Below are 56,860 nucleotides of genomic sequence, written 5' to 3'. Positions count from 1 at the left end.
CCGGCGCGCGCCTGTACGACTCCATCCTCCAAGGCGAGTGAGAAGCCGGGCGGTTGGGTGCAGTCCCGCGGGCGGCTAGGACGACCTGGTCCCCGCACCACGGGCATGGGTACCCGGCGTGAGCTGGTTATGCCTTCCCAGCGCCGCGACCTCCCGTTCGAGGGACGGAACCGCCCGGGCCGCGAAGCGTCGCGCCCAGGGCCAGGCCAGCGGCGAGTTCAGCGCTCCCTTCGCCCAGTTGGCCACGGCAACCGCGCGCGGGACGTACACGCGGCTGCGGCGGCGCACGAGCCCGTCGACGATCGCGGCGGCAGCCCGGTCGGCGCTCGTGGTGACGTTGCCCGGATAGGGCAGCCGTCGGCGCAGGCCCTGGAACGAGGGGAGGTCCGCCTCGGCGCCCCGGACGAGGTCCGTGTCGATCCAGGAGGGGTGCACCAGGCCGACCGTGACCCCGAGATGTGCCACCTCCTGGCGATAGGTCAGGGCGAGCAGCTCGGCCGCCGCCTTGCTCGCGCCGTACGAGGCCATCGCGGCCAGCGGCATGAACGACAGCGCGGACGCCACGACCAGCACGTGACCCCGGCTGCGCTCCAGATGGGGCGTCGCGTACTTGAGGGTGCGGAAGACGCCGTTCAGGTTGATGTCCATGACCCGTTCGAACGACGCCTCGTCCGTCTGGCGCACCGTCCCGTACGCCACGACCCCGGCGTTGGCGACGACGAGGTCGATGCCGCCCATGATCTCCGCGGCTTCATCGATCGCCGACCGTAGAGCCGCGCCGTCACGCACGTCGGCCTCGCGCCAGGCGGCGGCGGGGCCCAGGTCGGCGGCGAGGTCGCGCAACCGATCGGGTTCCAGTCCGATCACGGTCACACGAGCTCCTCGGGCGGCGGCCAGGCGGGCCACCTTCTCCCCGATGCCGCGTGCCCCTCCGGTGACAACCAGCTTTCTGCCCTGCAAGTCACGTTTCATGGCGGCAACATAACTTCGTTATTGATGGAACACAAGAGACCGCGCACCGGCCGCTGCTCGAGTTACCTGCTGGGTCTCACGACTGGACGAACCTATGCTGGCAGTCATGAGGCGGACATCCTTTGCGCAGTGGCCCTGCTCGATCGCGCGGACCATGGACCTGCTCGGGGACTGGTGGACGCCGTTGGTGCTGCGTGAGGCGTTCTACGGGATCCGGCGGTTCGACGCGTTCCAGGAGTCGCTGGGGATCGCCCGCAATACGCTCACGGACCGGCTGCGTCGTCTGGTGGAGGAGGGGCTGCTGGAGAAGCGGCCGTACCAGACGGAGCCGGTTCGGTACGACTACGTGCTCACCGAGAAGGGGCGCGACTTCTACGGCGTGCTTCTGGTGATGAATCGCTGGGGAGACCGCTGGCTGGCCGGTGAAGCGGGCCCGCCGGTGGTCATGCATCACGATGTGTGTGGGCATGAGACCCATGCCGAGGTGGTGTGCGCCGCCTGCGGTGAGCCGATGACCGCGGACAACACCCGCGCCCGGATGGGCCCCGGCTATCCACCGCAGCTGGCCGAGCGGCCGGATGTGCGGGAGCGTTTCGCGGGCTGACTCAGTAGTTCGGCGGTGCCCGCGCTCGCCCTTGACAAGTAAGTCTATCTACGCAACTTTACTGGTCAGTTGCTCGTATGTGGGTTTTCGGTAGGGGCAGGGAGGCCACCGGATCATGGAGTGGACGGGTGCGCGCTATGCGGACAAACCGACGGTCGAGGTCCACACCTGGATCGCCGCTCCACCGGCACAGGTGTGGACGGTGGTGTCCGACATCGAGCTGATGCCGCGTTTGAGTGCCGAGCTGCAGTCGGTCGAATGGCTGGACGGCAGGGGCGGCCCTGCCGTGGGAGCCCGATTCGTCGGCCGGAGCAGGCATGAGTCCTTGGGGGAGTGGGCCACCACGTCCCACATCGTCGAGTACGAGCCGTCGAGGAGGCTCGCCTGGGCGGTAGAGGACCCGCTGAACCCGACGGCGATCTGGCGGTTCACGTTGGAGCCGCAGGACGGCGGCACTCTGCTGCGGGAATGGATGCAGATGGGGCCCGCCCGCTCAGGTCTCTCCTTCGCCATCGACCGCATGCCGGAGAAGGAGCAGAAGATCGTCTTCGTCCGTATGCGGGAGTTCGAGACCAACATGATCGTCACCATCGAGGGGATCAAGAAGCTGGCCGAGAGTGCCGGGACTTTGGGCGAGGCGAGTCTCTGATGCGTACCTCCACCACGATCGAAGCCTCCGGGGCCGATTGGCGGGAGATCGTCGACTACGTCACCGAGGCGGAGAAGCTCGGTCTGGACATCTGCTGGGTGGCGGAGGCGTGGGGCTCCGAGGCGCCCTCGCCGCTGGGTTACCTCGCCGCGAAGACGGAGCGCATGCTTCTCGGATCGGGAATCATCCAGCTCGGCACCCGCACGCCGATGGCCATCGCCCGCGCCGCGATCACCCTGTCGCAGATTTCCCAGGGACGCTTCCTCCTCGGTCTGGGCCCCTCCGGACCACAGGTGATCGAAGGACTGCACGGTGTGCCCTTCGACCGGCCGCTGTCACGGATGCGCGAGACCGTCGCGATCGTGCGACAGGCCGCCTCGGGCGACAAGATCTCCTATACCGGGCGGGAGTTCCAGATCCCGCTGCCCGGCGAGGCGAAGCCCATGCGTCTGTCGATGCGCGCCGAGTACGACATCCCGGTCTACCTGGCGACCCTCTCGCCGAAGATGCTGCACCTGACCGGTGAGATCGCCGACGGCTGGCTGGGCACCAGTTTCGTACCCGAGGGCGCCAAGGGGGCGTACTTCGACCACCTGGACCGGGGCCTCGCTGCCGCCGGCCGCAGCCGCTCAGACCTGGACATCTGCCAGGGCGCTGAGGTCGCCTTCGCGGACGACGAGGACGCGCTGCGCACGATGGTGGCCGGTCGCAAGAAGGAGCTGGCCTTCAGCCTCGGCGGCATGGGCTCCGCGACCACCAACTTCTACAACAACGCCTACAGCCGCCAGGGATGGACCGAGGTGGCGGCCGAGGTCCGGACACGTTGGCAGGCCGGGGACCGCGACGGCGCGGCCGACCTGGTCACCGACGAGATGGTGCTGGCGACCACGCTGATCGGAACCGAGGACATGGTGCGCGAGCGGCTGCGCGTGTGGCGCGACGCCGGTGTCGACACCGTTCGTTTCTACCCCGCTGGCGAGACCCTCGACGCCCGGCTCGCGACCCTGGGCCGGGCCATCGACCTGGTCCGCGACGTCGAGGACGAGGCGGCACGGTAGCGACAGGCCATGCCGGCCGCGGAGGGCTGCTACGCGCCGACGCCGTCGACGGGGCCCCGGTTCAGGTCAACCGCGGGCGCTGATGCCGTCGGCCGCCAGGCCCGACATCAGGAGGGTGATCGCGCGGAACGTCCTGGTCAGGGCCTCCTCCCGATCCGTCGCGGCGGCGATGATCTGGTTGCCCTCGCACAGACCGGCCAACAGCAGCCGGGCGACAGTAGCGACGGGAACGTCCGGTTGCAGGTCGCCGCGTTCGGCCAGAACGGTCAGCAGCCGTTCGATCGGCGGCTGGGCGACGGTTTCGTTGATGCGCCGGTACTGCTCTCCCAGGACCGAGGGCGCCTGGGCCATCAGCTCACGGTGCAGCGGGCCGTCGATGGTCCGCCGTAGGAAGGCGTGCGTGAGGTTGGCCACCGCGGTCATGGCGGGCTCGTCCGGCGCGGCACGGATTGCCTCGGACGTTGTGTCGCCCAGGTCCCCGACCTTCTGAATCAGCTCCGTGTAGAGCTCGGCGAACATCGCCTTCTTGTCCGGGAAGTGGTGGTAGAAGGTGCCCTTGCTCACCAGTGCCGCCCCGGTGATGGCCTCGACCGACGTGTCCGCGAACCCGTTGTCGACGAACAGTTTGCGCGCGGCCGCCACCAGGTCCGCGCGAGTCTGCTCCGCATACATCTGTCGTCGGTTTGGCCCTCTCATGTGTGCCATCGTATATTCAATGACCTCAAGTCAATGAATGACTCAGGGTCAATCGATGGTCGTCATGATCTGCCCTCCGGAAGGCAGGCGGAGCCGTGGAAAAGCGCAGGATCGTGTTGCTGGGCGCGACGGGGTACACCGGGCAGCGAGTGCTCGGGAAACTGCTCGCGCGAGGTGAGAAGCCGACCTTGGTCGGGCGAAGTCGGACCAGGATGCTGGCCCTGGCCGACCGCTTCGAGGCGGAACTGGCGGTGGCCGAGGTCGATGTCACCTCGGCGGCCGACCTCACGCGTCTCCTGGAGCCCAGCGACGTGGTCCTCTCCACCGTCGGGCCGTTCATGCAGCTCGGTATGGCCACGGTCACGGCTGCCGCACGGGCAGGGGCCCACTACTTCGACTCCACGGGGGAGGGGCCCTTCGCCCGCCGCGTCCTCCATGAGCTGGACTCCGTCGCGGCCGCCCGGGGAGCGACCCTCGTGCCCGCGTTCGGCTACGACTACGTACCGGGCAACCTCGCCGGGGCGCTGGCTCTGGACAAGGCGGGCGAGCGCGCACGCCATGTCGAGATCGGCTACTTCATCACGCGCTCGGGACGCGGGGACGAACTGCTCTACCGGAGCACCCTGCGCGACTCCTACACCCTGACCACGGCAGGCACACGGCAGACGCTGGTCGCCGCGGCGGCCGAGGACGGGTTCGCGTACCGCCCTACACATCCCGGGGGTCCTTCCCGTCTGGTCGACGAACGTGCCGCCAAGCGTGTCCGCACTTTCCGCTACGCCGGTGTGAAACGTTCGGCCATGACCGTCCCGGGCACGGAGCATCTCGGACTGCCGGCGGTCTTCCCCCGGTTGGAGAGCGTCGAGGTGGGGCTGGGGTGGCTCGGGCGGTGGACCCGTCCGATACAGATCGCCGCCGCACTCCAGGCGCCCTTGCTGCGGTCGGCGAAGGTGCGGGCCGCGTTGGCACGGTGGTCCGAGCGGCTCCCTGGATCGCACCGTGAACCGGACCCCGACGGCCGTTCCCTGGTGATCGCCGTCGCCCGCGACGGCCACGGTCGCCCCCTGGCCAGGACGGTTCTCACCGGGCCGGATCCGTACGAGATGACGGGATCTCTGCTGGCCTGGGGCGCCGTCCACGCGGCGGCACCGGACGCCGTCCTCAAACCCGGCGTGCACGGACCCGTCGCCGCCTTCGGGCTCGAGCCCCTCGGGCACGGTGCCGCCGAGGCCGGAGTACACGAAGTCGCCGAGGTCTCGGCCCGCAGTCGATGATTACTGCGCGGGCATCGATCACGGCGACCGGGCGCTGAATCGGACGTCCTGGGGACTGCCTGCGGTTGCCCTGCGGCCGGCGGTGGCGGGAGTCACCGTTGTTGAGTTGATGAACAGATTGTTCGATCGGGAGCGAGCCGGCCCCTCGTGAGGAGCCGGCCGCCCCAGCGGAAAGGAACCGTCCATGGACGAGCAGGGTGAGCGTTTCGACGTCGTCGTACTCGGCGCGGGCCCCGGCGGATACGTCGCCGCCATCCGAGCCGCCCAACTGGGCAAGAGCGTCGCGGTGGTGGAGGAGAAGTACTGGGGCGGTGTCTGTCTGAACGTGGGCTGTATCCCCACCAAGGCCCTGCTGCGCAACGCCGAGCTGGCGCACATCTTCACGCGCGAGGCGAAGACCTTCGGCATCAAGGTCGAGGGTGAGGTCTCCTTCGACTACGGGGAGGCCTTCCGCCGCAGCCGGAAGGTCGCGGACGGCCGGGTCAAGGGCGTCCACTACCTGATGAAGAAGAACAAGATCACGGAGATCAGCGGCCGCGGCACGTTCCTCGACCCGCACACGCTTCAGGTCGCCGACTACGACGGCAACATCCGCACCATCGGCTTCGATGACTGCATCATCGCCACCGGCGCCACCCCGAGGCTGCTGCCGGGTACCCGCCGTACCTCCCGGGTGGTGACGTTCGAGGAGCAGATCCTGGCCGAGGACCTGCCGCAGTCCATCGTGATCGCGGGTGCCGGCGCGATCGGCATCGAGTTCGCCTACGTGCTGCACAACTATGGTGTGAAGGTCACCGTCGTCGAGTTCCTGGACCGGGTCGCGCCGCTGGAGGATGCCGAGGTCTCCGCCGAACTCGCCAAGCAGTACCGGAAGTTGGGCATCGACGTCCTCACCTCGACGCGTGTCGAGTCGATCGACGAGTCCGGTCCGCAGGTCCGTGTCACGGTCACCGGCAAGGACGGCGCTCAGCAGGTCCTGGAGGCCGACAAGGTCCTCCAGGCGATCGGGTTCGCGCCGAACGTCACCGGCTACGGCCTGGAGAACACCGGCGTGACCGTTACCGAGCGCGGCGCGATCGACGTGGACGGCCGCTGCCGCACCTCCGTCCCGCACATCTATGCCATCGGTGACGTCACCGCGAAGCTGATGCTCGCGCACGCCGCCGAGGCGATGGGCGTGATCGCCGCCGAGACGCTCGCGGACGCGGAGACGATGGAGCTGGACTACGCGATGATCCCGCGCGCCACCTACTGCCAGCCCCAGATCGCCAGCTTCGGCTACACCGAGGCGCAGGCGAGGGAGAAGGGGTACGACGTCCAGGTCGCCAAGTTCCCGTTCACCGCGAACGCCAAGGCCCACGGCCTCGGTGATGCGACCGGCTTCGTGAAGCTGATCAGCGACGCCAGGTACGGCGAGCTCCTCGGCGCCCACCTCATCGGCCCGGACGTCACCGAACTGCTCCCCGAGCTGACCCTGGCCCAGCAGTGGGACCTCACCGTCCACGAGGTCGCCCGCAACGTGCACGCCCACCCCACCCTGGGCGAGGCGGTCAAGGAAGCGGTCCACGGCCTGGCCGGGCACATGATCAACATGTAGCGGGGTGCTTGGCGCAGCGGCAACAGGGCCCGTTGTTGCTCGGATCGGGTTCGCGACCTCGAGCTGCCAGACTCTTGGCAGGAGCGCGCTAGCCGAATGGCTGAGTGGCCGGCCTTGCTGCACGCGCCCTTGACGGGTGCGACTGCCGGGAGGCCGCCTCGGCGTTGATCGCCGAGCGCGGGTCGAGGCGGCCTCCACTCGTGTTCAGTCCGCGGGCCCCGGTGTGGTGTTCTCGCTCTGCCCGGGCCCCTCAGCCGCTCAGGCAGCCGCCAGCTTCCGGATGCGTGGGTGGTTCTCCAACGCCCAGCGCACGGTCTTCGGCGGGCGTCCGAGCAGGGTTTCCAGCTGGTCGGTGGCACCGCGATATCCGCCGCCGCCCATCAGCCGGGTCAGGGTCTTCAGGTGCTCCGCGGTGTGCGGGAACGCGGCCAGGGCGGTGTCGACGTAGGTCTCGTTCCAGGTTTCGACGTCTTCAGGGACGTAGGTGACCGGGCGTCCCAGTACGGCCGCGTAGTCCTCGGCGAATCCGTGCATGTCCTTCAGCTCCGGGCCGTTGAGGTCGTAGGCCTTCGAGATGTGCGGCACCGGGCCGGTCAGGATCTTCGCGCACAGCTCCGCCACGTCGTACCCCGCGACGGGTGCTAGTCGGTGGTCGCCGAAGGGCAGGCGCAACTCACCCTTGCTCAGCGGCTCCAGTGCCAGCCAGGTCATCAGGGGGTTCTCGACGAACATGGCTCCGCGGATGTTGACGGTCGGGAGGCCGGACCAGTCCAGCACCTGCTCGGCGACCCAGTGGGCACGCTGCTGCGGCGACCAGTTGGCGATGAGTCCGCCGAGCCACGCGCGCCGTTCCTCCTCCGGCGCGGTCATCTTGTCGAACGTCATGAACGACTGCTCGTACTCGGAGATGTTGACGAACACCTCGATGTCGCCCTGGGCCCGCGCCGCCGCGGCCATCAGGCTGACGGCGTCGGTGTAGTACGGCGACAGGCTCATGCTGAAGTAGATGCGCCGGACGCCCTTCAGCGCGGCGGTCACGTCGGCGATGGTGAGCAGGTCACCGACGAAGACCTCGGCCCCTGCCTGGCGGAGCGAGTGCGCGCGTTCGTCGTCCTGGCGCACGAACGCGCGCACCGGGTGCCCTTGTTCGAGCAGCATGTCGACCATCGTCCGGCTCACACCACCGATCTCGCCGGCGGCACCGGTGATCAGGATGGGGTTGCGCTCTGGCATCGAGATGTCCTCTGTCTGGTGGGGGTGGGGCAGCTCTTCGGAGAGCCCAGGCAGGGCCTGCGCGTCAGCCGGCCAGCTGGTTCATCTTGCGGATCTGCCGGTCGAAGGCCCAGGCGGGAACGAAGCGGAGCAGGCGTGCGCGTCCAGCCGTGGGGCCGGCGGCGTAGCGCAGTTTCGGCTTCGCGTCGGTGGCTGCCGCGACGACCGCCCGGGCGACCACGGTGGGGTCGTCGCCGTCCCTGATCGCCTCTGCCATCACGCGGTCGACGGTCTGCCGCTGCTTCTCGTAGGCATGCAGGGGTGTGCCGGGCCGCGCGCTGTTGGTCTCGAATCCGGTGTTGGTGTAGGCGGGTTCGACGAGAAGCGCCCGGATGCCGTGGTCACGGACCTCGTGGTCCAGGGACTCGGTGTAGCCCTCGACCGCGTGCTTGGAGGCGGCGTAGACGGCCATGTAGGGCTGGGGCACGAATCCGACCACGGACGAGAGGTTGATGATGCGCCCGCGCCCCTGGCCGCGCATGTACGGCAGGACCTCGTTCACCATGCGCATGACCCCGAAGACGTTGGTGTCGAAGACGCCCTGGGCCTGCTCGAGGGAGGTTTCCTCGGCCGCACCCAGTGACCCGATTCCGGCGTTGTTGACCAGGACGTCGATCCGCCCGAACCGCTCGCTCACCTCCCGGACCGCTGCGGTGACCGAGGTGTCGCTGACCACATCGAGGTCGAGGAACGTCACACCGCTGAGCGGGGTGACGCGTGAGGTGTCGCGGCTGGTGCCGACCACGTTGAATCCGGCTGCGACCAGGGCGAGCGCGGTTTCCTTCCCGATGCCGGATGACGCACCCGTCACGAGGGCCACCGGCAGATCTGTCGTCATCATGGACTCCCGCACTCACTCGAAACCGATCGGTTTCCGCTACAGTAAACCGATCGGTTTCAGCGTGCAAGTTCAGGCCGGGAGAATGACGTCATGGGCAGGACCAGTGCGCTGGAGAGGCGGGAGAGCGTCATCCGCGCGGCCATCGCCGAGTTCGCGATCACCGGCTACCACGGCACCACCACCGCGGCAATCGCCAAGCGGGTCGGCGTCACGCAGCCGTATCTCTTCCGGCTGTTCCCGGACAAGAAGGCGATCTTCGTCGCCGCTTTGATGCGGAGCATGGAAGACACCCGCCTGGCTTTCGATGGGGCGGCCGACGGTGTGGAGGGCGGCGAGCGGGTTCTTCAGGCCATGACGAACGCTTACGCGCAGTTGATCTCGACGCGCCCCGAAACGCTCCTGATGCAGATGCAGGGATACGTCACCGTGGCGGCCGCCGTGGCGCAGGGCGACGATCTGATCGGGGAGGTCGTCCGGGCCGGCTGGATGAGGATCTGGGAAACCGTGCACCAGCCGCTGGGCGCTGATGCCGACAAGACCGCAAGCTTCTTCGCCTGCGGCATGCTCGGCAACACCCTTGCGGTCATCGGGCTTCCCTCGGGTGCCGGGTGGTGAGGGAGTGTTCTGGATGGGTGATGCGTCAGCGCACTCCTGCCACGTCGAGCAGGGTGGTCACCGTGGGTGCGACGAGTCCGGTCAGGTTGTCGGCCTGAATTCCCGCGCGGGCGCTTGCGCCGTCGAAGACCAGGATGAGCTGCCGGGCCAGCAGGTCGGGATCGCTCGCGCCACCCCGTTCGGCCTCGGCACGGAAAAAGGCCGTCAGGTTCGCTTTGATCTGGTGGGCCACCCGGCTCGCGGGGTGGGTCTGATCCTTGAGCTCGATCTGCACAGCCAGGTACCGGCAGCCTCGGAACTCGGGCGTACCCGCCTGCGACTCCACGCGCGCGAAGACGTGCATGATCCGCTCTCGGGGCGATCGGCCATCGTCCGCCGGGGGCAGGAGGCTCGCCGCGAAGGCAGCGGCACGCTCCTCCAGGCTCGCCGCCAGCAGTTCGTCCTTGCTCTCGAACAGCTGATACATGGAGCGCTTCGACACCCCCGCCGCCTTGCACAGCGCCTCGACGCCGATGCTGACGCCGTCTCGGTAGGTGAGCGTGGCCGCCGCCTCCAGCAGGCGCTCCCTGGGGCTTGGTTTCACTTCGGTGGTCATACCGCGAGGTTAACCCGAAGCGGACGAAATGAAAACCGATCGGTTTCCCTGGGGTTCCGTGCAGAGGCTCGGCGACGGCCTGGGGGAAGACCGTCGCCGAGCCATGATGGTGTGCGCGCCTGTCGTCCCCGGCAGGGCGACACACACCGGGGCCACTCCGAGTAGTGGACCGTCCTGGGTGACCTGCCGCTACGCCGGGACGGCGGTCTTCTCGGGCTTCGTCTCCGCCGGGATGCGGTGCAGTCCCTTGCGGTCGTACCACCCCAGTACACCGAAGCCGAACAGTCCGGCCGCCACGAGGCCTGCCGCCATCATGACCCAGCCCCGCGTCAGACCCGCGTCGGCCTGGGCGTCGTAGTAGAGGATCGAGCGAATACCGCCGGTGATCTGCCGCAGGGGCTCGAACTCCGAGAGGAAACGGTAGAAGCCGGGAAGCGCCTCGATGGGGGTGGTGGCGCCGGCCGTGGGTACCGCCATCCCGATGAAGACCAGCGTGACCACCAGCATGCCGGGCGTGCCGAAGACCGCGAGGAGGGTGAGCGCGCCGATCCCGGAGACCGCGACGGCGCACACCGAGTACAGCCACAGCAGCGGCAGATGGGAGGCGTCCATGCCCATGATGCCGACCGCGCCGACCATGACCAGGGTGCCCATCAGCAGGGACAGACCGGCCATGAGGGTGCCGCTGATGGTGAGGGTCTGTACCCGGGTCGCCCGGATCAGCGGGCGGTGCAGGCGCAGGGGGCCCATGTCGTTGTGGGTGTAGCCGAGGGCGTGGTCGACCTGGCCGCTGATGACGTTGGCGGAGAGCATGCCGACGACCACGAGGGTGAGCGCGTAGTAGAACGCCGTCATGCCCAGGCCGCTGTGTGAGTCGAGGGGGTGGCCGTCCTCGACCGTGACGGCGGCCGGGTCGGTGAGCAGGACGCGTGCCGCGGCGGGCAGCTTCGCCTGCGCGGTCCCGATCTGGGCGGTCAGCTCCTTGCCCACCTGGAGCGAGGCGTTCTCGGCCGCCTGGGTCGTCGCCGTTCGGGCCAGGCCGGAGCCGATGCTGCCGGCGGACTGGTTGGTCAGCACCGTCAGGGTCGGGCGGGCCGGGGTCCCGGTGGGTGCGGTGCGGGTCAGTGCGGTGGTGGAGGAGGTGAAGTCGGCGGGCACGACGAGCGCGCCGAACAGTTTGCCCTTGCCGAGCTCGTCCTTCATCTCCTTCTCGTCCATCACCTTCCAGTCGATCCTGTCGCCGCTCGCGGTCGACTTCTTGATCGACCCGGTGAGCTGCGCCCCGAGGTTGACCTGCTTGCCGCCGACAGCGGCTCCCTTGTCGGCGTTGACCAGGCCGACGGGCAGTCTGGTCAGGTGATCGGCCGGATCGATGTTCGCACCGACGTAGAACACGGCGAACAGCAGCGCGAGTACGCCTGTGATGACGCCGTTCGCGATCCACAGAGGCTTGGCGCGCAGGACGCGGAAGGGGTGAATGCCACTCATGACGTACGTGTCTCTCGGTCGGGGGACGCGGGGCGTTTCGCCGGAGGCTGCCAGCCGCCGGTGACTACCTTGACGGGCTTGTGGGGAAAGCGGCGTTGGGCGTACTCCTGGGCGTGTGAGCCCGGCAGGACGTAGAGGGTTTCCTTCTTGTCCTGGAGCGGTCGCAGGACGGTTTGAACTGCTCACCAAGGAGTACACACAAGGCCGAATTAGCTCGATCGTGTGATCGTCCGCTGGCGGGCTTGCGATCCCCTGGGCTGATCGGGCTAACGTGATCGTGCGACCTGGGACACCGGGTACGGCGTCAGCGTGCGGGGCCCCTGCTCCACCAGAGGATGGTTCAGGGCCTCCCCGTCGCCTCTGGCCGTACCCAACTGGCCAGGTCGTGAGGGAACTGGCCTCCCGGGCCCGGACCACGCACACGATGCGTGTCGCCACCCGGGGTCGAGTACGCCGGGGACCAGCTCGCCCAAGACCGTTCGGGGCGCGCGGCTGAACGGACTCACTCCCGCGCAGTCCACAGGAACGGTTGTAGTCCAGCGCCTGCCCGTACTCGCTCACCTCCGCGTCCACCAGGACGGTGGCCAGCAGAACGAAGCTGCCGAACTTCGGGTGGATGACGTTGCGGTGCAGGCCCATCACGCCGAGCCCGGCGGCCACCGCGACCGTCTTGTGCGCCACGACCCAGATCCGCCCGGGGAAGCGGTCCATCTCCTGGGGGAAGGCGACCGACGGATTGAGTGCGCGGTGGCCGGCGTCCTGCAGGGCCTGGGTGACGCTGCGGGCGGCGTGGTTGGCCTGCTCGTCGGTCTGGTGGAACTCCTGGTTGGCCACGCTACGGGCGGGGGAGCGGCAGTTGTCGCGGTTCATCCGGAACGCCAGCGCGATCAGGGTGCGGGTGCCGGGCAGCGCGGACCGTGCGTGCTCGCGCTCGTCGGCCAGGTCGGGGTGGTCCAGGCTGACCGCGGCGGCGTCGTCCGCACCGGCCGTCAGACACAGCTCGCGCAGCCAGGCCGCGTCGATCACCGCCGGTGGGCTCACCGCGTCACCGGCCTTGCGCCGGGCGAGTACGGCCTGGACCGACGGGTGGGCCGCCAGCTTCGCCGGAAGCCTGGGAGCCGGGGCGGGGACCGTCGGTTGCCCCTCGGCGTCGCGCGCGGCAGTCATCCGTACTCCTGGGGACTCGGGTTCGGGACTCGCCCTCACAGCGAGAAACCGATCAGTTTCGTCACTGTAAACTGATCGGTTTCCGCGCGCAAGCCCGAGCCGAGGGGTGCGACCTGGCCGGGATCACGTCACCTGCGCGAGCCCGGCGACCGGCTCCTCGCTGTCCCGCCACCCCGTCACCAACGCCCGCAGCGACCGCTCGAAGCAGTCGGCGACCGCGAGCTCCGGCGGCTCGTTCCCGGACAGCACCAGGGACACCAGGCCGTGGGCCATTCCCCAGACCGACAGTGCGATGACCTCGGGATCGGACGTGGGACCGAACTGCCCGGCGAGCTGTCCGCGGCGCACGGCGTCAACGAGGGGCCGGTACGTCTCGACGACCTCGCGCGGCCTGTCCGAGTCGGACGGGCACTGGGCGCTGCGGTCGGCGAAGAGGATCGCGTAGAGGTGCGGGTTGGCCACGGCGTATTCGCGATAGGCCAATCCGATCCGGATCACGTCGCCGGCCGGGTCGTCCGTCGGGCGGACGGTGGCCAGGCGCTGGGCGAAGAGGTGTGCGGCCTCCTGGTAAAGGCTGTTGAGCAGCCCGGCCTTGCTGCCGAACAGCGAGTAGACCGCCGTGGTCGAGGTCTTCGCGTCCGCCGCGAGCTGTCGCAGGCTCAGCGCGGTCGTACCCCGGTCGAAAACCGTGGCGGCGGCGCGGTGCAGGAGCCGGAGCCGGAGTGCTTCGTCATGTGTCTTGAGCCTGGCCATGGAGCCAGCATATTGCAACACCGTTATGAATGCCCCCGCGGGTGCGTTTTGGGGTGACTGGCTGTGCTGACGTCCAGGGTCAGGTGGCGCGTAGACGGGTTTGCGATGAGCAATAAAAACACTGTTATGATTCTCCGTGTGGACCCCGAGCGCGGCAGTTCCCACACCGGGTAGCGCTCGGCACTACCGACCCGCCGGCCTCAATGCCGAGCCGCGCCTGGGTGGTACCGACAGCCTTCGAAAGCCGTTCCTCACCGCTTTCGCCGCGCACGAGGACATCACGCGCGCCTTCGAGCAGGTCTTCCAGGAGCACATCCCGGGCGCGAAGGGGTGGAGCCATCCGACCGTCTCCGACACCGGTCACTTCCTGCGGGAGCAGCAGCTCGACCTGCTGTTCGAGACCGTCCTCGGCCTCGGCCGACAGCAACTTCCCACCCATCCAGCACCCAGCACCCATCCAGCACCCACCCAGGAGAATCCATGTTTGAGAGATTCGGGCGTCTGCTCCACCGCAGGCGAAAGCCCCTGCTGATACTGACCGCGCTGTTCGCCGTCCTGTCCGGGGCCTACGGTGCGGGAGTCTTCGGTTCTCTGACACCGCTCGGCTTCCAGGACCCCGGCTCGGACAGTGTGCGTGCGGCCCACATCGCCGAGAAGGCGTTCCCGCAGCGGACACCCGACGCGGTGATCGTCTACCGCGACAAGGACCGCACCGTCGACGACCCGTCCTTCCAGCGGGCGGTCGTCCGGCAGTTGGAGTCCCTGCCGAAGTCGGAGGTGACCGGCTACCTGGACTTCTGGACGACCAAGATGCCGGCGCAGGTGAGTCACGACCGGCACGCCACCTACGTCGCCCTGAACCTCCACGGCAGCAGTGAGAAGGCCAAGGAGGACGCGTACGAGGCGGTCAAGGACAAGATTCCGGCACCCGGCCTGGAGACCCTGCAGGGCGGCACGGTGCCCACCGGCCATCAGGCGAGTGAGAAGATCGAACGTGACCTGAGAACCGCGGAGATCATCTCGGCTCCCGTGCTCTTCCTGCTCCTGCTGGTCGTGTTCGGCGGTCTGACCGCGGCCTTCCTCCCGCTGCTCGTCGGCGTGCTCTCCATCCTCGGGTCGATGGCTGTCCTGCGGACCATCGCGAACATCACCGACGTGTCCGTGTTCGCCATGAGCCTGGTCACGATCCTGGGTCTCGCGGTCGCCATCGACTACGGCCTGCTGATCGTGAGCCGCTACCGCGAGGAACTGGAGGCCGGCTACACCGGCGAAGAGGCGATCGGGCGCACCCTCGCCACGGCCGGGCGCACCGTGATGGTCTCCGGCACCACGGTCGCGGCGGCGCTGGCCGGCCTGACCCTCTTCCCGTCGACGTTCCTGAAGTCGATGTCGTACGGCGGTGTGGCAGCGGTCCTGCTGGCGGTGCTCTTCTCGCTGGTCGCGCTCCTCGCGCTGCTCGCCGTCATGGGACCGAAGGTCAACGCCTTCCCGCTGCGCCGCAAGAAGGCAGGGCGGTCGGCGGCAGGCGAGGGCGCCTGGTATCGGTTCGGGCACGGCCTGATGCGGCGGCGGTGGGTCGTGGTGGTGGGCGCGGTGGGCCTGCTGCTGACACTCGCCCTGCCGTTCTCCAAGATCGAGTTCGGATCCATCAACGCGCAGCAGCTGCCGAGCAGTTCCGAGGGCCGCCAGGTCTTCAACGCCATGGAGCACGACTTCGACGGCGACGCGGTGAAGTTCATCGACTCGCTGCTCGTGCTGAAGTCCGACGGGACCTCGAAGGAGCAGGGCGCGGCGCTGAAGGCGTACGCCGAGCGGCTCGGCGCCACCGAGGGCGCCACGAGCGCCAGGATCACCGGCGTGGAGGGAACCACGGCCCGGGTGTCGGTCACGTTCGACGGCAATCCCGTCTCGACCCACGCGCGCGACCTGGTGAACCGGCTCAAGGAGGTCCCCGAACCGCCGGGCGCCCGGGCGTACTTCGGCGGCGAGTCGGCGGTGTACGACGACACCCTGGACGCACTGGGCGAGACCCTGCCGTGGATGCTGCTCTACATCGCGGTGATGACGTACCTCCTGCTGTTCCTCGCGTTCGGCTCGGTGCTGCTGCCACTGAAGGCCATCGCGATGAACATGCTGTCGCTGACCGCGACCTTCGGCGTCCTGGTCTGGATCTTCCAGGACGGCCATCTGCACAACCTGCTCGGCTTTGACCCGACCGGCAACATCGAGCCCAACATGCCGATCATGCTGTTCGCGCTGATCTTCGGACTCTCCATGGACTACGAGGTGTTCCTGGTGTCCCGGATGCGGGAGCAGTACGACAAGTCAGGCGACAGCACGGAGGCCGTGGCGACCGGGCTGCAGTCCATCGGCCGCCTGGTCGTGAGTGCGGCGCTGCTGATGTGCGTGCCGCTCGCGGCGATCGGGATGAGCGAGGTGCTGACCATCAAGCTCTTCGGCGTCGGCATGGTGTTCGCGGTCCTGACGGACGTGCTGGTGGTACGCATCCTGCTGGGAACGGCCGTCATGAGACTGCTGGGCAGAGCGGCCTGGTGGGCTCCGGCCCCGCTGGCCCGCTTCTACGACCGGTTCGGCATCAAGGAGACCGACATGCCGACGGAGACGGACAAGCGGGTCCCCGTCACCGCAGGCTGAACCCTGCGAGCGGGGTGCCTGCTATTCGTCGGCACCCCGCCGGGCACTCACTCCGTCGGCTGCTTCCCCCTGCGCGCACGCGCGGCGATGGTGGCGACGGTGGTTCGCGTCCTCCTGGGCCAGGCGCCGCAGCAGCCTGACGACCGGCTCGAACAGCACACTGAGGACCACCGCCCGCTCGGCGAGGGCGATCTGGTCCTCGATCCCTTCGAGCTGCGCGAAATCCAGGTCTGCGGTGGAGGTGGCGAGCCGTGCGTAGGGGATGAGGTCGTCGGCCGTGTAGTCGGTGCCGAGGCGACTCAGCGCCGCGAGACTTCCGGCGAGTGCCGGGCGGTGGGGTGACGCGTCGGAGATCTGCCAGCCCATGTTCTCGATGAGAGCCTCGACCCTCGCGGCGGCTCCGCCGGATGCTGCCTCGTCGGCGGCACCCGCGCGGTCCTCGCCTTCCTTCCCGCTCGTCTCCGCGGAAGGAACGGGCAGGGCGTGGTGGACGACCGCCAGGGTCTCGAACGCGTCCAGCGGACGCTCGACGGCTTCGAGCACTTCCCGGGTGCGGGCGACGGACAGCCCGCCGAGCTGGATGAGGGAACGGATCAGACGCAGCCGCTGGACGTGCTCCTCGTCGTACTCGACCGTGGTCGGGTTCAGCGCGCGTCCCTCGGGGAGCAGCCCCTCCCGTCGGTAGTACTTGATGGTCGCCGCCGGCACCCCGGACCGTCGGCTGAGCTCTGAAATCCTCATGCGCTCCCTCACGCTCAACTGTCCCTCCAGTATCGCGTTACCGGGGGTTGCCCCGACGTGGTCGATAGTGCCACTATCGGGTACTCGGTAGTAACACTATCGAGCGCTTCTTCGGTGTGCCCACTTCCTTCGTGCGCGTGGACTGCATGCGCCCGCGGAAGTTGCCTGCATCGCCACGGCCGCACCCAGCCGTAGTTCTTCCCCCGCCCCGGGCCAGTCAGTTCTGGGTCCGGTCGTCTCGTACGCCTCGACAACGGAGAACCACACCATGTCCCAGCGAATCGGCAAGACCCACTGGAAGCGTTTCGCCATCGGTGCGGTGCCGACGGTGGTCGCCACGGCGGCTGTCGCCGTCTCCATGGCCCAGGGCGCCCTGGCCGCTTCGTTCAGCATCTCCGGTTCCGACTTCCAGGTCTCGGCCGGCAAGTTGAGCGGCACCGGGTTCGGCAACTACGCCACGGTGGACGTCGCCAAGAACGGCAAGCACGTGCCCGTCTCCGTCTCGTCCATCAAGAACGCGACGGTCACCGACATGTGCCAGTCCGTCCCGGTGGACATCCCCGTGCTCGGGACCTACACGATGACGCTCAAGGCCGGCGGGTCGGGTACGCCGGTCAAGGCCAAGGGCCTGTACATCGACATGACCGACCTCAAGGCCAAGAAGGGCACCTTCACCAACGTCGACATCGGCGTCGCCACCGGTTCCATGACCAAGGGTCAGGTCAACCCGAAGGACAAGGTCGATCCCAACGGCTACGCCCAGCAGGCGGACAAGGTCGAGATCATCGATGCCCACCAGACGGTCTGGGCGACGACCGCGGGAACGTTCGAACTGTCGGGCCTGCACATGAACATCGCCGCCGGCCGCCACGACTGCTTCTGATCACGTCCCGACCTCCCCCGCCCGCTGACGATTTGGGAACCTCCACATGACGAGTGCCGGCGCACCCGCGCACCCCCGCAGTGGCAGCGGCTTCGCCCGCGTTCGCCGGGACTTCCGGGACTGGCGGCGCACCCGCCCCTTCTGGGCGGGCCTGCTGGTACTCCTGGCAGCCGCACCGATCATCTACTTCCCGTACTTCAACCTCTCCCTGGGCGCCCTGTCCGTGGCGATGTCCACCACCGCGGGGGCGGGGTCGCTGGTCATCGGTCTGACGTTGATCGTCCTTGGCGGACTTCTGTGGTTCCAGCCGGTCATCAGGTTCTTCGCCGGATGCGTGGCCGTCTTCCTCGGTGTGCTGTCGCTTCCCATCTCGAACTTCGGCGGATTCTTCGTCGGCACGCTGTGCGCGGCCACGGGTGGACTCCTGGCCCTGGCGTGGGGCCCGGTGAACACGTCCGACGACACCGAGGGGCCGTCGGGGAGGGCCGGGGAATGACCGACCAGTCGCCCGACCTCCGCAGCGAGGCCGAAGGACCCCACTACGCCCGGCCGAAGAGGGGCCGCCACGCCGTTCCTCGTACGTCCGCGCTGACCCGCCTGCGCCTGCCCCTCGGGAAGGCTCTCGTGCTGACCGCGCTGCCGACCGTCCTCGTCCTGGCAAGTCAGCGTCCGCCTGCAGCCGACGCGAGTGCCACCGCGGCTCATTCCGCTCCCGAAGGGGCGCCCGGCGGCGGTGTCGACTGCGCCCGTCCCGACGACACGGCACCCCCTGCCGTGGCACCCACTCCTTCCGTTGCTCCCAGCACGCCAAGTGCCCTCACGGGCGGCGAGTCGGTCAAGCCGTCGGAGCAGGTGGCTGACGAGGAAACGGGCCTTGCCCCGGTTCCGGCCGCCTCACCGAGCGCGACCGCCGGCACCACCGGCCTTGCGGACATCCTCGGTTCCCTCTTCCGGAGCGACACCGAGCAGCAGAGTCCGGCACCCGGCACGAGCCCCTCACCGAGCCCGGCCGCGCCGACGCCGACGACCACGGAAGCCGCCGACGCGCCACCGACCGCACCTCACGCGTCACCCACCCCCGGCCACCGGACCACTGAGCCGTCGCCCCAACCGGAGCCCACCACCGGGGCCTCCCGCATCTGTGACATCAGCGATCTCAAGGCCCCCGAGGGCAAGAGCGCCGGTCGATTCGCCGCCGAGTCCTGGAACATGAAGGGAAGCCGCCTCGAACTGCACGACCTCGTCTTCGGTGGCGTGGTGACCGTGGACACGGCCGCCGGGCCCAAGCGGGTGCTCAAGTTCTCCGCGGGGGCCGTCACGATCCGCGACCTGAAGATGGCCGTACCCGTCGGCCCGCAGATCCAGCACATCGACGGAGCGCCCGGCTCGACGTCCACGCTGCGGGGCGACCACATCACCATGTACGTCGAGAGCCTGACGGGCACCCTCTCCGGCGTCGAAGGCATTCCCCTGCCCCCGGCCCTCCGCCTCCACCTCACCCCCGACACCGTCCCGGAGTGGCTCTACGGCACGCTCGGGAAGCTGGGCCTCAAGCTGCAACTCGGCCTGGACGAAGCCGACATCGACCAGGCGGGACAGACAGGCGGAGAGCTCGTCATCCCAGGGATCCACGGGTACGGAACGTCCCGGTGAAGCCGGGGGCCCTGCCGGGCTTGCGCGTGGAAACCGATCGGTTTAGCTTGATAGAAACCGAACGGTTTCTCATTCTGTGGAGACAGTCATGACTGTTTTGAAGGACGCAAACGTCTTCGTCACCGGCGGCAGCCGAGGCATAGGCAAGGCGCTGGTGGAAGAGCTGTACGCGCGAGGCGCCGGCAAGGTCTATGCCACGGCCCGCGACCCGCGCAGTGTGACGCACCCCGACGCCGTCCCGGTGGCGCTGGAGGTCACCGACCCGGCATCCGTGGCGGCCGCCGCCGCGCAGGCGCAAGACGTGACCGTGCTGATCAACAACGCCGGTGCTTCGGTCGGCGCGTCCTTCCTCGACTCCCCGGTCGACGATGTGCGCCGGGAGTTCGAGACCAACTTCTACGGCCCGTTGCTTCTCACCCGCGCCTTCGTGCCGGTCATCGAGCGCAACGGCGGCGGCCACCTCCTCAACGTGCACTCCGTGCTCTCCTGGATCGCGCTCGGCGGCTCCTACAGCGCCTCCAAGGCCGCCCTGTGGTCGCAGACCAACTCCCTGCGCCTGGAGTTGCAGCCGCGCGGCATCGCCGTCACCGGACTGCACATGGGCTACGTGGACACGGACCTCGCGGCCGGAGTGGAGGCGCCCAAGTCCGACCCGCGTGACGTCGCCGCATTCGCCCTCGACGGCGTCGAGACGGGAGCGTACGAGGTGCTCGCCGACGACATCTCACGGCAGGTCAAGGCGGGCCTGGCCGGGGACCTGGCAGGGCTGTACGCCCAACTGCCCAAGTAGGACAGAGAGCTGGCGATGCCCAGCCACGAGTCACGTCCCGCGATGCACATTCCAGGGACCGCCAGCCACGCCCTCGCGTCCATGGGGGCGGTGCTCGCCCTGACCACCGCGGCTGACCTGCCGGAGCGGTGCCGGCGCGTCGTGGCGGTGAATACGTACGACTTCCGTGGCGGAATCGCGCGGTCCAAGTCTCCTGGCCCGTGTGGTGGTCAGCGGTGTCCTCGCGCCGGGAGCGGGGCCGGTGGTCGCCGGGGTGGAGCCCAAGGCCGCCCTACGCAAGATCCGACCGTCGCCGGGCCGTGTACCAGAACCTGCCCAGCCTCATCGCCGCCCGCTCGCGCTATCCCGAGGTCAAGGCCCCCCGTCCACCTCGGCCACGGCGAGAAGGACTGGTCCCGGCCCTCGGGCCGAGAGGCCAACGAGCAGCTGCTTCCGGCCGCCGAGTGGGATCCGGGCCCTCGTGATCAGGGCTGATCGCTGATGGCTCGGTAGGCCGCGATGTACAGGGTGTGGCACAGGTCGACCAGTTCATCGACGGTGGCGTTCTGGTGGCCGAGCGTCCAGTCCACGAGGAGTTCGTTGACTCCGCCGACCAGGCTCATCGCGGTCATGGTGAGCCGACTGGAGGGGGCTTCCGGGCCAGGGAGCGGTCCGACGACGGCGGCGACCATTGCGGCGAATTCGTGCAGGACCTCGCGGCGGCGCACTTCGAGGCGGGGGCTTGCGCCCACGACCTCGATGAGCACCAGGCGGGCCTTGCGGGCGTCGCCGGCGAGCGTGCGAATGAACACCTCCAGGCCGGCGCGCAGTTGGGCGTCGACATCGGGTGCGGCAGCGGCGGCGGCCTGCGCGGTTTCGGCGCTGATCGTAGCGATCAGCTCGTTGTAGACCCCGGTGAGTAGGTCTTCGCGGTCGCGGAACGACTCGTAGAAGTAGCGCTCGGTCAGTCCGGCCTGCGTGCAGACCTGCTTGACGGAGACCGAGGCGTATCCGGTCGTGCCGAACAGGTCGAGGCCCGCCTGGATGAGGCGGGTGCGGCGCTCCTGCTGTCGTTGCGCCGCATCGCGTCCGCCGTAGCGCCGCCCGGCGGTCTGTGTGCCGGTCATTTTTCCCCTTTGCAGAGGTGTTGACACCGGTGTGCTCTGAACTGACACTCTAGCTTGTCAGTTCATCTGACATGGAGGCGTGTCAGAAATGCGTGGGGACCGCCTGCCGCTCGGCGGTCCGCTCGTGCTCAGGGCAAGGAAGGGGCTCGGCCGTGGCAGCACCGCCCAAATACCCGTACACGTTCAGCCGGAGAGACCGCGACAGGCTCTCCCGCACACGACCGCTGACCGGCCGAGTGATCGCGGTCACCGGGGCGGGCCGCGGAATCGGGCGTGCCGTCGCGGCCCGGCTCGCCGGGGCCGGAGCCGCCGTGGCGATCGGCGATCTCGACGCGGAGCTTGCCGTGGAAACGGCTGGTGCCATCGGCGCGCATCCCGGTGGCCGACTGCTCGGGCTGTCTCTCGACGTCACCGACACACCTTCCTTCGAGGACTTCCTGCGCACCGTCGAGACCCGGCTGGGGCCGATCGACGTACTGATCAACAACGCCGGAATCATGTGGGTGGGCCCCTTCGAGGAGGAACCGGAGGAAGCCGCCCTGCGCCAGTTCGACGTCAACGTCCACGGCGTACTGCGCGGGATGAAACTCGTGATCCCGGGGATGCGGAAACGCGGTCGCGGCCACGTGGTGAACATCGCCTCCGCCGCCAGCAAGGTCGCCCCGGCCGGCGAGGCGACCTACGCGGCGACGAAGCACGCCCTCCATGGCTACAGCACAGCCGTCCGCGCCGAACTGCGCGGCACCGGTGTGCACGTGTCCCTGGTGATGCCCGGCGTCGTGGACACCGAGCTGGCCGTGGGCACCGCGACCGGCCCCACCCGGCGCCTGACGACGGATCAGGTGGCCGACGCGGTGCTCGACGTCGTGCTGCGCCCGCGGTTCGAGGTCTTCGTTCCCCGCCAGGTGGCCGCCCTGACCCGGTTGGCCGCGCTGCTGCCGGGCCGTGCCCGCGACGCCCTGCATCACCGCCTTGTCCCCGACCAGCTCGCCGCCCTGTCCGACCGGTCGGTCCGCGCGGCCTACGAGCAGCGCACCCGGACCGCCCGCCACCCCGAAAGGTGAGCCCGTGACCACCACGCCCAAGCCGGCGCCCAGCGCGACGAAGGCCCAGGACGCCGCCGCTCCGCGTCCCATCCCCGAATTCGAAGGCGTCCACGACGTATGGCCCCGCGGTGACCGGCTGCGCGCCGTGCGCAGCGCCGCGGCCTCCTACCGTGAGCGGTTCGTCCAGCAGGGCCGCATCCACGCCGTCCGCAGTTTCGACATCGCCGCCGCCCCGTATCCGACCCGGTTCGGCTTCCACGGCGCCGCGCTCGCCGTCAACCCGTTCGTGAGCATTGTCAACCGGATGCTCGTCGTGCAGTTCGACGGCTTCGACGGTGAGCCGAAAACACTGGTGTGGGAGCCGACCGTCGCCGCCGGAACGGCTCAAGCGCCGTTCTACGCCCAACTCAAGCGAATGGCGGGGGACTTTCTCACCGACCACGTCTTCGCCCGCTTCTACCAGGACCCGAACACAGTCCTGCCCTCCTGCGGTCTGCGCCCCGAGGACGTGGACTTCGTCAGCTTCGACCACCTGCACGTCCAGGACGTGCGCATGATCATGGGAAGTACCAGCATCATTCCCGGCGAACGGGCGCCCCGCGAAGCGCTGTTCCCGCGCGCCCGGCTGCTGGTGCACCGCAGGGAGCTGGGCACCTTCGAATCGACGCATCCGATGCAGTGGGCCTGGTACGTAGACGGGGGCATGGACGGGGTACCGCCCGAGCGCGTCACCGCCTTCGACGGCGATGTCGAACTCGGCGTCGGCGTCAGCCTGCTGTGGACCCCCGGCCACACGGACGGCAACCACTCCCTGGTGCTGAACACCCCCGACGGGGTGTGGGTCTCCTCCGAGAACGGCATCTCGGCCGACAACTGGCAGCCCGAGCTCTCCCGCATCCCCGGGGTGCGCCGCCACGCCGCGTTCTACGGCCATGAGGTGGTGCCCAACGCCAACACCCTGGAGGACTCCCTCGACCAGTACGACTCCATGGTCAAGGAGAAGACCCTCGCCGACCCCAGCCGGCGCGATCCGCGCTGGCTGCAGATCCTGCCCTCCTCGGAGCTGGCCCCCTTCAAGCGGCACTGGCCGGTGCGGCCCAGCTTCCTCCACGGCGGTCTGAACTACGGCGAGTTGACCACTACCGGTGGTGGCCGATGACCGGCCCGGCCGCCCGCCGGATCGCCGCGGACGGCGTGGAGTTGGCCGCCTACCAGTGGGGAGCGTCCACGGCTCCTCCGGTGGTGCTGGTCCACGGCTATCCGGACACCAGCGCCGTGTGGCGCCCGGTCGCCGAGCGCCTGGCCGACCGCTTCCACGTCACCGCCTTCGACGTGCGGGGAGCCGGTGCCTCCCACCGGCTCAGGGGTCTGCGCGCCTACCGGATGTCCCGCCTGGAAGCCGACCTGGAGGCGGTTCTCGACGCCGTGAGCCCCGACCGCCCGGTGCACCTGGTCGGACACGACTGGGGATCGATCCACTCCTGGGAGTCGGTCACCGGCACCCGCCTGGCCGGGCGGATCGCCTCGTTCACCTGCATCTCCGGACCCTGCCTGGACCACGTCGGCCACCTGATCCGGGCCCGCCTTCGGCCGCGGCATCCGGATCTGCCGAAGATGCTGGGGCAGGCCGCACGGTCCTGGTACATCGCCTACTTCCATCTTCCGCTCCTGCCCGCCCTGACCTGGAGAGCACTGGGACACCGCTGGCGCGCCTTCCTCACCGGCTCCCAAGGCGTGCCCGGGCACACCGCCTACCCCGCGCCGACGCTGACCCGCGACGCCGTGTCCGGCACCGCGCTGTACCGCGCCAACATGCTGCCCCGCCTGCTGCGTCCCCGGGAGCGGCCGACCACCGTCCCGGTTCAACTCATCATCCCCACCCGCGACTTCTGCGTCACCCCGGTGCTGTCGTACGGAGTGGAGCACTGGACGCGCCAGATACAACGGCGCCCGATCGACGCCGGGCACTGGGTGCAGCTCAGCCACCCCGAGGAGGTCGCGTCCCGGATCGCGGAATTCGCCGACCGCGTCGAAGACGGCTCCCGCCGCACTCACGCTCCGGACCACACCGCGCACCCGATCTGACGCACCGGCAGTACTGGACGACTGCCTGACCGTCTCTTCGCACACACCGATCGCTGACGGAGGAGGAACCTGTCATGTTCCGAGCCGCACATGCCCACCCGGAGCGTCCGTCCGAGCCCCTCGACCACCACGACCTGGTGCTGCAACCCCGGGACGTCACCTTCGACTGGAGCACCACCCCGCTGCACTGGCTGCCGGGTGAGCCCTTCGCGACCCACACCTTCGATGTGCTCCACCTCATGCTCCCCGAGCTCGAACGCTGGTTCGTGCGCACCTTCGAGCAGGCACTGCCACTGATCACCGACGACCGGCTGCGCGAGGACGTACGCGGCTTCATCGGCCAGGAAGCGATGCACGCCGAGGCGCACCAGGAGGTCCTGGAGCACCTGCTCGCCAAGGGGCTGGATCCGGCTCCGTACACCCTGCAGTCCGAATGGATCTTCCGAAGGGTGCTCGGAGACCGGCCGGAGCTGACGCGGGCCGCCACACACGCGCACCTCCTCCAACGGCTCGCCCTCATAGCGGCCTTCGAGCACTTCACCGCGTACATGGGTCACTGGATTCTCGGCAACCGGCACCTGGACCACACCGGCGCGGACCCCGCGATGCTCGATCTGTTCCGCTGGCACGGCGCGGAGGAGGTCGAACACCGTTCGGTCGCGTTCGACCTGCTGGTGCACCTCGATCCCCGCTACCGGCGCCGAGTGGTCGGCATGCTCGTCACCGCTCCGGTGCTGACCCGGCTGTGGATCCGCGGAGTCCGCTTCCTGATGAGCGCCGACCCCGAACTCGACGACCGGGTCGAGGTCCGCTTCCGCGACTACCTGGCCGCGGCCCGCAAGGACCTGTTGCCCCCGCCGGTCTCGTTCACCCGCTCGGTGCTGCGCTACTTCCGCCCCGGCTACCACCCGACCCAGGAGGGCTCGACCCAGCAGGCGGTCGCCTACCTGGCAACGTCCCCCGCCGCCCGAGCGGCTGCCCGATGACCCGGCAACCAGCGAGGCATCCCATGGACATCGACACACCCGCCACCCGGCCGCCGGACCTGTACGGCAGGCCGCGCGGCGACTCCTTCATGCAGAAGCTGGCGGCTTTCAGCGACCACGCGGTCACGCGCCTCGCGCGGCGCAGCACTCCTCCCAGGCGCCCGCGGGCCACCGAGATGCCCGTGATCCGGGAACTGGTGGTCGCCGCCAAGCACCAGGAGGCCGAGGATGTCGTCTCCCTGCGGCTGGCAGCACCCGACGGGGGAGTACTCCCGCTCTGGCAGCCCGGCGCCCACATCGAACTGCACCTGCCCTCCGGCCGCAAACGGCAGTACTCGCTGTGCGGCGACCCTGCCGACCGGCACGGGTACCGCATCGCGGTGCGCCGCATCGCCGACGGTGGGGGCGGTTCGGCCGAGGTACACGACGCCCTCGGAGACGGTGTGCGGGTCGCCATCACCGGGCGGCCCCGGAACGGCTTCCCCTTTGCCGCCGAGGCATCCGTCCTGCTCATCGCGGGCGGCATCGGAATCACCCCTATCCTGCCGATGGCCCGGGAGGCCGCCCGGCGCGGGCTGGACTGGAGGCTCGTGCACATCGGCCGCAGCCGCGGTTCGATGCCCTTTGCGGCAGAGCTGGCCGAACTCGCGGCCGCAGTCCCCGGCCGGGTCTCCATCCGTCCGGACGACGAGTTCGGCGTGCCCGCAGCAGCCGATCTGCTGAGCTCGATCCCGGCGGCGGGTGCGGTGTACTGCTGCGGGCTCGCGCCCATGATCGACGGCGTTCGGCGCGCGTTCGGTGACAGCTGCGCGTCCGCTCTGCATTTCGAGCGTTTCGCCCCGGCCCCGATCACGGACGGCCGTCCCTTCGAGCTTCAACTGGGCGGCACCGGACGGGTTCTGCCGGTGCCGTACGACCGCTCCGCCCTGGACGTTCTTCACGAGGCCCTGCCGGACCTACCGTTCTCCTGCCGCCAGGGGTTCTGCGGCACCTGCCGGGTACGGGTGGCCCATGGCCGTGTCGATCACCGTGACCGCCGGCTCACGGCCACCGAACGTGCGGCCGGCGCCATGCTGCCCTGCGTCTCGCGTGCACCGGAAGGAGAGCGGCTGGTGCTGGAGGTGTGAGCTGGCCGAGCGCCCGTCAATCCGGTGCTCGGCCCGGGCCCACAGCCGGTGACGGAGCTCCAACTCGGCGATCGGCCGGTCAGGGGTGTTGGTCGCGAAGCACGTCATCCGTATGCCCTTGAGTCGGCCGTCCAGGAGCTTGCCGGTGATCTCGGCGACCCAGGCCTCGTCACGGGCCTCACCGTCGGTCTCGACGACCGGGGTCCAGGCTGAGGCGGGGACCTTCAGCAGGTGTTCGTGGATCGTTTCGGTGATCACCATGCCGACCGAGTAGGACAGCCATCGTCCTCGCCTGGCGAGCCTTCTGGATCCACGTCTTGGAGGGGTGGTCAGCCAAGACCTCCCCTGACGCGCCATCAGCCGACTGCACCCCGGGAGATGCCTCCTGACCAGGCCGGATAGCAGAAACGCTGCTGGAGTACCAACTGGACCGCCGAGCCTCCAACGGCGTCCGCGGTTGCCGGAGGCGCCCTTCGCCGGCCAACGACTCGTCAGCTGGCTCATCCGGCTCCGTAGCGATGCGAGTTTTAAGGCTTGAGCACCGCCAGTACATCGTCGAGCGAAACGTCGGCGGGGTCACTCATATCGAGACCATCGAACGTCTGCCAGACATAGGATGCCGTCCCGGTCTCCCGCAGCGGATGCAAGTCGGCCAAGTCCGGATCGTCCCGGAAGCTGTTGAACGCCTCTTCGGACTCCCATTCAACGAGAAACAGAACCTGCCGCGACGCGAGGTCACCGGCTACGTTGTCCCGGAAACGGCCAAACGCCACCATTCGACCGCCATATTGCGGAGCCTCTTCGGGCAAACGACTGAAATACGTGAGGTACTTCTCCAGGTCGACCACGTCAAACATATTCAGGGCGTAAAACTTCTTCTTCTGTGAATTCGTGCTCATTGCTAATACCCTCTCCGGTCTCAGGGAACTGGTGTTTGCCGCTCTGGGCGGGCGCGGGGCACCGGCAGTAGGGCGCCGGCATTGTTGATGATGATGTCGACGTCGGTCGCGATTTGCGTCATCTCGGAGACTGGCCGTGAAGAACGCATTTCCAGTGCTCGGGCGAAGGCTGAGGTCGCGGGAATCTGAAGTACGCTTCCCGTGCCGTTGGGTACGCCTTTTTGGCCCCACGCGGGGAAAACCGATCGGTTCCCTCATCGTAAACCGATCGGTTTTCGCGCGCAAGTCCGGGCGGAGGGGCGCCGTTCGGCGGGCCCCGAAGTCAGTTTGCGGACGTGGTGGACTTGGAGCCCAGCCCGCCCCTCGCGCATCTCGCACCGCTCGGCAAGGAGCCGATGAATCAGCTCGTTGCGCCGGGTAGTAGCCATATCCGGCTGGCGGTCGGTAATGACGGCGATGCGTTGTCGCTTGAGCGGGATCCCGCCGAAGCAGGCGACCAGCGGTTTCTTCCCCTTGTCTCGCTGCACCGTGGCTTGGAAGCAGGTCCGTCGGCCGTCCGGTGTACCGCAGCCAGATGACGCGAGCCGGAGAGGTCAGACGAGCCTGACCGGCCCGGCGTCGATCGGCAGGCGGGTCAGGAGGTAGGGCTTGCGGCGCAGGTCCTTGCCTTCGTGGAAGGGCGACAGCCGGTTGAGCTGGTTGGCGATGGCGTAGAGATGCCGGTCCGAGGCGACGGACAGGGTGTCGACCCAGAGCAGGTCGTTCCCCTGGGCGAGGGTCCGGTAGGTGCCGTTCGGGCTCCTGCGCCAGAGGGAGTTGTGTTCCAGGTCGCCGCCGTAGAGCCGCCCCTTGTCGTCGCTCTCCAGGCCGTCGGCCATCGGCTTGAACCCGAGGTCCTCGACCGTCGCCGCCACTTCGGAGTCCGTGGCGTCCGGGTCGGCGAGGGCATCGGTGGACACGCTGTGCAGTCGGCGGCTGGACAGCGGGCAGTAGTAGAGGCGCGTGCCGTCGGCGCTGAGAGCGATGCCGTCGGAGCCGGTCTCGTAGTACGTGGGTTCGCCGCCCGCGGGGCGGACCATGAAGGGCTCGCCCTCGATGACCGGGAGGAACCGCTCGTCCGGGAGCGCCGAGGGATGCCCGGTCAGTCGCCGCCAGGAGCGGCCGGTGGCGAGGTCGACCACGATCACGCCGTTCGAGCCGCCCGAGTCGGTGATGAACGCCGTGCCCTCGGCGCCGCGCCGCAGGTCAAAGCGCACGTCGTTGGGGTAGCTGTTCGCCGGCACCACCTCGGGCGGGAAGAGGATCTTCCGTACGATGCGGTCGCTGCGCAGGTCGACCGCCACGAGCTTGGGGCCGCCGTAGGAGGACCCGGCGAACAGCGGGCTTCCGGTGTCGAGGATCCACAGCCGGTCGGCCGGGTCGACGACGACGCTCTGTACCGACTGGAAGTGCCCGGCCAGGTCGGAGGCGTCCTCGCGGTTCACCTCGGCGTCGGGATAGGCCACCGGCTTCCCGCAGCTCGGCGACGGTGAACGGGACGTCGTCGCCCCAGCGGGGAAAGTTGACGAAGACCCGGCCGCGGCGCGAGACGGTGACGCCCGTCGGCATCGCGTCCCAGAAGCGTGCAACAACCTCGTAGTTTCTGGCTGTTGAACCAGATGCGGAGGCGGAGGTCGGCCCGGCGAGTTGGGTGGCGGCCAGTGACGCGGTGGTCGCCGTAAGGAACGTACGTCGTCTCATGCGAGCGTCTCCTGCTGAGTCAAGTCGCCGGAGGGCGCGGCGAGTTGCGGTCACTTCGGCGCGTGGGGAATCGGCTGGACGCTGCCGTGACCGGTGGAGGACACCGCCTTCAGCAGCCAGTCTTGGGGAGTCGGCTTCGCCCGTGTCGTCATGGCGAGCCGAAGCCCACCTGGACGGCAAGTACTTCCTGCGTTCCTGGGTCCCGGAACTGTCGGCCGAGGGCATCGCCTGCGGCTACCGCCGACTCCTGGAAGGGAAACGGGGCCAAACGGCAGGTGGACCTGGTGCACTCAGATCCGCCGGGCTGCCGGCCGGGTCAGCGGGACCAAGCGGCGGTCCCCGAAGGTGACCATCGCGTGCACGGGCGCGGCGCTGGCGCGCATGAGCGCCGCGACACCACGGCGGCCCTGCCTTCGGGCGAGCTCCGACCCCGCGCTGATCATCAGGGCGGTGAGGGCCGGCATCGGACGCCCGAAGAGCGTGATCTCCTTGATGCGTGCCTCGCCGTCGAACCGCAGCAGCTGCGCTTCCTCGAACGGCTGGGATCCCACCCGCGCCCGGTAGAACAGCGAGTACGCGTCGCCCTCGCCGGTCTGGGTGTGGAAGCGGATGTCCTCGACCGCAGTGAACGCCGAGGTCAGGAAATCGCGCAGCTGGGCAGGTCCCTCGAAGCGAAACTGTTCGGTGAGCGGCGAGCTGAGCACGACGTCCTGGCTCAGGCACGCGATTGCGGCGTCGACGTCACCGCGTTCTGAGGCGGCGCGCCAGCTCGCGACGGTAGCGGCGGCGGAGCGCGGGGTCTCGGACATGGGTCTCTCCCGGTATCAACGGCGCGATGGAGTGCGTGGGGTGGCGGGGGTCAGCCGGCCAGCTTGTTCATCGTGCGGATCTGCTTGTCCAGGACCCAGGCGGGAACAAAGCGGAGCAGGCGCGCGCGTCCGGCCATGGGGCCGGCGGCATAGCGCAGTTTCGGCTTCGCGTCGGTCGCTGCCGCGACGATCGCCTTGGCGACCACGGCGGGGTCGTCGCCGCCCTTGATCGCCTCCGTCATCAGGCGGTCGAAGATGTGCCGCTGGTCCGCGTAGACCTGCAGGGGCGTGTCGGGCTTCGCGCTGTTGGCCTCGAATCCGGTCCTGGTGTAGGCGGGTTCGACGAGGAGCGACCGGACGCCGTACTGCCGCACCTCATGGTCCAGGGACTGGGAGTAGCCCTCGATCGCGTGCTTGGACGCGCCGTAGACGGCCATGTACGGAGCGGGGATGAACCCCTGCACTGATGAGAGGTTGATGATGCGCCCGCGTCCCTGGGCACGCATGTGCGGCAGAACCTCCTTCACCATGCGCAAGACCCCGAAGACGTTGATGTCGAAGACGCCCTGGGCCTGCGCGACGGAGGTTTCCTCGGCCGCGCCTATCGAGCCGATGCCGGCGTTGTTGACCAGGACGTCGATCCGCCCGAACCGGTCGATCACCTGCTGGACCACGGTGGTGACCGACTTGTCACTGACCACGTCGAGGTCGAAGAACGTCACACCTTGGAGCGGGGTGACGCGTGAGGTGTCCCGGCCTGTGCCGGCCACCTCGAAACCCGCCGCGACCAGCGCGAGCGCGGTTTCCTTCCCGATGCCGGATGACGCCCCCGTCACCAGGGCCACCGGCCGATTCGTCGTCATCATGCACTCCCGCACTCCCAGAGGAAACCGATCGGTTTCGCTTGCCCTCACTGTAAACTGATCGGTTTCCATGCACAAGCTCAAGCAGGGAACTGCTCCCGGCCGCGTCACCGGCTGCCTTCAGATTGAGCTGACCGGCGCCCGCCGGCATGGCGGCACTGGCCGGATGAGCAGGCAGGATGGACGTGAGGGCGCCGTCCCCGCGCTGCGATCGCCCAGCTCGCGCTCAAGGACACGGCTTCCAACGGGCCCTGATCGTCGCGGCACTGAAGGTCTTGGCCGACCGGAGGCGTCCCGTCGACGGGATGCGGACGCTGTGTCTGGCCATCGAGGAGCCCGAGCTGTTCCAGCATCCGCCTCAGGCGCGAGCCTTCGCAAAGGTGCTCCGCGAGCTGGTCGCCACCTCACCGCAGGGGCGTACGCAGGTCATATACGCGACCCACAACCCGTTCTTCGTCGACCCGAAGGGCTGCCGCCAGCTCGTCGGGGTACGAACGGCTCGTACGGGCCGGCTTCGATAGCCGCTTGGCAGACCTCTGAAACCGGCTCGGCTCAGGCGAAGGCCAGTGAGCGAAATGCGTTGCGGACGTGGGTGAGCGGCTCGCGGTCGCGGGTGTAGTAGAGCTTATTGGTGAGCAGAGCCGCCCAACGGTCCTTGCCAGGTGAGATCCAGATGCCTGTGCCGGTGAAGCCGTAGTGGACCCAGATGTCGTCGGTCTCCGGCTCCGTGCCTGGGGCCGGGTGCCAGAACAGCCCACGGGGCGGGGACAGCTCGCCGGTGTGGATCCGGTCGAGCGCCATCACCCCCGTACAGACCGCGGTGGCTCTGGCCGCCCTGTCCGTCGTGACCTCGCCGGAGGGCGCCCGGCGGCGGGCGGCGGTCGCGGCCGTCGCCACCCGGCTGCGCGAGGGGCTGACGGCGCGCGGTCTGGAGGTCATGGGCGACGTGGTCTGCCCGGTCGTGCCGGTCCTCATCGGTGACACCCCCGCCGGCCGTACGGCCTCCGGTCTCATCGCCCGGGCCGGTCTCGTCGCGCATCTCGTCGAGCAGCCCGCGGTCGCCTCCGACGCGGCCCGCTTCCGCCTGCAGGCCATGGCGGACCACAGCGACGACGACGTCGACACGGCCATCGACATCCTCGACACCTGCATCCGGGAGGCTCGGCAGGCCGCCTGCTGAGCCTCCCGGATGCCTGCCTCGTCGCCGACGTCGCTGGGCGGGCCGGTGCTTCACACCGGCCTGCCTGTAGGCGGACGTTAGTCGGCGGTGAGTTCTGCGAGCTGCTCGGCCGCGGTGGTGTTGCCCCGGTCAGCGAGGCGCCGTAGCTCGTCCAAGTTGTCCTGTTCGGTGGCGAGTTCGATCAGCTGGTCGGTGGCCGTGGCGTTGCCGCCGTCGGAAAGGCGTCGAAGTTCTGCGAGGTCGCCTTGATCTGCGGCGAGTTGGATGAGCTCGTCGGTTGCGTCGGTGTTGCCCGCGTCCGCAAGGCGGCGCAGCTCGTTCAGGTCGCCGAGTTCGGCGGCGAGCTCGATCAGCTCGTCGACCGCGCCGGGGGCGCCGTGCTCTGCCCGCTTCCGTAGGGCGGACAGGGCGGTCGGATCGTGCTCGGTCATCAGGGGCAACCTTTCTGTGTGGGGCTATGCGCGAGGGTCGGCCAGTTGTCCCGAGGCGCGCAGTTCGTCGCGGTGTGCTTCCCACTCGTCGACCAGCCGGGGCAGGCGCTCGGCGAGGAACTCGGCCAGCGCGACCATCTCCTCCAGCGGGGCGCGGCGCTCCGGTGGGGCGTCGGCGAGGAGTGCCAGGCCCTCCCGGAACAGTGCGGCATGTTCGTGGTGGAGGGCGGCGTCGAAGTTCTGCGGCTGGCGGCTGTCCGGGTTCAGGGTCACCCGGTCCATGCGCTCACCGGCGGTGCGGGTGCGCCGGGCCATCCCGTAGTTCTCGAGCAGTTTGACCGCGCCGGTGACGGCGCTGCGGCTCGCCAGCAGGGCTTCGCCCAGCTCGTCGATCGTCTGCTGTGGCGGATCGCAGACGAGGAGGTGGCCCAGCAGGCGTCCGGCCATGGGCGGGAAGCCGTACTGGCGGGCGTAGAAGCGGCCGACGTGGTCGGCGAAGAGTAGTTGGGCGTCGTTCGGCACGCTTTCGAAGGTATCACCTTCAACCGGGATGACAATTATTTGTGTCATCTCAGTCGGGCGTCAGGAAAGCCCGGACGCCCTCAGGACCGCTCGCGTGGTCTCGTCGTCGATCCGGTGGCCGAGCTGTGCCAGGACTTCCGCGCCTTGGCGGAGCGTGCCGCGTTCGACGGAGCGGTGGACTCCGGTGTCGAGCTCGTGCCAGATCAGGGGGTTGGCGGCGAGGACGCGGGGGTCGAGTTCCAGGCGCCCGCCGTGGGCGTCGCGCAGGACCAGGTGCGAGGAGACGCCGCCGTGCTGCCGTACGGCCACCAGCGCGTCCGTACGCACGATGTGTCTGCGCCAGGGCGTGTGTACCGTGAGCCAGCTGGGGCCCGCGGTCACCCGGGGTGGGAGCAGGACGGCGAAGACGGCGGCGGACAGGGTCAGCCACAGCAGAGCTCGCAGGAGCGTCAGGCTGCCCGCGTCCCAGTCCACGAGCAGGGAAAGGGCGCAGAACACCAGGGCGCAGGTCGCCGCCAGCCGGGCGCTGCCGCGCCAGTGGCGGTCGCCGACCGGGGCCCAAGGGGCCATCTGCGTCATGTCGCTGACGCTAGGCGGCTGTGCGGGCCCGGGGACTGTCGCTGACGGTCTCGGGTGACCGGGGCGACCTCGCCCTGGCCGAAGAGGAAGAAGCGGAGGAAGTTGGCGAAGGGGTTGCCCTCGGTCCACTCGAAGTAGATGTGCGGGATGCAACCCGTCTCGTCGCGGGCGTGGAGGAGCAGCGCGGCGAGGGCGTTGGGGATGGAGGCGGACTCCAGGGTCAGCACGCGGTAGCGGTTGTGCAGGACCTCGCCGCGTACCGTCAGGCCCGCCTCGAACTCGGAGGGATCCGTCAGCGTCACCTCGACGAAGACGAAGTCCTCCTGCTCCGGCATGTCGTTGTCGGCCCGGATCTGTTCGATCTTGTCGCGGTATTCGGCCTTGTCGCGCTGGTCGGGCTCGTTGGCGATGAACCGCATCTTCCGGCTGGCCATGTCCCGGACGAATCGTTCCGCCATGTCGTCCAGTGTCACGCTCGTGACGCGGAGCTCGAAGGCGCGGGCCAGGCGGGAGAGCAGGGAGACCAGGATGATGCCGGCGATGAAGCAGGCGCCGATCTTGACGCCGTCGGGGCGTTCGATGACGTTCGCGACGGTGACGTAGAGGAACACCGCCGAGATGACGGCGAAGCCGATCGTCCAGTTCCGCTGGCCGGCCTTGCGGGCGGCGATGGTCACCGCGATCGCCGCCGAGCTGATCAGAACCAGCACGCCGGTGGCGTAGGCGCCGCCCTGCGCGTCCACGTCCGCGTCGAAGATCCACGTGACGAGGAAGCCGATGAGCGTGAAGACGATGACCATCGGGCGGACGGCCCGTGCCCAGTGCGGGGCCATGCCGTAGCGGGGCAGGTAGCGCGGCATCAGGTTCAGCAGGCCGGCCATCGCGGAGGCGCCCGCGAACCACAGGATCGCGATCGTCGACACGTCGTAGACCGTGCCGAAGGTGCCACCCAGGTACTCGTGGGCGAGGAACGCGAGGGCGCGTCCGTTGGCCTGGCCGCCGGACTCGAACTCCTTCTCCGGGATGAGGAGGGTGGTGATGAAGCTGGTGGCGATCAGGAAGACGCTCATGATGAGAGCGGCGGCCGTCAGTAGTTTCTTGGTGTCGCGGATACGGCCCCGGGGGTGCTCCTCCGTGTCGCCGTCGTCGCCCTTCACGTGCGGCATGACCGCGACGCCGGTCTCGAAGCCGGACAGGCCGAGCGCCAGCTTGGGGAAGACCAGCAGCGCCACGCCGACCATGGCGAAGACGTTGCCGTGCTCGGCGGTCAGTGCGCTGGACCAGTCGGTGATCACGTGGCCGGCGGTGGCGACGTGCCACACGCCGACGATGACCACCACGACGTTCAGCGTGAGATAGACGCCCACCAGGACGACGGCGACGCCGATCGCCTCCAGGAAACCCTTGAGGAAGACCGCGCCGAGCAGCGCCACGAGGATCAGAGTGACGATCATCTGCTTGTCGTGCAGGGCGCTTTCCAGGTGCGGGTTCTCGACCAGGTGGGTCGAGGCGTCCGCCGCCGAGAGCGTGATGGTGATCAGGAAGTCGGTGGCGGCGAAGCCCAGCAGGGTCAGGACGAACAGCTTGCCCTTCCAGAAGGACAGCAGCCGCTCCAGCATCGCGATCGAGCCTTCGCCGTGCGGGCTCTCCTCGGCCACCCGTCGGTAGACCGGCAGGGCGCCGGCCAGGGTGACTATGACGAGCACGATGGTCGCGATCGGGGAGAGCAGGCCCGCCGCGAGGGCGGCGATACCCGGCTGGTAGCCGAGGGTGGAGAAGTAGTCGACGCCGGTCAGGCACATCACCCGGTACCAGCGCTGGCCCTTGTGCGGAGGCTCGGGCTCGGCGTGCGGGCCCGTGTGGCCGCCGCCCTTGCCCATGTCGGACAGGCCCTGAAGCATCCACGTCCGCAGACGGCTCGGCGGCGGGTGTTCGGTGACGGCCATCGGCGTGCTCTCCTGGGGTGCGGCTCAGCGTGGGGCTACGGCCATCACGCGGACGGCGGCATCAGCGTATGCAGAGCGTGACGTGAAGGCCGAGGGCTGGATCACACGTTCGCGTCAGGGTTGCGTTAAGACCGGCCGCGAGATCGCCGGTGGCACATCGAGGAGTGGGTGTTTCGGTGGTGCGGGTGAGGGTTGGGCCGTATGGAGGTCTCCAGCGGATGAGCCTCAACGCCGCGCGTGGCGGATCTTCAACCGTCAGCTCGATGTCGACCACCGGATGCTCGATGACCGCCCGGGACGGGTCCAGATGCACCCTTCCGTATGCGGACTCGACCCCGCCGTCAAAGTCCCGTCAAACCGACCTGGGAAGCCATCAGGAGAGCGTCAACGTCGGCCGTTGATGGCCGGATTCGGTCGCAGACTGATCGGCATCGGGGGTGGGTGACCGCCCGTGGCGTGATGTTGGGGGCACCGTGACGATCACGGCCGGTACAGCGGGGACATTCCAGCCGGGGGCGGGTGAAAGGCCGGATCGGCCACCGGCGGTCGTCCCGCAGGGAGGCGGCCCCGGACCACGGCGACCAAGCGGGCCTCGGACGGGCGATCCGGGTCCGGGACCCCGCCTCAGGCAGCGGGCCGTGGCCGCGCGGGCCGCTCTGCGCCGCCGTTTCTGGGCCACCGTGCCCGCACGGCTGCGCCTCCTGCGCGCGGCCACGGTCTCGCTCACCGCAGCCCTGGCCGTGCTGCTGCTCGTTGCCGGGCTCGCCGCGAACGGCGCCTGGGGCAGCGTGGCCGACCGGGACGCACTCCGCACGACCAGCGCCGCCGACCTCGACCTCGCCCTCAACGACATGGACGCGCAGGCCGCCAACATCCTGTTGTCCGGCGGGGACGCGGGGAAGGGGCGTCTACTGACGCCGTACGGGAAGGCGGTCGGCTTCTACGGCGATGCGCGGCGCGAGATCGGTCATGACCTGCGGACGCTGGCCGTCGCGGCGCAGGGGGACCGGGCCGACGAGAAGACGGTCGAGTCCCTCACCGACGACTTCGCCGAGTACCAGGAACTGATCGGCCGCGCCCTGGCGAACGACGACCGCAGCGGCGGCAAGGCATCGGCCCTGGTCGACTACCGCCAGGCGACGGACCTCCTGCAGAGCCGGCTCCTGCCCGCCTCGCGCACATTGGTGTCCTCCAACGACCGTGCCTTCGAAGCCGAGTACACGGCCGCCCGCTCCACGGTCTCTGACCAACTGACGGCGGCCCTTGCCCTCGGGGCCCTGCTGCTCGCCGTGCTCGGCGTCCTGCAGTGGTACCTGGCCCGCCGCTTCCGGCGGATCCTCAACCCGGGCGTGCTGGCCGCCACCGTCTGCACCCTGCTCGCGGTGATCCTTGGCGCGCAGATGCTGTCCGCCTCCGCCGAGCACCTGCGGGGCGCGCGCCGCGACGCCTTCGACTCCGTCGTCGCGCTCTCGAGCGCCAGGGCCATCTCCTACGACGCCAACGCCGACGAGAGCCGCTATCTCCTCGACCCGCAGCGCCGCGACCGGTACGCGGACTCGTTCCTGGCCAAGTCGCAGGAGCTGTACGGCATCCAGGGTGCGAACCTCGCCACGTACGACGCCGGACTCGCCACCACCTGGCAGGCGTACGAGTCCGACCACGAGGACCTGCGCTTCACCGGCGAGTTCCGGCGCGAGCTCGACAACATCACCTTCCCCGGTGAGCGGGCGGCGGCCGAGAGGACGGTGGAGACGTACGCCGTCTACCAGCGCGACGACCGGAAGATCCGGGCGCTGCTGGCGGCGGGGAAGGAGCGGGAGGCCGTGGAGTTCTGCATGGGCTGGGAGCCCGGCACGTCCAACGCGCACTTCGGGGCGTGGATGGCCGCGCTGGACAAGGTGACGGACATCAACCGGGCCCACTTCACGGCGTCCGTGCGGGCAGGCCGGTCGGCGGTGGGCGGGCTGCTGCCATGGGCGGGCGGGCTGCTGCTCGCCGCGATGCTGCTGACCGCACTCGGACTGCGGCCCCGGCTGGCCGAGTTCCGCTGAGCGCCGCTCAGACGTCCGCTAGCCGTGCCTCCTCAAGGTCCAGGGAGCGCTGGAGCCTTCGCCGCGTCGTGTCGCCGATGGCGTGGTCGTCGTAGAGGCGCTGCAGTTCCATCGATTCCACTGCGATCAGGTCGCGGCGCAGCTGGCGGTAGACGAGGTCGGCGGATTCGGCCGTGCTGTTGTCGTCGGCGAGGCGGTCGCGGGCATCGTCGAGGCGGGCGGTGAGGCCCCGGCGGAGGCGGTCGAGGACGACGTCCGGTACGGCTTCGAGCTCCGAGAGCTCCTCCAGACGGCGGATGCCCGCGTCGGCCAGGCGGCAACGGGCGGAGGCTTCCTCGCGCTCGGTGTGGTCGGGCTCCAGAGCGATGCCGGAGCGGCGCACGACGGGAGCGAGAGTGAAGCCCTGGACGACGAGGGTGACGACCACGACCGATGTGGTCAGGACGAGGACCAGGGGGCGGTCCGCCAGCGCTGCGCCCGCCTTCGTGGTCTCGGGGATGGACAGGGCCGCCGCCAGCGGCACGACCCCCCGGGTGCCGGCCCAGGTCAGCACCAGCGGGACCCGCCAGTTCATGCGCTGGATGCCGCCCTTGCGCTGGACCACGGCCGACAGCGGCGCCAGCCACATGAGCCGTGCGGCGATCAGCGTGACCGCCACGGCCAGCGCGTACAGCGGCCAGGCCCGGTCGCCGTCGTCCAGCGCCTGAACCTGCGCGGGCAGAGCCAGACCGATGAGGGAGAACACCACGCTCTCCAGCAGGAACACCACTGTGCCGTACACGGCGTGCAGTTGAAGGCGTATGCGCGCATTGGTGAGCCGGTCGCCGCGCCCGCCCAGGACGACCCCCGCGACCACGACCGAGGTGACGCCGGAGGCGTGCGCCGCCTCCGCGAGGACGTAGGCGGCGTATGGCGTGACCAGGGCGATCACGGTCTCCAGGACCGGGTCCTCGGTGCGGCGGCGGATCAGCGTGACCACTGCGGCCACGGCGGCGCCGATGAGCGTGCCGCCGCCGGCCAGCAGCAGGAACTCGCCGCCCACGGAGCCCCAGTTCGCCGCCGCGGCGGCCACGGCGACGCTCACCGCCACGCGGTACAGGACGAGCGAGGTCGCGTCGTTGAACAGGCTCTCCGCCTGCACCAGCATCTGGACCTTCGGCGGCAGCGCGAGCCGCCGGCCCAGGGCCGTGACCGCGACCGGGTCGGTGCTGGCGAGGATCGCGCCGAGCACGACAGCCATCTGCCATGACAGGGGAGTGACCAGCGAGGCCACCCAGCCGACGGCCGCCGCCGAGGCCAGTACCAGGCCGATCGCGAGGATCCCGACCGGCTTCCACACCGCACGCAGCTCACGCCAGGACAGTTCCTCGGCGCTGGCGTACAGCAGCGGAGGCAGCACGACCAAGCCGATGGTCTCCGGGCTGATCTCGATCTCCGGGGTGCCCGGCAGCAGTGCCACGACGAGGCCGGCGACGACGAGCAGGGAAGGCGCGGGAATGCGCCACCGGCGGGCGAAGGTCGCCACGAGGGTGGCCAGGACGACCAGTGCCAGAACCGTACCCACACTGCGCATGCCGACCGTCCCCGGGAAGCCTCGCGGAGAGCCACCGTGGCTCCCCGGCCGACCAGACTTCCCGGCACACCGCCATCACCCTATCCGGCCAAGGGATGTCAAGGCAGTGTCAAGTTCCCGGTGATCGGCGCCAAGGAAGCGCTAACAACCGCCCCGGGCGGTCACCGGAAGCGCTTCGGTAGAGAGAAATGACCCGCCTCCCGAGGGAGTTGAGCCAGTGAGCGGAGCGCGTCGGCGGAGATGAGTGGTGACGTACGGCCGGGACGGCTGAAGGTCTACCTCGGGGCGGCCCCGGGGGTGGGCAAGACCTACCGGATGCTCGACGAGGGGCGGCGCCGGGCTGCCCGTGGTGCGGAGGTCGTGGTCGGCTTCGCCGAGTGCCACGGCCGGCCGCGCACTGAGGCGATGCTGGACGGCCTGGAGGCCGTTCCCCGCGCCCGCTGCCGCTACCGCGGCGGGCGGTTCGAGGAGATGGACCTCGCCGCGGTATTGGCCCGCCGCCCGCAGGTGGCGATCGTCGACGAGTTCGCCCACAGCAACGTCCCCGGTGACGGCCGCAACGCCAAGCGCTGGCAGGACATCGAGGTGCTGCTCGCCGCCGGAATCGACGTCGTCACGGCGCTGAACATCCAGCACCTGGCCTCCCTCAACGACGTGGTGGAGAAGATCACCGGGGTGCCGCAGCATGAGACGGTGCCCGACGACGTCGTCCGGCGGGCCCATCAGGTCGAGCTGGTGGACATGCCCCCGGAGGGCCTGCGGCGCCGCATGGCCCACGGCAACGTCTACGCGCCCGAGAAGGTCGACGCGGCCCTCGCGAACTACTTCCGGCCCGGCAATCTGACCGCGCTGCGGCAACTGGCCCTGCTGTGGGTGGCGGACCGGGTCGACGAAGCGCTCCAGACCTACCGCGCGGAGCACTCCATCGGCGGCGTGTGGGAGACCCGGGAGCGGGTGGTCGTCGCGCTGACGGGCGGGCCGGAGGGGGACACGCTCGTCCGGCGGGCCGCCCGCATCGCCGCCCGGTCGGCCGGGGGCGACCTGCTCGCCGTGCACGTGGCCAGCAGCGACGGCCTGGCCGCCGGTGTCTCGCACGCCTCGCTGGCCCGGCAGCGGCGGCTGGTGGAGGACCTCGGGGGCAGCTACCACTCCGTCGTCGGGGACGGCGTCGCCACCACGCTGGTGGAGTTCGCCCGCGCCGAGAACGCCACCCAGCTGGTGCTGGGCACCAGCCGCCGGGGCCGGCTCGAGCGGTTCCTGACCGGACCCGGCACGGGGGAGACCGTGACCGAGCTGTCCGGGGACATCGACGTCCACCGGGTCACCCACGAGCGCGCCGGGCGCGGCACCCTGCTGCCGTCCCGCCGTCGCACCCTGTCCACCGCCCGGCTGATCGCGGGGCCGGTGGCAGGGCTGGTGCTGCCGGTGCTGCTGACGGTCGTCCTCGCACAGGTGCGGGGCACGGTGAACCTGACGAGCGAGGCGCTGCTGTTCCTTCTCGCGGTGGTGGGGGTGGCCTGCATAGGCGGGTCGTGTCGGCGCTGATCGCGTCGGTGACGGCGTCCCTGCTGCTGAACTACTGGTTCATCCCGCCCATCGGCGCGTTCACGCTCGAGGACCCCAACGCGCTTCTCGCGCTCGGGGTGTTCGCGGTGGTGGCCGTCACGGTGGCCGCCGTCGTCGACCGCTCGCTGCGGCTGTCCCGCCGCTCGGCCCGGGCCACCGCAGAGGCCGAGACCATGTCGTCGCTGGCCGGCAGCATCGTGCGCGGCGGCGCGACCATTCCGGCTCTGCTGGAACGTACCCGCGAGACCTTCGGCATGGACTCGGCGGAACTCGTCGACGAACCACCCGACGCCGAGGGCGCCGAGGGCGCCACCGCTGTGCCCGCCGGTCCCGGCGCGTATCTGCTGCTGCAAGGGCGCACGCTGTCCTCCTCCGAGCGCCGGGTGCTCGCCGCGTTCGCCGCGCACGTGGGGTCCGCCGTCGAGCGGGCCCGGCTGGCCGAGGCGGCGGCCGAGGTGGAGCCCGTGAAGGCCGCCGACCGGATGCGTACGGCGCTGCTGCGGGCCGTCGGACACGACCTGCGCACCCCGCTCGCCGCCGGCTGGGCGGCTGTCACGTCGCTGCGCAGCCGGGACGTGGAGTTCACCCCGGAGGACCGCGACGAACTCCTCGCCACCGCCGACGAGTCCATGGCCAAGCTCAGCCGCTTGGTCGAGAACCTCCTCGACCTCAGCCGCTTGGAAGCCGGCGTCCTCACGTTGAACCTGCGGGCCACGACCCTGGAGGAGGTGCTCCCGACGGCGCTCGCGGACGTGCCGGTGGCCGAGGCGCGGGATGTGGAACAGGTCCCGGCGGTGCTGGCCGATCCGCCGTTGCTGGAGCGCGTCGTCGCCAACCTGGTCGGCAACGCGGCCCGGCACACGCCGCCCGGGCAGAGGGTGCTGGTCACCGCCAGCGCCCTGGCGGGACGCGTGGAGCTGCGGGTCGTCGATCGGGGGCCCGGCCTTCCCGCCGACGGCCGGGAGCGGCTCTTCGAGCCGTTCCAGCGGCTCGGGGACACCGACAACACCACCGGTCTCGGCCTCGGGCTCGCCCTCGCCCGGGGCCTGACCGAGGCGATGAACGGCACCCTCACCCCCGAGGACACCCCGGGCGGCGGCCTGACGATGGTCGTGTCGCTGCCCTGCGCGGAACAGGCCGGGATGACGCAACCGGCGCAGAGCCCGCACCCTGTGGTGCGCAGAGCGTAGGAGATGCCTGATGAGTATCGGAACCGGCACATGGCGGATGCCGCACCGCACGGGCGGCACCCGCGTCGCCAGGCGCGTCCGGCCGCTGACGGACCAACTCGCCCTGACGGCGGGCCTGCTCGTCCCCTTCCTGGTGGCGCTCGCGCTCGTTCCGTTCCGCACGGACGTGTCACACACGAACGGGGCGCTGATCCTCGTGGTCGTGGTCGTCGCAATCGCCGCGCTGGGCAGCCGTACGGCGGGCGTAGTTGCGGCGCTCTCGGCGGCGGCCTGGTTCGACTTCTTCCTCACCCGGCCGTATGAGACGTTCGACATCACCGCGTCTGCGGACATCGAGACGGCGGTGCTACTGCTGGTCGTCGGTGTGATCGTCTCCCAACTCGCCGCCCGTGCCCGCCGTCTGGAGGTCGTCACGGTGACCGATGCGGACCATCTGGCCCGGATCCACCGGACGGCTGACCTCGCCCGATCCGCCAACTCGGCGGACACCGTTGTCGACCACGTCCGGGGCGAACTCGTCGAGGTGCTGGGGCTGCACGCCTGCCGCTTCGAGTACGGCACGCTGCTGGGACGGCCGTCGCGCCTGCTCAAGGACGGGAGCGTGACCGGTGGGCGCGGCTGGGCGCAGGACGAGGTCGAGTTGCGGGCGTACGGCAACGGCCACTACCTCGGCCGGTTCATGCTCACCCCGGGCCCGGGACCCGTGCCGCCGCTCCAGGCCCGGCTGGTCGCGGTGACCCTGGCGGATCAGACGGGCGCGGCCCTGGACACTGCGGGGCCGGCCGGGAAGGGATGAATTCCCAGCTGACTCCGGGGGCGTCATTCCAGTCCGGAGACTTTGAAGACGGCGTGGGCGGTCTCGTGGTCGATGCGCCGGGAGAGGAGGCGCAGCACGGTCGCCCCGCACAGCAGCGTGCCGTCGGCCGCAGCCTTCTGGGCGCCCGCCTCCAGACGGAACCACAACGGCGGGTTCCGCACCAGCACTTCGGGGTCGATCTCCACCCGGCCACCGAACGCGTCCCGCAGCACGAGCCGTTGGGAGACGCCGTCGAGGCAGCGGACGGACACCAGCAGATCCGTACGGACACGTCGCTCGCGCAGCAACCGACGCGTGGACAGCCAGTCCTCGCCAGCCCGAACGCGGGCGGGACACAGCGCGAGGAAGAGGAGCATCGCCAAGGTGACCCACAGGGCGCCGCGCCAGAGCGTGAGCCGGCCCGTGCCCCGGTCGAGCAGGAGCAGCAGGACCAGCAGCACGCCGGCGCAGCGCACCGAGTCCCGCACGTCCCGCGCCCAGCGGAGGTCGTACGCCACGTCAGCGGGGCCGCGCGCGCCGTTGCGGGGTGCCATGACGGTGACCGTAGGGATCCGGAAGGCTGGATCGCCTCCTTTTTGACGCCACTCTGACGGCTCTGTCACCTGGATCACATCACCGTCAAGGTCCCGTCAAAGTCGGCCGCTTCGGTGCGAAGAAACCGCCAAGGACGGTCGGCCTCGGCCGGAAACGGACCCACCCTGAGTGCACCGCGCGCACCTCAGCTCTCGTGCGCGGCCCTGGAAGAAGGAGCACGCACCGATGTCCGTCCTGACCCTTGAGCCGGGCGCGACCCCCGCCGACGAAGAGCCGCCCGATACCAGCGAACGCCACCGGCTCACCGCCGTCACCGGCCTGGCCGCCCTCTCGCTCGACGCGATGGCGTCGGTGGCCTACGGCCCGGAGGCGATCGTCCTCGTCCTCGCCGCGGCCGGCGGGCACGGCCTCGGTTTCACGCTGCCGGTGACGCTGGCCATCGCGGGTCTGCTGGCGGTGCTGGTCGCCTCGTACCGGCAGGTGATCGCGGCCTTCCCGGACGGCGGCGGGTCGTACGCCGTCGCCAAGACCCACCTGGGCGCGCGCACCAGCCTGGTGGCGGCCGCCTCACTGGTCCTCGACTACGTCCTGAACGTCGCTGTCGCCGTCACGGCCGGTGTGGCCGCCCTGACCTCCGCCTTCCCGGCCCTCTACGCCGACCGGTTGTGGCTGTGTCTGGCGGTGCTGGTGCTGATCACGGCGGTGAACCTCCGGGGCATCGTGGAGTCGGCGAAGGCATCCATCGGGCCGACCGTCGTCTTCGTCGGCTCGATCTTCGTGCTGATCGTCGTGGGTCTGTTCCGGTCCGAGCCGGTGAGTACGACGACTGCGGCGGGCCACGCCTCGGTGCTGGCCGGCAACGCCACCAGCGTGGGCGCGCTGCTCCTGCTGAAAGCTTTCGCCTCGGGGTGTTCCGCTCTCACCGGCGTCGAGGCCCTCGCGAACGCCGTCCCCTCCTTCCGCGTCCCGCGCGTCAAGCGCGCCCAGCGTGCGGAGGTCGCCCTCGGTGCTGTCCTCGGCGTGATGCTGATCGGCCTGTCGGTGCTGATCTCCCGCTTCCACCTCCAGTGGCTATGTGCGTGAGTAGCGACAGCGGCTGTCGGTCAGTGACGACAGCACCCGGTCTTGTCGGGGAGCGGTATCGCTGAGTTTTGACACCACCTGGGTGCTTGCGGTGGGAGCATCGAAGTGCTCTGCGTGGTGAGGGGGCGTGGATGCCGCCGAAGTCCAAAGTCGATCTGTACGCGGCGATCCGCCGTGATTCCCGGGCGGGGCTGTCGAACCGGGCTCTGCAGAACAAGTACGGGGTGGGCTTCCGCACGGTGCAGAAGGCGCTGACCTCGGTCTGGCCGGAGCCGCGCAAGAAGCTCCCGCCGCGCAAGACGCGCCTGGACCCCTATAAGGGGCTGGTTGATCAGATGCTGCGGGCGGATCTCACCGCGCCGCGAAAACAGCAGCACACCGCCAAGCGGATCTTTGACCGGCTGGTTGCGGAGTACGGTGCGGTCGACATTACATACGGGATCGTCCGTGCCTATGTTGCCGAGCGTCGCCAGGAGATCCGGATCGCGGCGGGCCGGGGCATCGCGAAGGCGTTCGTGCCGCAGTCCCACCGGCCGGGTGCCGAAGCGGAGGTCGACTTCGGGGACGTGACGATCCGTCTGGCCGGCCAGCAGGTCAAGTGCTGTCTGTTCTCCTTCCGCCTGTCGTACTCCGGCAAGGCGGTGCACCGGGTCTCGGCCTCCGGCGGCCAGGAGGCGTTCTTCGAGGGGCACGTCCACGCTCTCAGCGTGCTCGGCGGGGTGCCGACCGGCAAGGTCCGTTACGACAACCTCAACTCGGCCGTCGCCCAGGTGCTGGGCTTCAACCGGGCCCGGGTGGAGACCGAACGGTGGACCGCGTTCCGCTCGCACTTCGGCATCGAGGTCTTCTACTGCCGTCCGGGCATCGAGGGGGCTCACGAGAAGGGCGGGGTGGAGGGGCAGATCGGCTACTTCCGCCGCAACCACTTCGTGCCCGTTCCCGAGGTCGGCTCGCTGGCCGAGCTGAACGCGATGGTCGACCGCTGGGACGAGGAGGACGATGCCCGGCGGATCCGTTCCCGGCCGCGGACGGTCGGCGAGTACTTCGCCGCGGAACGGCCGTTGCTGAAGCCGTTGCCGGTCGAGCCGTTCGAGACGGGCCGGCTGTTCGCGCTGCGGGTGGACCGCTACAGCCAGATCAGCGTCCGCACGAACCACTACTCGGTGCCGGTGCGGCTGATCGGAAGACGGGTGCGGGTGATACTGCACGCTTCCGAGCTGGTGGTCTACGACGACGGCGTCGAAGTCGCCCGGCACGAACGGCTGATGACCAAGGCCGGGTCCCGACTGGTACTCGATCACTATCTGGAGGCGCTGGTGCGCAAGCCGGGAGCCCTGCCCGGATCGACCGCGCTGGAACAGGCCCGTTCCGCAGGGAAGTTCACCCCGGTCCACGACGCCTGGTGGGCCGCTGCCTGCAAGGCCCACGGCGACCGGGACGGCACGAGAGCACTGATCGAGGTCCTGCTGCTGAGCCGGCACATGCCCCACGAGCATCTGGTCGCCGGGCTCGCCGCGGCCCTGCGGGCTGGAGCGATGACCTCGGACGCGGTCGCGCTGGAGGCCCGCAAGGCGGCAGAGGCGGACGACGCCTTGACCCTGGTGCTGTCCGAACCCGCGGAACCGGACCGGTTCCGGCAGCCGAAGGTCACCTCGCTGACCGAGCGGAGGCTGACGCACCTGCCCCCGGACACCCGGCCGCTGCCCTCGGTGACCGTCTACGACCAGTTACTGCGACGACGCCGGCCGGGCGGCCGGCCCGACCCCGAGGAAGAAGAGCCGTGAATGCCAAACGCCACCGCGGACTGACCGAGCAGGCCGCCGACGCGGCCATCGAAGCATCCTGCAAGGCCCTGCGACTGCCCACGATCCGCAGCCAGTTCACCGACATCGCCGAGGAGGCCGCGAAGGGCCAGATGACCTACCGCGGATTCCTCGCGGAACTGCTGCTGGCCGAGTGCGACGACCGGGCCCGCCGACGCTCCGAGCGCCGGATCAAGGCCGCCTCATTCCCCCGGGAAAAGTCCCTTCGGCAATTCGATTTCGAAGCCAACCCGAACATCGATCCGGCCGTGATCCACACCCTCGCGTCCTGCGAAAGGGTGAAGAAGGGACTTCCGCTCTGCCTCATAGGAGACTCCGGAACAGGAAAGTCCCACCTGCTGATCGCGCTCGGCACCGAAGCCGCGATGGCCGGCTACCGGGTGAAGTACGTCCTGGCCACCAAGCTGGTCAACGAGCTGGTCGAGGCCGCCGACGAGAAGCAGCTGACCAAGACGATCGCCCGCTACGGACGCGTCGATCTCCTCGCGATCGACGAGTTGGGATATATGGAACTCGACAAACGCGGCGCCGAGTTGCTGTTCCAGGTTTTAACCGAACGGGAGGAAAAGAACAGCGTCGCCATTGCCTCCAACGAAAGTTTTGGAGGCTGGACAAAGACCTTCACGGATCCGCGGCTCTGCGCGGCCATCGTCGACCGTCTCACCTTCGGCGGGAACATCATCGAGACCGGCACCGACTCCTACCGCCTCGCCCAGACCCGGGCTCGAGCGGAACAGAATCCCGCGAGCTGACACCAGCACAACAGATGAGGCACCGTTCCCACGCATCGACGGAGGGCTGATGAGCGCTCTTTCCCGTTCCAACGCCGATCAGAACAGCGGGCTGGAGATCACCATCGCCCTCACTCCATTGGAGACCGAGGCGATCGGCGAGGACGCCACTTTGATGGCCGAGATTCTCGACAACTGTCTGTGGGCCATGGGCATGCTTCGCACCGGGATCAACTCCCGCGACCGGGGCGCACCTGCACCAACTCCCGGCGACTGGGCCTCGGCTCTCCGCGGCCTCGACCGGCTACCACCACGCGTCCAGGGCATCTGCGAAGCACTGATCCGAGCCCATGCCGCCGCGAACGGAAAGCTCGAGCATCTGGCCAGCGCCACAAACGTCAGCACGACGGCCGCACAGGACCGCCGCGCGACGGTCACCCATGAGCCCCCCGGAACCTGGGAACAGTGGGCGGCGACTGTCCGCACGCCACGCCCGACCGACAACGATGCAGGCGCCCACGCCTGACCGCTCCTACACGCATCAGTACGCCGAGGACGCTGCCACGAGCACAGTGGTGTCAAAACTCATCGACACGATCCGCCTCAGCGATCGAGAACTGCTGTCAGAACTCATCGACAAACGCTGTTACTCGTCACCGACAAAGCCACTCCAGCCGGTCGAGGGCGTGACCGTCCTCGCCCAGCTAGCGGACGCCTCACTGGGACACAACTGGGCTTTCTACGTCATCCAGTTCGCCACGATGATCCTGCTGGCGTTGTCGGCGAACACGTCCTTCGGCGGGCTGCCGGTGCTGCTGAAGCTCCTTGCCCGCGACAACTATCTCCCGCACGTCTTCGCCCTGAAGGCTGACCGTCAGGTGCACCGGCACGGAGTGCTGGCCCTGGCCGTGGTCTCGGCGGCGCTGCTGGTGTTCTCCGGCGGCGACACCAACACCCTTGTACCCCTGTTCGCGATCGGAGTCTTCGTCGGCTTCACCATCGCGCAGGTGGGCATGGTCCGGCACTGGTGGCTCGAACGCAGGGCAGGGTGGCAGGGCAAGGCGCTGCTCAACGGCTTCGGCGCACTGCTGACCGGTGTGGCGACCATTGTCGTGACGGCGAGCAAGTTCGAGGAGGGCGCCTGGCTGGTCGTGGTCGCGCTCCCGCTGCTGGTGGCGGCCTTCGTCGCTGTGCACCGCGCCTACGCCCGCATCGGGGAGAGTCTGGGCCTGGGGCGGATCCCTGAGCCCCCGCACCGCGAGCGTTCCCTGGTGATCGTGCCGGTGTCGTCCCTCTCCCGCCTGACGTCCGAGGCACTGACCGCGGCCGCCTCCCTGGGCGACGAGGTGCGCGCGGTCACCGTCTGCTACCCCGACCCCGAGGACCGGGGCGCGCTGCATGCGCTGGAGCGCTCCTGGGCGGAGTGGGATCCCGGGGTACCGCTGGTCCGGCTGTCCTGCGAGCACCGCAGCCTGGGCCGCCCCATCGCCGCGTACGTCCGCGAGGTCACGGCGGCGGAGCCGGCCACCCAGGTCACCGTCCTGATCCCGGAGTCGGAGCCGGAGCGGCTGTGGCAGCGGCTGCTGCAGAACCAGCGGGGCGCGGTCGTCGCCCACGCCGTGCGGCGGGAGACGGACGCGGTCATCTGCCGACTGCGCTTCCGCCTGCTGTAAGAGCCCGTCGTAAGCGTCGCCGTAAGAGTCCCGTCAAAGGTGCGGGCACTGCCGTAAGGGAGTCGTCAACGGCCGACCGAATCCGGCCAGGTGCGGGGTTTCCTCTATCTGTCCGCTTCTCTTCCGAACCTCTTCTAGCTCTAGGAGTTCGCGATGGCCGATCTGGCCTTCGTTGTCACCACGATCGCGGTGTTCGCGCTGGTGGCCCTCGTCGCCAAGGGGGTGACGAAGCTGTGACCGCCGAGAACATCGTCGGCCTGGTCGTGGCCGTCGCCCTGCTGGGCTATCTCGTCCTCGCCCTGATCTTCCCGGAGAGGTTCTGAGTCACGACATGGGTCCCGTACTGGCCGGCGTCCTCCAGCTGCTCGCGCTCATCGGCGCGCTGGCCCTCGCCTACATCCCCCTGGGCAACTACATGGCCAAGGTCTACTCCTCCGACAAGCACCTACGCGTCGAGAAGTGGATCTACAAGGGCATCGGCGCCAACCCGAACACCGAGATGCGCTGGACCGCGTACCTGCGGGGTGTGCTCGCCTTCTCGGTCGTGAGCGTCCTGTTCCTCTACCTGCTCCAGCGGCTCCAAGGCCACCTGCCCGGCTCGCTCGGCTTCAAGGCCATCGACCCGGACCAGGCGTTCAACACCGCCGTCTCCTTCGTCACGAACACCAACTGGCAGTCGTACTACGGCGAGCAGGCCATGGGCCACGTCGTGCAGACCGCCGGTCTGGCCGTGCAGAACTTCGTCTCCGCGGCCGTCGGCATCGCGGTGGCGGTGGCTCTCGTACGAGGATTCGCGCGCTCCCGCACTGGTGAACTCGGCAACTTCTGGTCGGACCTGGTGCGTGGTGTCGTACGCATCCTGCTGCCGCTCTCCGTCGTCGCCGCGATCGTCCTGGTCGCCTGCGGTGCGATCCAGAACTTCTCCGGCATCCACGAGGTCGGGCAGTTCATGGGCGGCTCGCAGCAGTGGAACGGCGGCGCGGTCGCCTCGCAGGAGGCCATCAAGGAGATCGGCACGAACGGCGGCGGCTACTTCAACGCCAACTCCGCCCACCCCTTCGAGAACCCGACCCCGTTCACGAACCTCTTCGAGATCTTCCTGCTGCTGGTCATCCCGTTCGCCCTGACCCGCACCTTCGGCATCATGGTCGGCTCCATCAAGCAGGGTTACGCGATCCTCGCCACCATGGGCACCATCTGGCTCGGCTTCATCGCGTTGATGATGTGGACCGAGTTCGCCCACCACGGCCCGGCGCTCCAGATCGCGGGCGGGGCGATGGAGGGCAAGGAGACCCGTATCGGGGTCGGCGCCTCGTCGATCTTCGCGGTGTCGACCACCCTGACCTCGACCGGCGCGGTGGACTCCTTCCACTCGTCCTACACCGGTCTCGGTGGCGGCATCACCATGCTGGGCATGCAGCTCGGTGAGATCGCGCCGGGCGGTACCGGTTCCGGCCTCTACGGCATGCTGGTCATGGCGGTCATCGCGGTGTTCATCGCCGGGCTGATGGTCGGCCGTACGCCCGAGTACCTGGGCAAGAAGATCGGCACCCGTGAGATCAAGTTCGCGGCCTGTTACATCCTGATCACGCCGGCGCTGGTGCTGATCCTCGCCGCCGCCGCGATGGCCTTGCCGACCCCGGGCAACTCGATGACGAACTCGGGGGCGCACGGCTTCTCCGAGATCCTGTACGCCTACACCTCGGCCGCGAACAACAACGGTTCGGCCTTCGCCGGTCTGAACGCGGACACCCAGTGGTTCAACAGCACGCTGGGGCTGGCCATGGTGCTGGGCCGTTTCCTGCCGATGGTGTTCGTGTTGGCGTTGGCCGGATCGCTCGGTGGGGCCGCTGGCCGAGGGGCTGGCGTCATGACCACTCGTACGGAAAGCGAAGAGATGTCCACAGGCACTCCGACCCGGGCGCCGCACAGCGATGTACCGACTGGGCACAAGCCCGCCGAGGGCCGCGTGGGAGCGGGCCTCTTCGACCCCAAGCAGCTGCTCAAGTCGCTGCCGGACGCCTTCCGCAAGCTCGACCCGCGGGTGCTGGTCAAGTCGCCCGTGATGTTCGTGGTGTGGATCGGCTCCGTGCTGACCACCGTCTTCTCCTTCAAGGACCCGGGCGACTGGTTCGGCTGGACGATCAGTGCCTGGCTGTGGCTGACCGTGCTCTTCGCCAACCTGGCGGAGGCGGTCGCCGAGGGCCGGGGCAAGGCGCAGGCGGACACGCTGCGCAAGGCCAAGACCGACACCGTGGCGCGGCGGCTCGTGGGGGACCGGGAGGAGCAGGTGCCGGGCACCGAGCTGAAGATCGGTGACCTGGTCGTCTGCGAGGCCGGCGACATCATCCCCGGCGACGGTGACGTCGTCGAGGGCGTCGCCTCGGTCGACGAGTCCGCCATCACCGGCGAGTCGGCACCGGTCATCCGGGAGTCCGGCGGCGACCGCAGCGCCGTCACCGGCGGCACGAAGGTGCTGTCCGACCGCATCGTCATCAAGATCACGACGAAGCCGGGCGAGACCTTCATCGACCGGATGATCAACCTGGTCGAGGGCGCGGCCCGGCAGAAGACGCCGAACGAGATCGCGCTGAACATCCTCCTGGCGTCCCTCACCATCGTCTTCCTGCTCGCGGTGGCGACCCTGCCCCCGTTCGCCGACTACGCGGGCACCCACCTCACGATGGTCGTGCTGGTCGCCCTGCTGGTCTGCCTCATCCCGACCACGATCGGCGCGCTGCTCTCCGCGATCGGCATCGCGGGCATGGACCGGCTGGTGCAGCGCAACGTGCTGGCCATGTCGGGCCGTGCGGTCGAGGCCGCCGGTGACGTGTCGACCCTGCTGCTCGACAAGACCGGCACCATCACCCTCGGCAACCGCCAGGCCTCGGAGTTCGTGCCGGTGCGCGGTACGACCGAGGCCGAGTTGGCGGATGCCGCGCAGTTGTCGTCGCTGGCCGACGAGACGCCCGAGGGCCGCTCCATCGTCGTACTGGCGAAGGAGAAGTACGGCCTGCGCGAGCGCCACCAGGGCGAGTTGGCCGGTGCCGAGTGGATCGCGTTCACCGCCCAGACCCGGATGTCGGGCGTGGACGTCGACGGGCGCAAGATCCGCAAGGGCGCGGCCGGATCGGTTGTCGCCTGGGTGACGGAGCAGAGCGGCGAGGTGTCCGAGGACGCCGGCGCGCTCACCGACCGGATCTCCGAGGCGGGCGGCACGCCGCTGCTGGTCGCCGTCGAAGACGCGGAAGGCGCACGGGTGTTGGGCGTCATCCACCTTAAGGACGTCGTCAAGGAGGGCATGCGGGAGCGGTTCGACGAGCTGCGCCGCATGGGCATCAAGACCGTCATGATCACGGGCGACAACCCGCTGACCGCCAAGGCGATCGCCGAGGAGGCGGGCGTCGACGACTTCCTCGCGGAGGCCACCCCCGAGGACAAGATGGCCCTCATCAAGCGGGAGCAGGCGGGCGGCAAGCTCGTCGCGATGACCGGAGACGGCACCAATGACGCCCCCGCCCTCGCGCAGGCCGATGTCGGCGTGGCGATGAACACCGGTACATCGGCCGCCAAGGAGGCCGGCAACATGGTCGACCTCGACTCCAACCCGACCAAGCTCATCGAGATCGTCGAGATCGGCAAGCAACTCCTCATCACCCGGGGCGCGTTGACCACGTTCTCCATCGCCAACGACGTCGCGAAGTACTTCGCGATCATCCCGGCGCTGTTCGCGGCGGTCTACCCCGGCCTGGACAAGCTCAACATCATGAACCTGTCCTCGCCGGACTCCGCGATCCTGTCCGCGGTCATCTTCAACGCGCTGATCATCATCGCGCTGGTACCACTGTCGCTGAAGGGTGTGCAGTACCGCCCGGTCAGCGCGGACAAGATGCTCCGGCGCAACCTCACGATCTACGGCATCGGCGGCCTGATCGCCCCCTTCGTCGGCATCAAGCTCATCGACCTGCTCATCTCCCTCATCCCCGGGATCGGCTGAAGGCCATGAACAACTCCGTAACCAACACCGTCCGGTTGCTCGGGGCGGGCCTGCGCGCCCTCCTCGTGCTGACCCTGGTGACCGGGGTCATCTACCCGCTGGTCGTCACCGGCATCGCCCAGGGGCTGTTCAGCGACCAGGCGAACGGCTCCGAGATCAAGGCGGACGGCAAGGTCGTCGGCTCGTCCCTGATCGGGCAGTCGTACAACCTGCCGTTGAAGAAGGGACAGGAGACCCCGGAGCCGGACCTGAAGTGGTTCCAGGGGCGCCCGCAGAACGGCCTGGGCACCAACAGCGTCAACACCCAGTACAAGCTGATCCTGTCCGGCGCCACCAACCGGTCCGCCGACAACAAGAACCTGATCGACTGGGTGACGGCCGCCAAGGCCGCCGTCGTCAAGGACAACTCGGTGACCGGTTACACGGTGAAGCCGTCCGAGGTGCCCGCCGACGCGGTGACCTCCTCCGGATCCGGCCTGGACCCGGACATCTCCCCGCAGTACGCGGACATCCAGGTCCACCGGATCGCCGAGAAGAACGGCCTGTCCGTCGCCCAGGTCCAGAAGCTGGTCGAGGACCACACCGAGAGCCGCACCCTGGGCTTCATCGGGGAGCCCCGGGTGAACGTCCTGGAACTCAACATCGCGCTCAAGGAACTCCTGGCGAAGAGCTGATGGCGTTACACGACCCACAGGGGAGTTGGCGGTCCGGGAGCGATCCGGGTCCGCCGACTCCCGCAGTCATGAAGCCGGTACGGCCCGACGACGTACGACAGGAAGGCGCACGCCCATGACACGGGTGCTGGTGGTGGAGGACGACCCGCAGCTCGTACGGGCCCTCATCATCAATCTCCAGGCACGCCAGTACGGGGTCGACGCGGCCCCCGACGGCGCCACCGCGCTCCGGCTCGCGGCCGCCCGTCAGCCCGACGTGGTGATGCTCGACCTCGGGCTGCCCGACATGGACGGCGTCGACGTCATCAAGGGCCTGCGCGGCTGGACCCGCGTACCCATCCTGGTGCTGTCCGCCCGACAGGGGTCCGACGAGAAGGTCGCCGCCCTCGACGCGGGCGCCGACGACTACATCACCAAGCCGTTCAGCATGGACGAGCTGCTCGCCCGGCTGCGGGCCGCCGTCCGCCGCACCGAGGAGGTACCGCTCGCCCCCGGGACGACGCTCGTCGAGACGGCCGACTTCACCATCGACCTGTTGGCCAAGAAGGTGCACAGGGGCGGTGGCGACATCCGGCTCACGCCCACCGAGTGGCATCTGCTGGAGATCCTGGTCACCAACCCGGGACGGCTGATCTCCCAGAAACAGCTGCTCCAGGAGGTCTGGGGCGTCTCCCAGAGCACCAAGACCAACTACCTGCGGGTCTACATGGCCCAGCTGCGGCGCAAACTGGAAACGGATCCAGCCCACCCCCGCTATCTCATCACCGAGCCCGGCATGGGCTACCGCTTCGAAGGATGAACATGGCACGCGGCAAGCTCCGGATCTACCTCGGCGCGGCACCGGGCGTCGGCAAGACCTACGCCATGCTGTCCGAGGCGCACCGCCGTGTGGAGCGGGGCACCGACTGCGTGGTCGCCTTCGTGGAGCACCACCACCGGCCGCGCACCGAGGTGATGCTGCACGGTCTGGAGCAGATCCCGCGTCGGGAGTTGGAGTACCGGGACGGCGTCTTCACGGAGATGGACGTGGACGCGGTCCTGGCGCGCCGCCCCGATGTGGCGCTCGTGGACGAGCTCGCCCACACCAACGTGCCCGGCTCACGCAACGAGAAGCGCTGGCAGGACGTGGAGGAGCTGCTGGCCGCCGGGATCAACGTCGTCTCCACGGTGAACATCCAGCATCTGGAGTCGCTCGGCGACGTCGTGGAGTCGATCACGGGCGTACGGCAGCGGGAGACCGTGCCGGACGAGGTCGTACGCCGGGCCGACCAGATCGAGCTGGTCGACATGTCCCCGCAGGCGCTGCGCCGCCGTATGGCGCACGGCAACATCTACAAGCCGGACAAGGTCGACGCGGCCCTGTCGAACTACTTCCGGCCCGGCAACCTCACCGCACTGCGCGAGCTGGCGCTGCTGTGGGTGGCCGACCGGGTCGACGCCTATCTGACCGAGTACCGCAGTGAGCACAGCGTCTCCACCATCTGGGGCTCGCGGGAGCGGATCGTCGTCGGGCTCACTGGGGGCCCCGAGGGACGGACGCTGATACGGCGCGCGGCCCGGCTGGCGGAGAAGGGCGCGGGCGGCGAGGTGCTCGCCGTCTACATCTCCCGCAGCGACGGCCTGACCGCGGCCTCTCCGAAGGAACTGGCCGTCCAGCGCACCCTCGTCGAGGACCTCGGCGGTACCTTTCACCACGTCGTCGGCGATGACATATCCGTCGCGCTGCTCGACTTCTCGCGTGGGGTGAACGCCACCCAGATCGTGCTGGGCGTCTCCCGCCGCAAGGGCTGGCAGTACGCCTTCGGCCCGGGTGTCGGCGCCACGGTCGCCCGTGACTCCGGACCCGACCTCGACGTTCATCTGATCACCCACGACGAGGCCGGAAAGGGGCGCGGACTCCCGGTCAACCGGGGCGCACGCCTCGGCCGGTCCCGTCTGATCTGGGGCTGGCTGGTCGGCCTCGGCGGCCCCGTCCTGCTGACCTGGCTGCTGAGTAGCGTGTCCCCGGACGTGGGGCTCGCCAACGACATGCTGCTGTTCCTGACGATGACGGTGGCGGCGGCCCTGCTGGGCGGGCTCTTTCCCGCGCTGGCCTCGGCTGCGGCCGGTTCCCTGATCCTGAACTGGTACTTCACCCCGCCCGTCCACACCTTCACGATCGCCGACCCGAAGAACATCGTCGCCATCGTGATCTTCGTCGGCGTCGCCGTCTCCGTGGCTTCCGTCGTCGACCTGGCCGCCCACCGCACCCACCAGGCCGCTCGCCTGAGGGCGGAGTCGGAGATCCTCTCCTTCCTGGCCGGCAACGTCCTGCGCGGCGAGACCAGCCTGGAAGCGCTGCTCGACCGGGTCCGCGAGACCTTCGGCATGGAGTCGGCGGCCCTGCTGGAAAGGGAGAGCGAGCTGGCGCCCTGGACCTGCGCGGGCAGCGTCGGCCCGCGGCCCTGCGCCACCCCCGACGAGGCGGACGTCGACGTGTCGGTCGGCGACCACATGGCACTGGCGCTGACCGGACGGGTCCTGCCCGCCGAGGACCGGCGGGTGCTCGCCGCCTTCGCCGCCCAGGCCGCCGTTGTCCTGGACCGCCGGCGCCTTCGGCAGGAGGCCGACCAGGCCAAGGAACTGGCCGAGGGCAACCGCATCCGCACCGCCCTGCTCGCCGCCGTCAGCCACGACCTGCGCACCCCGCTCGCCGGGATCAAGGCCGCGGTCACCTCCCTGCGCTCGGACGACGTCGAGTGGTCCGAGGAGGACCAGGCGGAGTTTCTGGAGGCCATCGAGGAGGGCGCCGACCGCCTCGACCACCTCGTCGGCAACCTCCTCGACATGTCCCGGCTGCAGACCGGCACGGTCACCCCGATCATCCGCGAGACCGACCTCGACGAGGTCGTGCCCATGGCGCTCGGCGGGGTGCCCGAGGACAGCGTGGAACTCGACATCCCGGAGACGCTGCCCATGGTCGACGTCGACAAGGGGCTCCTGGAACGGTCCGTCGCCAACATCGTCGAGAACGCGGTGAAATACAGTCCGGCGGACACCCCGGTGCTGGTGTCGGCGAGCGTCATCGCGGACCGGGTGGAGGTGCGCGTCGTGGACCGCGGTCCGGGCGTCCCCGACGAGGCCAAGGGCCGCATCTTCGAACCCTTCCAGCGCTACGGTGACTCGCCGCGCGGCACCGGCGTCGGCCTAGGTCTGGCGGTCGCCCGCGGCTTCGCCGAGGCAATCGGCGGCACCCTCGACGCCGAGGACACACCTGGTGGGGGCCTCACCATGGTGCTGAGCCTGCCGCGGGCGGCGAGCCTCCCCTTCGACACCGGAATCGGACCTGCCGGCCGCGGCCACGTCCTGAGGGCAGAAGCGTGAAGAGGGGCCCTTCGAGTCACTTGGGGTCCCCTTCCCATGGGAGTGGTGCGGACCGAGGCAGGACGTAGTTGCCTATCGGCAGGTGCGGCTCGATCAACGCCTATTGCTCATCGGCGAGTCGCCTGCGCGCCACAACACATGCCATGGCTGGGCGGGGCGGGGC

The 56,860-nt window shown here is 69.3% G+C and carries 49 protein-coding genes and 8 pseudogenes (1 of these 57 cut by a window edge); 35 read left to right on the top strand and 22 right to left on the bottom strand.

The annotated features are described in order from the left end of the window. On the top strand, positions 1-41 hold the 3' portion of the coding sequence (locus IG08_RS0145450) for a TetR/AcrR family transcriptional regulator (protein WP_030617996.1). The gene continues 643 nt to the left of window position 1, outside the view; 41 of the gene's 684 nt are visible here — the last part of the coding sequence; the start codon falls outside the window, past its left edge; it ends in the stop codon at positions 39-41. Between the two features lie 34 nt (positions 42-75). Here IG08_RS0145450 and IG08_RS0145445 read toward each other — a convergent pair whose 3' ends face one another. Then, positions 76-972 carry a short-chain dehydrogenase/reductase gene (locus IG08_RS0145445; protein WP_030617993.1) on the bottom strand — a complete coding sequence of 299 codons (897 nt, stop codon included), beginning with the start codon at positions 970-972 and terminating at the stop codon, positions 76-78. A 106-nt stretch (positions 973-1,078) separates the two neighbouring features. On the opposite strand from IG08_RS0145445, the gene IG08_RS0145440 reads away from it, so the two are divergent. From IG08_RS0145440 to IG08_RS0145430, 3 genes are all read left to right on the top strand, one after another. After that, positions 1,079-1,576, top strand: a complete 498-nt coding sequence (locus IG08_RS0145440; RefSeq protein ID WP_030617990.1) for a winged helix-turn-helix transcriptional regulator — start codon at positions 1,079-1,081, stop codon at positions 1,574-1,576. Between the two features lie 115 nt (positions 1,577-1,691). Next, complete coding sequence (locus IG08_RS0145435; protein WP_030617988.1) at positions 1,692-2,225, top strand: SRPBCC family protein; 534 nt, start codon at positions 1,692-1,694, stop codon at positions 2,223-2,225. After that, positions 2,225-3,283: an LLM class flavin-dependent oxidoreductase gene (locus IG08_RS0145430; protein WP_030617986.1), complete on the top strand. Its 1,059-nt coding sequence runs from the start codon at positions 2,225-2,227 to the stop codon at positions 3,281-3,283. The genes IG08_RS0145435 and IG08_RS0145430 overlap by 1 nt, the downstream gene beginning before the upstream one ends. 66 nt (positions 3,284-3,349) lie before the next feature. Here the strand turns inward: IG08_RS0145430 and IG08_RS0145425 are convergent, their stop codons facing one another. Next, positions 3,350-3,979 (bottom strand): TetR/AcrR family transcriptional regulator, encoded by a 630-nt coding sequence (locus tag IG08_RS0145425; RefSeq protein WP_158812358.1) that lies wholly within the window; start codon positions 3,977-3,979, stop codon positions 3,350-3,352. 95 nt (positions 3,980-4,074) lie between these two features. On the opposite strand from IG08_RS0145425, the gene IG08_RS0145420 reads away from it, so the two are divergent. Then, positions 4,075-5,253: a saccharopine dehydrogenase NADP-binding domain-containing protein gene (locus IG08_RS0145420; RefSeq protein WP_030617982.1), complete on the top strand. Its 1,179-nt coding sequence runs from the start codon at positions 4,075-4,077 to the stop codon at positions 5,251-5,253. Positions 5,254-5,437: 184 nt separating this feature from the next. Beyond that, complete coding sequence (gene lpdA, locus IG08_RS0145415; protein WP_030617979.1) at positions 5,438-6,850, top strand: dihydrolipoyl dehydrogenase; 1,413 nt, start codon at positions 5,438-5,440, stop codon at positions 6,848-6,850. A 258-nt stretch (positions 6,851-7,108) separates the two neighbouring features. On the opposite strand, the gene IG08_RS0145410 is transcribed toward lpdA, so the two are convergent. Then, positions 7,109-8,083 (bottom strand): NmrA family NAD(P)-binding protein, encoded by a 975-nt coding sequence (locus tag IG08_RS0145410; RefSeq protein WP_030617977.1) that lies wholly within the window; start codon positions 8,081-8,083, stop codon positions 7,109-7,111. A gap of 64 nt (positions 8,084-8,147) precedes the next feature. Continuing rightward, the gene (locus IG08_RS0145405; RefSeq protein ID WP_199821063.1) at positions 8,148-8,960 is read right to left on the bottom strand and encodes an oxidoreductase; all 813 of its coding nucleotides are present in this window, start codon (positions 8,958-8,960) and stop codon (positions 8,148-8,150) included. A gap of 93 nt (positions 8,961-9,053) precedes the next feature. Here IG08_RS0145405 and IG08_RS0145400 point away from each other — a divergent pair, with 93 nt between their 5' ends. Beyond that, on the top strand, positions 9,054-9,578 hold the full coding sequence (locus tag IG08_RS0145400) for a TetR/AcrR family transcriptional regulator (RefSeq protein WP_043456771.1): 525 nt from the start codon (positions 9,054-9,056) through the stop codon (positions 9,576-9,578). 25 nt (positions 9,579-9,603) lie between these two features. On the opposite strand, the gene IG08_RS0145395 is transcribed toward IG08_RS0145400, so the two are convergent. The 3 genes from IG08_RS0145395 to IG08_RS0145380 form a co-directional block, all read right to left on the bottom strand. Next, positions 9,604-10,173, bottom strand: coding sequence for a TetR/AcrR family transcriptional regulator (locus tag IG08_RS0145395; RefSeq protein ID WP_030617967.1), 570 nt, complete (start codon positions 10,171-10,173; stop codon positions 9,604-9,606). A 189-nt stretch (positions 10,174-10,362) separates the two neighbouring features. Beyond that, entirely contained in the window at positions 10,363-11,661 is a 1,299-nt protein-coding gene (locus IG08_RS0145390; RefSeq protein ID WP_030617965.1) for an SNG1 family protein, read from the bottom strand. A 1,290-nt stretch (positions 11,662-12,951) separates the two neighbouring features. Next, the gene (locus IG08_RS0145380; RefSeq protein WP_043456767.1) at positions 12,952-13,581 is read right to left on the bottom strand and encodes a TetR/AcrR family transcriptional regulator; all 630 of its coding nucleotides are present in this window, start codon (positions 13,579-13,581) and stop codon (positions 12,952-12,954) included. A gap of 136 nt (positions 13,582-13,717) precedes the next feature. Between IG08_RS0145380 and IG08_RS60390 the strand changes: the two genes are divergently transcribed. After that, positions 13,718-14,113, top strand: a complete 396-nt coding sequence (locus IG08_RS60390; protein WP_158812357.1) for an alpha/beta hydrolase family protein — start codon at positions 13,718-13,720, stop codon at positions 14,111-14,113. After that, positions 14,062-16,236, top strand: a complete 2,175-nt coding sequence (locus IG08_RS0145375) for an MMPL family transporter (RefSeq protein WP_030617957.1) — start codon at positions 14,062-14,064, stop codon at positions 16,234-16,236. The genes IG08_RS60390 and IG08_RS0145375 overlap by 52 nt, the downstream gene beginning before the upstream one ends. 21 nt (positions 16,237-16,257) lie before the next feature. Here IG08_RS0145375 and IG08_RS0145370 read toward each other — a convergent pair whose 3' ends face one another. Beyond that, complete coding sequence (locus IG08_RS0145370) at positions 16,258-16,977, bottom strand: MerR family transcriptional regulator (RefSeq protein WP_063757835.1); 720 nt, start codon at positions 16,975-16,977, stop codon at positions 16,258-16,260. Positions 16,978-17,245: 268 nt separating this feature from the next. Between IG08_RS0145370 and IG08_RS0145365 the strand changes: the two genes are divergently transcribed. The 5 genes and pseudogenes from IG08_RS0145365 to IG08_RS63220 all read left to right on the top strand — a co-directional run. Next, positions 17,246-17,860 carry a DUF6230 family protein gene (locus IG08_RS0145365; RefSeq protein WP_030617950.1) on the top strand — a complete coding sequence of 205 codons (615 nt, stop codon included), beginning with the start codon at positions 17,246-17,248 and terminating at the stop codon, positions 17,858-17,860. 46 nt (positions 17,861-17,906) lie between these two features. Further along, on the top strand, positions 17,907-18,356 hold the full coding sequence (locus IG08_RS0145360) for a DUF6114 domain-containing protein (RefSeq protein ID WP_030617947.1): 450 nt from the start codon (positions 17,907-17,909) through the stop codon (positions 18,354-18,356). Next, positions 18,353-19,513, top strand: coding sequence for a hypothetical protein (locus IG08_RS0145355; protein ID WP_030617943.1), 1,161 nt, complete (start codon positions 18,353-18,355; stop codon positions 19,511-19,513). Before IG08_RS0145360 ends, IG08_RS0145355 begins: the two co-directional genes overlap by 4 nt. 88 nt (positions 19,514-19,601) lie before the next feature. After that, positions 19,602-20,303, top strand: a complete 702-nt coding sequence (locus IG08_RS0145350; protein ID WP_030617940.1) for an SDR family oxidoreductase — start codon at positions 19,602-19,604, stop codon at positions 20,301-20,303. A gap of 78 nt (positions 20,304-20,381) precedes the next feature. Further along, positions 20,382-20,762, top strand: a pseudogene (locus tag IG08_RS63220) (alpha/beta fold hydrolase); the annotation flags it as partial. 5 nt (positions 20,763-20,767) lie between these two features. Here the strand turns inward: IG08_RS63220 and IG08_RS0145345 are convergent. After that, positions 20,768-21,409, bottom strand: a complete 642-nt coding sequence (locus tag IG08_RS0145345) for a TetR/AcrR family transcriptional regulator (RefSeq protein ID WP_030617938.1) — start codon at positions 21,407-21,409, stop codon at positions 20,768-20,770. 152 nt (positions 21,410-21,561) lie between these two features. On the opposite strand from IG08_RS0145345, the gene IG08_RS0145340 reads away from it, so the two are divergent. The 5 genes from IG08_RS0145340 to IG08_RS0145320 all read left to right on the top strand — a co-directional run bounded on the left by IG08_RS0145340 (position 21,562) and on the right by IG08_RS0145320 (position 26,653). After that, complete coding sequence (locus IG08_RS0145340) at positions 21,562-22,473, top strand: SDR family oxidoreductase (protein ID WP_199821062.1); 912 nt, start codon at positions 21,562-21,564, stop codon at positions 22,471-22,473. Positions 22,474-22,477: 4 nt separating this feature from the next. Beyond that, positions 22,478-23,614, top strand: coding sequence for an MBL fold metallo-hydrolase (locus IG08_RS0145335; protein ID WP_030617934.1), 1,137 nt, complete (start codon positions 22,478-22,480; stop codon positions 23,612-23,614). Next, a complete protein-coding gene (locus IG08_RS0145330) occupies positions 23,611-24,540 on the top strand; it encodes an alpha/beta fold hydrolase (protein WP_030617932.1) in 930 nt (309 codons plus the stop codon). The genes IG08_RS0145335 and IG08_RS0145330 overlap by 4 nt, the downstream gene beginning before the upstream one ends. Before the next feature lie 74 nt (positions 24,541-24,614). After that, on the top strand, positions 24,615-25,526 hold the full coding sequence (locus IG08_RS0145325) for a metal-dependent hydrolase (RefSeq protein ID WP_030617930.1): 912 nt from the start codon (positions 24,615-24,617) through the stop codon (positions 25,524-25,526). Positions 25,527-25,549: 23 nt separating this feature from the next. Continuing rightward, the gene (locus IG08_RS0145320) at positions 25,550-26,653 is read left to right on the top strand and encodes a PDR/VanB family oxidoreductase (RefSeq protein WP_030617927.1); all 1,104 of its coding nucleotides are present in this window, start codon (positions 25,550-25,552) and stop codon (positions 26,651-26,653) included. Here IG08_RS0145320 and IG08_RS58055 read toward each other — a convergent pair. The 5 genes and pseudogenes from IG08_RS58055 to IG08_RS0145290 form a co-directional block, all read right to left on the bottom strand. Next, positions 26,630-27,085 (bottom strand): annotated as a pseudogene (locus IG08_RS58055) (IS1380 family transposase); the annotation flags it as partial. The gene IG08_RS0145320 and the pseudogene IG08_RS58055 sit on opposite strands and share 24 nt — an antisense overlap. Positions 27,086-27,180: 95 nt before the next feature. Next, complete coding sequence (locus tag IG08_RS0145310; RefSeq protein ID WP_030617919.1) at positions 27,181-27,552, bottom strand: DUF1330 domain-containing protein; 372 nt, start codon at positions 27,550-27,552, stop codon at positions 27,181-27,183. Between the two features lie 593 nt (positions 27,553-28,145). Next, entirely contained in the window at positions 28,146-29,057 is a 912-nt protein-coding gene (locus IG08_RS55035; protein ID WP_234343140.1) for a major royal jelly family protein, read from the bottom strand. A gap of 525 nt (positions 29,058-29,582) precedes the next feature. Then, positions 29,583-30,101, bottom strand: coding sequence for a nuclear transport factor 2 family protein (locus tag IG08_RS0145295; RefSeq protein WP_052425158.1), 519 nt, complete (start codon positions 30,099-30,101; stop codon positions 29,583-29,585). 50 nt (positions 30,102-30,151) lie between these two features. Next, complete coding sequence (locus tag IG08_RS0145290; protein ID WP_199821060.1) at positions 30,152-30,964, bottom strand: oxidoreductase; 813 nt, start codon at positions 30,962-30,964, stop codon at positions 30,152-30,154. A gap of 179 nt (positions 30,965-31,143) precedes the next feature. Between IG08_RS0145290 and IG08_RS0145285 the strand changes: the two genes are divergently transcribed. Then, complete coding sequence (locus IG08_RS0145285; protein ID WP_030617910.1) at positions 31,144-31,485, top strand: AAA family ATPase; 342 nt, start codon at positions 31,144-31,146, stop codon at positions 31,483-31,485. A gap of 31 nt (positions 31,486-31,516) precedes the next feature. Here the strand turns inward: IG08_RS0145285 and IG08_RS0145280 are convergent. Then, positions 31,517-31,750, bottom strand: a pseudogene (locus tag IG08_RS0145280) (serine hydrolase domain-containing protein); the annotation flags it as partial. A 34-nt stretch (positions 31,751-31,784) separates the two neighbouring features. On the opposite strand from IG08_RS0145280, the gene IG08_RS0145275 reads away from it, so the two are divergent. Beyond that, positions 31,785-32,144: an aminotransferase class I/II-fold pyridoxal phosphate-dependent enzyme gene (locus tag IG08_RS0145275; protein ID WP_030617905.1), complete on the top strand. Its 360-nt coding sequence runs from the start codon at positions 31,785-31,787 to the stop codon at positions 32,142-32,144. A gap of 77 nt (positions 32,145-32,221) precedes the next feature. Here IG08_RS0145275 and IG08_RS0145270 read toward each other — a convergent pair whose 3' ends face one another. The 5 genes and pseudogenes from IG08_RS0145270 to IG08_RS61880 all read right to left on the bottom strand — a co-directional run. After that, positions 32,222-32,575, bottom strand: a complete 354-nt coding sequence (locus tag IG08_RS0145270; protein WP_199821058.1) for a hypothetical protein — start codon at positions 32,573-32,575, stop codon at positions 32,222-32,224. Positions 32,576-32,599: 24 nt separating this feature from the next. Continuing rightward, a complete protein-coding gene (locus IG08_RS0145265) occupies positions 32,600-33,097 on the bottom strand; it encodes a GbsR/MarR family transcriptional regulator (RefSeq protein ID WP_030617901.1) in 498 nt (165 codons plus the stop codon). 60 nt (positions 33,098-33,157) lie between these two features. Next, on the bottom strand, positions 33,158-33,676 hold the full coding sequence (locus IG08_RS0145260; protein ID WP_030617899.1) for a hypothetical protein: 519 nt from the start codon (positions 33,674-33,676) through the stop codon (positions 33,158-33,160). Then, positions 33,673-35,622 carry an APC family permease gene (locus IG08_RS0145255; protein WP_030617895.1) on the bottom strand — a complete coding sequence of 650 codons (1,950 nt, stop codon included), beginning with the start codon at positions 35,620-35,622 and terminating at the stop codon, positions 33,673-33,675. The genes IG08_RS0145260 and IG08_RS0145255 overlap by 4 nt, the downstream gene beginning before the upstream one ends. 256 nt (positions 35,623-35,878) lie before the next feature. Then, positions 35,879-35,956 (bottom strand): annotated as a pseudogene (locus IG08_RS61880) (DUF1707 SHOCT-like domain-containing protein); the annotation flags it as partial. A gap of 304 nt (positions 35,957-36,260) precedes the next feature. Between IG08_RS61880 and IG08_RS0145250 the strand changes: the two are divergent. After that, the gene (locus IG08_RS0145250; RefSeq protein ID WP_030617892.1) at positions 36,261-37,673 is read left to right on the top strand and encodes a hypothetical protein; all 1,413 of its coding nucleotides are present in this window, start codon (positions 36,261-36,263) and stop codon (positions 37,671-37,673) included. Positions 37,674-37,680: 7 nt separating this feature from the next. Here IG08_RS0145250 and IG08_RS0145245 read toward each other — a convergent pair whose 3' ends face one another. Further along, positions 37,681-39,246: a Na+/H+ antiporter gene (locus IG08_RS0145245; RefSeq protein ID WP_030617889.1), complete on the bottom strand. Its 1,566-nt coding sequence runs from the start codon at positions 39,244-39,246 to the stop codon at positions 37,681-37,683. Positions 39,247-39,486: 240 nt separating this feature from the next. Between IG08_RS0145245 and IG08_RS55030 the strand changes: the two are divergent. Both IG08_RS55030 and IG08_RS0145235 read left to right on the top strand, forming a co-directional pair. Then, positions 39,487-42,002: pseudogene (locus tag IG08_RS55030) on the top strand (sensor histidine kinase). Positions 42,003-42,012: 10 nt separating this feature from the next. Continuing rightward, entirely contained in the window at positions 42,013-42,798 is a 786-nt protein-coding gene (locus tag IG08_RS0145235) for a DUF4118 domain-containing protein (protein WP_420823319.1), read from the top strand. A 23-nt stretch (positions 42,799-42,821) separates the two neighbouring features. Here the strand turns inward: IG08_RS0145235 and IG08_RS0145230 are convergent, their stop codons facing one another. Next, positions 42,822-43,352 (bottom strand): hypothetical protein, encoded by a 531-nt coding sequence (locus IG08_RS0145230; protein ID WP_030617881.1) that lies wholly within the window; start codon positions 43,350-43,352, stop codon positions 42,822-42,824. A 226-nt stretch (positions 43,353-43,578) separates the two neighbouring features. Between IG08_RS0145230 and IG08_RS0145225 the strand changes: the two are divergent. From IG08_RS0145225 to IG08_RS0145175, 11 genes and pseudogenes are all read left to right on the top strand, one after another. After that, a pseudogene (locus IG08_RS0145225) lies at positions 43,579-44,421 on the top strand (APC family permease); the annotation flags it as partial. A gap of 146 nt (positions 44,422-44,567) precedes the next feature. After that, positions 44,568-46,220 carry an IS21 family transposase gene (istA, locus tag IG08_RS0145220; RefSeq protein WP_052425157.1) on the top strand — a complete coding sequence of 551 codons (1,653 nt, stop codon included), beginning with the start codon at positions 44,568-44,570 and terminating at the stop codon, positions 46,218-46,220. Beyond that, complete coding sequence (gene istB / locus IG08_RS0145215) at positions 46,217-47,011, top strand: IS21-like element helper ATPase IstB (protein ID WP_030617874.1); 795 nt, start codon at positions 46,217-46,219, stop codon at positions 47,009-47,011. The genes istA and istB overlap by 4 nt, the downstream gene beginning before the upstream one ends. 49 nt (positions 47,012-47,060) lie before the next feature. Further along, on the top strand, positions 47,061-47,516 hold the full coding sequence (locus tag IG08_RS0145210) for a hypothetical protein (RefSeq protein WP_052425156.1): 456 nt from the start codon (positions 47,061-47,063) through the stop codon (positions 47,514-47,516). Between the two features lie 142 nt (positions 47,517-47,658). Continuing rightward, positions 47,659-48,663 (top strand): annotated as a pseudogene (locus tag IG08_RS0145205) (amino acid permease); the annotation flags it as partial. Between the two features lie 233 nt (positions 48,664-48,896). Next, positions 48,897-48,986 (top strand): K(+)-transporting ATPase subunit F, encoded by a 90-nt coding sequence (gene kdpF / locus IG08_RS56515; protein ID WP_016434100.1) that lies wholly within the window; start codon positions 48,897-48,899, stop codon positions 48,984-48,986. Between the two features lie 8 nt (positions 48,987-48,994). Next, positions 48,995-50,533: pseudogene (kdpA, locus tag IG08_RS61875) on the top strand (potassium-transporting ATPase subunit KdpA); the annotation flags it as partial. 27 nt (positions 50,534-50,560) lie between these two features. Then, positions 50,561-52,660, top strand: coding sequence for a potassium-transporting ATPase subunit KdpB (gene kdpB / locus IG08_RS61870; protein ID WP_043456777.1), 2,100 nt, complete (start codon positions 50,561-50,563; stop codon positions 52,658-52,660). A 5-nt stretch (positions 52,661-52,665) separates the two neighbouring features. Continuing rightward, a complete protein-coding gene (locus IG08_RS0145185) occupies positions 52,666-53,334 on the top strand; it encodes a potassium-transporting ATPase subunit C (RefSeq protein ID WP_030617861.1) in 669 nt (222 codons plus the stop codon). 115 nt (positions 53,335-53,449) lie between these two features. After that, positions 53,450-54,133: a response regulator gene (locus IG08_RS0145180; protein ID WP_030617858.1), complete on the top strand. Its 684-nt coding sequence runs from the start codon at positions 53,450-53,452 to the stop codon at positions 54,131-54,133. Between the two features lie 2 nt (positions 54,134-54,135). Then, a complete protein-coding gene (locus tag IG08_RS0145175) occupies positions 54,136-56,697 on the top strand; it encodes a sensor histidine kinase (RefSeq protein WP_052425155.1) in 2,562 nt (853 codons plus the stop codon). Positions 56,698-56,860 lie beyond the last annotated feature (163 nt).

This window comes from Streptomyces fulvoviolaceus, assembly GCF_000718165.1.
Taxonomy (GTDB): domain Bacteria; phylum Actinomycetota; class Actinomycetes; order Streptomycetales; family Streptomycetaceae; genus Streptomyces; species Streptomyces fulvoviolaceus.
The sequence above is the reverse complement of the archived record's forward strand: the minus strand, read 5'-3'. Positions and strand labels throughout refer to the sequence as shown.

Bases quoted from the DNA above. Each gene is read 5' to 3' on its own strand.
- IG08_RS0145445 (WP_030617993.1), bottom strand. From the start codon at position 972: ATGAAACGTGACTTGCAGGGCAGAAAGCTGGTTGTCACCGGAGGGGCA.
- IG08_RS0145440 (WP_030617990.1), top strand. From the start codon at position 1,079: ATGAGGCGGACATCCTTTGCGCAGTGGCCCTGCTCGATCGCGCGGACC.
- IG08_RS0145435 (WP_030617988.1), top strand. From the start codon at position 1,692: ATGGAGTGGACGGGTGCGCGCTATGCGGACAAACCGACGGTCGAGGTC.
- IG08_RS0145430 (WP_030617986.1), top strand. From the start codon at position 2,225: ATGCGTACCTCCACCACGATCGAAGCCTCCGGGGCCGATTGGCGGGAG.
- IG08_RS0145425 (WP_158812358.1), bottom strand. From the start codon at position 3,979: ATGAGAGGGCCAAACCGACGACAGATGTATGCGGAGCAGACTCGCGCG.
- lpdA (WP_030617979.1), top strand. From the start codon at position 5,438: ATGGACGAGCAGGGTGAGCGTTTCGACGTCGTCGTACTCGGCGCGGGC.
- IG08_RS0145410 (WP_030617977.1), bottom strand. From the start codon at position 8,083: ATGCCAGAGCGCAACCCCATCCTGATCACCGGTGCCGCCGGCGAGATC.
- IG08_RS0145405 (WP_199821063.1), bottom strand. From the start codon at position 8,960: ATGACGACAGATCTGCCGGTGGCCCTCGTGACGGGTGCGTCATCCGGC.
- IG08_RS0145400 (WP_043456771.1), top strand. From the start codon at position 9,054: ATGGGCAGGACCAGTGCGCTGGAGAGGCGGGAGAGCGTCATCCGCGCG.
- IG08_RS0145395 (WP_030617967.1), bottom strand. From the start codon at position 10,173: ATGACCACCGAAGTGAAACCAAGCCCCAGGGAGCGCCTGCTGGAGGCG.
- IG08_RS0145390 (WP_030617965.1), bottom strand. From the start codon at position 11,661: ATGAGTGGCATTCACCCCTTCCGCGTCCTGCGCGCCAAGCCTCTGTGG.
- IG08_RS0145380 (WP_043456767.1), bottom strand. From the start codon at position 13,581: ATGGCCAGGCTCAAGACACATGACGAAGCACTCCGGCTCCGGCTCCTG.
- IG08_RS0145375 (WP_030617957.1), top strand. From the start codon at position 14,062: ATGTTTGAGAGATTCGGGCGTCTGCTCCACCGCAGGCGAAAGCCCCTG.
- IG08_RS0145370 (WP_063757835.1), bottom strand. From the start codon at position 16,977: ATGAGGATTTCAGAGCTCAGCCGACGGTCCGGGGTGCCGGCGGCGACC.
- IG08_RS0145365 (WP_030617950.1), top strand. From the start codon at position 17,246: ATGTCCCAGCGAATCGGCAAGACCCACTGGAAGCGTTTCGCCATCGGT.
- IG08_RS0145360 (WP_030617947.1), top strand. From the start codon at position 17,907: ATGACGAGTGCCGGCGCACCCGCGCACCCCCGCAGTGGCAGCGGCTTC.
- IG08_RS0145355 (WP_030617943.1), top strand. From the start codon at position 18,353: ATGACCGACCAGTCGCCCGACCTCCGCAGCGAGGCCGAAGGACCCCAC.
- IG08_RS0145350 (WP_030617940.1), top strand. From the start codon at position 19,602: ATGACTGTTTTGAAGGACGCAAACGTCTTCGTCACCGGCGGCAGCCGA.
- IG08_RS0145345 (WP_030617938.1), bottom strand. From the start codon at position 21,409: ATGACCGGCACACAGACCGCCGGGCGGCGCTACGGCGGACGCGATGCG.
- IG08_RS0145330 (WP_030617932.1), top strand. From the start codon at position 23,611: ATGACCGGCCCGGCCGCCCGCCGGATCGCCGCGGACGGCGTGGAGTTG.
- IG08_RS0145325 (WP_030617930.1), top strand. From the start codon at position 24,615: ATGTTCCGAGCCGCACATGCCCACCCGGAGCGTCCGTCCGAGCCCCTC.
- IG08_RS0145320 (WP_030617927.1), top strand. From the start codon at position 25,550: ATGGACATCGACACACCCGCCACCCGGCCGCCGGACCTGTACGGCAGG.
- IG08_RS0145310 (WP_030617919.1), bottom strand. From the start codon at position 27,552: ATGAGCACGAATTCACAGAAGAAGAAGTTTTACGCCCTGAATATGTTT.
- IG08_RS0145295 (WP_052425158.1), bottom strand. From the start codon at position 30,101: ATGTCCGAGACCCCGCGCTCCGCCGCCGCTACCGTCGCGAGCTGGCGC.
- IG08_RS0145290 (WP_199821060.1), bottom strand. From the start codon at position 30,964: ATGACGACGAATCGGCCGGTGGCCCTGGTGACGGGGGCGTCATCCGGC.
- IG08_RS0145285 (WP_030617910.1), top strand. From the start codon at position 31,144: ATGGACGTGAGGGCGCCGTCCCCGCGCTGCGATCGCCCAGCTCGCGCT.
- IG08_RS0145270 (WP_199821058.1), bottom strand. From the start codon at position 32,575: ATGACCGAGCACGATCCGACCGCCCTGTCCGCCCTACGGAAGCGGGCA.
- IG08_RS0145260 (WP_030617899.1), bottom strand. From the start codon at position 33,676: ATGACGCAGATGGCCCCTTGGGCCCCGGTCGGCGACCGCCACTGGCGC.
- IG08_RS0145255 (WP_030617895.1), bottom strand. From the start codon at position 35,622: ATGGCCGTCACCGAACACCCGCCGCCGAGCCGTCTGCGGACGTGGATG.
- IG08_RS0145245 (WP_030617889.1), bottom strand. From the start codon at position 39,246: ATGCGCAGTGTGGGTACGGTTCTGGCACTGGTCGTCCTGGCCACCCTC.
- IG08_RS0145235 (WP_420823319.1), top strand. From the start codon at position 42,013: ATGAGTATCGGAACCGGCACATGGCGGATGCCGCACCGCACGGGCGGC.
- IG08_RS0145230 (WP_030617881.1), bottom strand. From the start codon at position 43,352: ATGGCACCCCGCAACGGCGCGCGCGGCCCCGCTGACGTGGCGTACGAC.
- istA (WP_052425157.1), top strand. From the start codon at position 44,568: ATGCCGCCGAAGTCCAAAGTCGATCTGTACGCGGCGATCCGCCGTGAT.
- IG08_RS0145210 (WP_052425156.1), top strand. From the start codon at position 47,061: ATGAGCGCTCTTTCCCGTTCCAACGCCGATCAGAACAGCGGGCTGGAG.
- kdpB (WP_043456777.1), top strand. From the start codon at position 50,561: ATGTCCACAGGCACTCCGACCCGGGCGCCGCACAGCGATGTACCGACT.
- IG08_RS0145185 (WP_030617861.1), top strand. From the start codon at position 52,666: ATGAACAACTCCGTAACCAACACCGTCCGGTTGCTCGGGGCGGGCCTG.
- IG08_RS0145180 (WP_030617858.1), top strand. From the start codon at position 53,450: ATGACACGGGTGCTGGTGGTGGAGGACGACCCGCAGCTCGTACGGGCC.
- IG08_RS0145175 (WP_052425155.1), top strand. From the start codon at position 54,136: ATGGCACGCGGCAAGCTCCGGATCTACCTCGGCGCGGCACCGGGCGTC.